Here is a 57,671-nt window from a genome sequence, read left to right as displayed (position 1 = left end):
TCGTGTTCCAGAAGGAGACCGACCTAATGGAATTACGTGAGTATTTGGCAGAGAGGCTTCCGATCTATATGATCCCTGCAAGCTTTGTCCAAATTGAGAGTATTCCTGTTACTCCGAATGGAAAGGTAGCAAAAAATCAACTGCCAGAACCGAGCGAGCAACGCCTTCAGACGAAGGGATATGTGCCTCCTACCACGGATTGGGAAATGCGATTGGCAGCAGTATGGTCTGATGTTCTTGGTTTAGAGCGAATTGGAGCGACGGATCACTTTTTCACCATAGGGGGAGATTCCCTGCGTGCCGTTAAGCTTGCGACAGCTATAAAGCAATCGTTTGATGCGGATATCTCAGTGACCGAGATATTTAGCCACGCTACTTTACAAGCAATGGCTACACGGATCAAAGGAAAATCTAAACAGATCGAATTCCCAATTCAGCAAGTAACCCAGAGCGAGCACTATCCAGTCTCCTCTGCACAAAAACGCTTGTTTTTGCTGGATCGAATGCAGGGCAGTAATACTTCATACAATATATCAGGAATCTTACGGGCAACGGGCCAGCTGGATAAACAGCGATTGCAGGAGGCATATCAGCAGCTAGTGGATCGTCATGAGACTCTGCGAACTTCATTTGACCTGGTAAATGGTGAACCTGTTCAGCGTATCTCCCAAAGTTGTCCAGTAGAAATCGAGATGTTCGAGGTTTCGAAAAAACAGACGCTTGATACGATCATCGCCCATTTTATTCGGCCTTTCGATCTTGCCGATGCTCCGCTGGTTCGTGTCGGACTCGTCCGTCAAAGTGAGACAGAACACACGGTTTTATTTGATATGCACCACATTATTTCTGATGGTTTGTCCATGCAAATCCTAATTAGGGACATGGCGGCGTTTTATCAGGGCATCAAGCTATCCCCATTGTCTGTACATTATAAGGACTTCAGCACCTGGCAAAATGAGCGTTTTCAATCGGCTCATTTCCAGAAGCATGAGCAATATTGGTTGGATACATTTGCGCACGATATCCCGATTTTAGAGATGCCTCTTGATTTTCCAAGGCCCTCGATGAAGGGACATGCAGGAGGCAAGGTATCTTTTACATTGACTGGAGATGACATGGCCGCATTGGAACGGTTGACGATGGAGACAGAAACGACTAAGTTCATGTTACTCATGGCGGTATATCATGTCTTTCTTTCACGATATTCGGGGCAGGAGGATATCATCGTCGGGTCGCCAGTTGCTGGAAGGTTCCATTCTGAATTGCAAGAAATGATAGGGATGTTTGTAAATACGATCGGCTTGCGAAGCCAACCAGCAGGTCACAAGCGTTTCATAGACTTTCTTACAGAAGTAAAAGCTCTTTCTCTCCAAGCCTTTGAATATCAGGAATATCCATTTGAAAAGCTGATTGAGAACCTCCAGCTACCTAGGGACTCCAGTCGTCATCCGCTTTTCCAAACCGTTCTGGTTTTCGAGGAGGATCAAACGGATAGCTTCCGTGCAGGAGATATACAGTTTGTCAGCTTACATGATCCAAATCCGATCGAAAAATTCGACTTCACTTTATTTGCCAAACAGACAAAGAGCGACCTGCATATTACCTTGTCCTACGATCTTCAGCTATTTTCTGAGGGGACAGCCAAGCGAATGCTGCAACATTTTCGTACGCTACTTTCCCGGGTAATAGAGCAGCCAACGGGTCAGATTTGTGGATTAGAGATCTTGCAGGATGAGGAGAAAGTGCAGATCAGTGAAATTTTTAACAACACAAAAACGAACTATCCAGTATATCCATCCATTCATGCGTGTATAGAAGAACAGGCAAAAATAGCTTCTCAGCGCCCAGCACTCGTTTTCAAGGATCGGAGCTTGACCTACGACCAGCTCAATCGAAAGGCGAACCAATTGGCCAGAGTAATTAGCAGATCGGGAGTGAGAAGTGACGAAATCGTTGGTATCATCGCTCATCATTCTCTGGAAATGGTAGTGGGAATGCTCGCAGTGTTAAAGGCAGGAGCGGCTTTTCTCCCAATTGATCCAGCGTATCCAGCAGAGCGGATTCAATATATTTTAGCAGATAGTAAAGTGAAGACGGTTTTGGCCTCTGCTGGGGTAAAAGAGGCATATAACGGCAACAGCGAGTCATGGTTAGATATGACTACACTTACGCTTGATATGGAGGATGATTCCAATCTCCTGCTTCCTGTCGAACAACGGGATTTGGCTTATGTCATCTATACATCAGGATCGACTGGTATGCCTAAGGGTGTTTTAATCGAGCATGGCTCCTTGTTAAATCTATCTTTGTGGTACCGTGACTATTTTAAGGTTTCAAAGCAGGACGCCACCACTAAGTATGCAGGATTTGGGTTTGATGCCTCTATCTGGGAGGTTTTCCCATATCTGATAAGTGGTGCTTGTATTCATATCATTCCAGAAGAGATCAGACTAGACCTGCCAAAATTACATGAGTATTTCGAGGCAAACGGAATTTCGATCAGTTATTTGGCGACTGCAATTGGAGAGCAATTTATGAAACTGCCAAATCGTTCTCTGCGGATGCTACTAGTGGGTGGCGATAGGCTAAAGCAAATTTCGCCGACGAGCTATCAGGTGGTCAACTCTTATGGGCCGACCGAGTGTACAGTCACGAGTATGGTCTATCCGATTGATCAGTCGACCCCATCAGAGATTCCGATTGGGAAACCGATCGCTAATGCAGAAATACTCATTTTGGACCCACTGTACAACCGACTTCAACCCATCGGTGTGCCCGGTGAGTTATGCATAGGAGGGGTAGGTTTAGCAAGAGGCTACATTGGACGGCAGGAGCTTCAAGCTGAAAAATTCATAGCACACCCGTTTAAACCGGGGCAAAGGCTGTACAAAACAGGCGATCTTGCAAAATGGATGCCTGATGGTAACGTCCTGTTCTTGGGGCGAAGGGATACTCAGGTCAAAATTCGAGGGTACAGAATTGAATTAGAAGAGATTGAAGCACGGTTATTACAGCATCATTTGGTGCAAGAAGCTGTCGTAAAGGTGATTGAACATGTAGGTTATTCAGCGATATGTGCCTATTACGTATCAACTGAGCCGATAGCCGAAGTAAAGCTACGTACGTTTTTAAGTCAGACGTTGCCAGCTTTCATGCTGCCATCCTTTTTCGTTCAACTGGAAGCACTAGTCCTTACACCTAATGGAAAAATAGATTATAAGAAGCTACCGATGCCAGAAGTAGTGCATGGTGAGCAAGCTCAGTTGCAGATACCTGAAAATGATATAGAAGAACAGGTGTTATCTATCTGGATGAAGTTATTACAAAACCCTAGCATCGGTTTACATGATAATTTCTTCGATCTGGGAGGACATTCTCTACTTTTGGTTCAGATGCAGGGGGAATTGGCAAAAATTTATCCTAACGTGGTCAGTGTCACTGATTTGTTTGCTTACCCTACTGTGAGTAAGTTGGCAGCATACATTCAAGAACAGCTAGAACCAGTAGAGGCGGAGGAAAGCATGGACCAGAAACTAGCGACGATGCTAGAAAAGGTAGAAGAAGGCGATTTGAGCATGGAGGATGCATTAGCCTTATTGGAAGAAATGGAAATCAAACGATAAGAGTCAGTTTCCTGATGGGCAATCGAAAAATGACTGCCCTCAGGATTCTTAAGCTTCTACGAGAGTGAGGAGGAAGAAGTGAAAAAGCTCGCCATGATGTTCTCGGGCCAAGGCTCCCAATATGCAGGAATGGGCTTGGATTTGTATACAGACTTTGAAATTGCTCGGCAGACGTTTGAGGAAGCAAGTGATACCTTGGGATTTGACCTAAAAAAGTGCTGTGAGCAAAGCAGTCGGGAAGAACTAACACGTACGGAAATAGCACAGCCAGCCATTCTGACCGTAAGCGTTTCGGCATTTCGGGTGTTCATGCAAGAGTTTGGAATCGAGCCATCCTATCTAGCCGGTCATAGTCTGGGTGAATATTCTGCTCTGGTTTGCGCAGAAGCCCTTTCGTTTCAGGATGCTGTTCTACTTGTTTCCAAAAGAGGACAGTTCATGCAGGAAGCGGTTTCGCCGGGTGAAGGAAGTATGGTAGCTGTACGTAATATCCCCGCTACCCTAGTAGCTGACATGTGCCACAGCGTATCTGAGGGACAGAAGGCAGTGGAGATCGCTTGTTACAATTCTTTGCATGAGGTGGTGATTGCCGGTCATCGGGAGGCAGTCAGCAGGGTGAGCGAGATGATAAAGCAACAAGGTGCACAGCTTATCTCGTTACAGGTAAGTGCTCCCTTTCATTGCATGCTGATGAAGCCAGCAGCCGAACGTTTGCATGCTGAGCTTGTGAAGGTCAATGTTGATACATTGAAATGGCCGGTTTATTCCAATGTGACTGGAAAGCCGTATGATGATCAAGCTTGCATTGCCGAGTTACTGACTAGACAAATGACTGAGCCAGTCAAATGGACGCAAATTATGCAGGATGCTCATGACCAAGGAGTAGAACTTGCTATTGAGTTCGGGCCAAAAACGGTGCTTCGTAATCTGACAAGGAAAAACGTTCCGACACTTAGGGCTTTTTCCTTTGATGAACCATCAGATCGTCAGAAGCTTGAAGAGGAATTTCCGACTGTGGTGCAGACGTGCATCCGGATTGGTATCTGCACAAAGAATCGTAACAATGACGAAGTAGCATACCAAAAAGGATTTGTGCAGCCGTATCATAGATTGCAAGAGATTGGGCATAAGCTGAAGGAGTGTGGAAGACGACCTGATTTGGGGGAAATAGACGAGGCGATGAAGTGCTTGCAGATGATGCTAGCTGCAAAACAGACGCCTTTGGAGGAACAGGAAAGAAGAATGGATCAATTGTATCAGATCACGGGATACAAACAAAAAGGATGCGTTAATTCTATACATGTGGAGGTTTGATGTCAGAATGCTATCTATTGAAAGCATTGATGCAATTATTCAGCAAACGTTTGACGAAACACGCATCCCAGGTTTTTCAATAGCCGTTCTCAAGGGTGAGGAAGTCGTCTATGCCAAGGGCTTTGGCAGTATTAACAAGGAAGAAGGGGGGACCCCTGTAACTTGCGATACAATTTTCCGCATTGGCTCTTTAGGGAAGCCACTTACTGGAAGTGCCATCATGCGGCTTGTAGAAGCGGGGAAGGTAGAGCTCGATATACCGATTATAAATTACATACCTGAATTCCGTCTTAGCGATCCAGAGGCCGCTGGGAAAGTAACATTGCGTATGCTACTCAACCATACGGCAGGATTTCCAGACGGCGGTGATATGGTTGGCAAGCGTGATCTAGGGGCATTAGGGGAATATGTCCGGGAAGAAATCTCTCAATTAACCCTACTGGCACCACCAGGATTTTTGCATTCCTATAGCAATCACCATTTGAATCTGGCGGGATATGTAGCAGAACGGGTGACGGGTCAGTTTTTTCCAGAATTCATGAAAGAATGGTTATTTGATCCGCTTCAAATGAGCCGGACTTTGTATGATCCTTTGGTGGCTTTCACCTATTCATTGGCGCTTGCCCATGACCGACATCCTGACGGTTCTTTACGCGTTCAGCATAACTTTCCAGAAAACGTAGCGAATTACCCGTCCTACTTTGCGATGTCAACGGTAAATGATTTAGCTACGTTTGCCCTTATGCATCTGAATAGGGGGCGTGTTGGTCAAACACAGATTCTTTCGCCAGAATCCATCGAAGAGATGCATTCGCTACAGGCGGACCGCTTCACACTGTCTGGATTGGCAAGCGGACTTACATTTTTTAGGGATACTTACAAGGGAGTTCAGATGATAAGGCACGCCGGGGCAATTAGCACATACAACAGTGCAATTCTTCTTGTACCGGAACAAAAAGTAGGTGTCATAACTCTTTCCTCGCAGGATTATGGCTGGACAGAGGCACATGAGATTCTTGACCAAATGCTTGAGCTACCTAAACAAATGCCGAAAGTTTTTGCAGCAGCCAGCTTCCAGGAACCGTCCGTGGATAAATCGCAATGGTCAAGCTATGAAGGAACGTATATCGGTTTTCTCAAGGGCGCGGCTCAGGTGAGAATGTCTGATAATGAGCTGTATTTAAATTTGAATGGCGAAGAAAGACAACTATGTTACGTCAGAGAGCACTTTTTTATCACCTACGATGACGAACAGGAACCGCTCGATCATATCGGTTTTATACCTAAAGACGGGGAAGCTGCTCCGTACATCATGGTCAACAGTTCCGCATGCCAAAGAACGACCGAACGTCTATATCAATCTGATTCATCCCAGTGGTATAAGTTTGAAGGGGATTACACGGACAACGTTCTCAGTTTTTCATTCCGAGTGGATGATAGAGGCCCTGTTTTAATTGATGAGGACACCGAGACGGTTTGTGTTCCTCTTAAGGATAATCTGTTCTATGTAGATGAATTTGGATTAATGGAGTTTACGGAAGAAGAAGAAGGTATGATGCTTACTTTTCAGAATACCTGGCGATATGTAAAGGCGTAAACAAGATCATTTTTTCAAAAAACATTGCATGCGGAGAATAAAGAGGTGATCTAAACGAAAATGAATAATCTCTTGAAATACGTCATCGAGCAGTCAACGATAGGTAGCATTGAAAAACAGACGGCTATTGAGCTGTTGAAACGTATCAAGCAGGAAGAAAGTAACGTCACTCATGATGAGATTGCTGTCATTGGCATTTCCGTGAAGGCTCCCTTGGCAGAAAATCAAGATATGTTTTGGCAAACGATTGCAAACGGAATCGATTGTATCGGTCCGTTCCCCAAATCGAGGAGAAACGATGCAGAGGCGTTTGTCCGGCATGCAGGGATGCAGGGTGGCGAGTATTTGGAGGCGGCTTATTTAGATCGAGTGGACACCTTAGATTACTCATTTTTCGGTATCTCGCCTAAAGAGGCAAGTGCAATCGATCCTTCTCAGCGTTTGTTCTTGCAAAGTGCATGGGAGGCGATTGAGGACGCTGGTTATGGCGGAAGTAGGATAACAGGCAGTCGTACGGGTGTGTTTGTTGGAATCAATAGTTTTCAGGCTAATCATTATTACCAAATGATCACTGAAATTGATCCTGAACTGGCACAGATGGCAATGGTCGGAAATATTCCGGCCATGATTGCCAGTAGAATTGCGTATTTACTAGATTTTAGAGGGCCTAGTATGGCGATTGACACAGCATGCTCCTCTTCATTGATCGCTGTTCATCAGGCTTGCCAGGCACTACGCAATCAGGAGTGCGATATGGCATTAGCTGGGGCCGTGAAGATTGATCTTTTGCCGCTTAGCTCACTAAGTGTTGACTTAAACATTGACTCTTCAGATAGACGAGCGCGAAGCTTTGACGACAGCTCAGATGGGACTGGATCGGGCGAGGGGATTGTCTCGGTTTTGCTGAAGCCGTTAAAAATGGCGCTGCGTGATGGCGATCATATTTATGCTGTGATCAAAGGTAGTGCCGTCAATCAGGATGGTGCCTCTGTGGGAATTACGGCCCCAAATGTCCTTTCTCAGGAGGATGTGATTCTCCGCGCTTGGAAGCAAGCAAAAATTGAGCCGGAGAGCATTGGATATATCGAAGCACATGGAACAGGCACCAAGCTAGGAGACCCGATCGAAATTGACGGAATAACCAGAGCATTCCGTAGGTTTACAAAGAAAAGTCAGTTTTGTGCGATTGGTTCCTTGAAGACAAACATGGGTCATTTGGACAATGCTGCGGGTATAGCAGGTTTTGTAAAAGCGGTATTGGCATTGTATAACAAAAAGCTACCGCCATCCTTGCATTTTACCACGCCCAATCGAAACATTCCGTTTGAAAACTCACCTGTTTATGTAAACGATATGCTTAGCGATTGGGAGACAAATGGGCAGCCGAGACGGTGCGGCGTTAGCTCGTTTGGGATGAGTGGAACCAATTGTCACATGGTGCTGGAGGAAGCCCCAACTGCTTCAGCCATAGAAACAGCTCTAGAATGGCCTCACCTCTATACATTATCTGCGAAATCTACTGCTGCTTTGGCGGAACTGATTAGGAGGCATCAGAGCTTTAGCCGTACATTAAACGAAAACGAGATGGCTGATGCCTGCTACACTGCCAATACTGGAAGATGGCACCACGAATACAGGATAGCACTGGTATTAAGCCATCCGGGTGAATTTCAGGAGGCCCTTGCTTCACTGGATGCGGATGCTGTCCAAAAGGGAGATATGGCTACTGCCGGGTATGGCTATGCCAAACAGGAAAGTCAAGAGGCAACGCGAAAAGCAGTCGAGTTGCTCGGAAAGCTTTCACAAGCGGATAAATCGGAGCGGGTAGAAATCTATCTACAGCTAGCCCTCCTTTATATGCAAGGAGCTTCCATAGATTGGGATGTGCTTTATTCTAGTGCAGAGTATAAGAAGATTCGCCTACCCGTTTATCCATTTGAACCGAAACGTTGCTGGATTGAGATACCAGAGGTCAAGGATGAAGCTGAGGAACTAAAGGATTCCTTGTTCTATGAAGTAGGCTGGAAGGAAGCGATGGTTGACGAAGCAAGTCAACAGACCATAACTGGTGCGGTTTTGATCTTGAAGGACGAACGGGAATTAGGCAATCAGTTGGCACGACAGCTTCGTGAATTAGGAAATGATGTCATTGAGGTCTCATTTGGAGCATGTTTTGAAAAACGCACAGAACACCAGTTTGTTTTAAGCGCCAAGGAAAAGGATTATCGCTGTTTGCTAGAGGAGCTTGACTCACGTGACATCGGCCATGTCTTCCATATGTTTGGCGTAACGGATCACAAGAGTATACAAGCTTTGTCCGAGCTTGAGCTTGCACAGATGCGTGGCGTTCATAGTTTATTTTCGTTAACAAAACAATTAGTTGCTCATTCTAATGTAGCCAGAAAGCTTGGCATTACAGTAGTCGCCCACAATGTGCATGAGGTGACAGGAGCGGAAAGTACACTCAATCCGGAATATGCAACACTCTTTGGTTTAGCAAAAGTAATCCAGCAAGAGTATCCTCAGTTGGTAAGTACGTGTGTGGATGCTGACGAGATGGTAGGAGTAAAGGACCTTCTGCTTGAAGCGACGAAAGAGCAGACAAGTAAAGTTGTCGCCTATCGTAGAGGAAAACGATATGTAGAAGAGTTTCGCAGAAAGGATCTTTCCGCTTCTGCCGATTGTGATGTGACAGTTCGTGAAAACGGTGTTTACCTGATCACGGGTGGTACCGGCGGCTTAGGGCTTGCGATTGCCAAGTATTTGGCTGGACAGCAAAGTGTGAAGTTGGCTTTGCTCGGTCGTTCTGATTTACCTGAAAAAGATGACTGGGACAGTATGCTTACTCGAAATGATGTTTGCCAAAAAACAATTCGTAAGCTCACAGCTATTCAGGAAATAGAGCGGATGGGTAGCGAGATTTTGTACTATCAGGCGGATGTATCCAAAGAAGCTGATTTGCAATATGTACTAGAAGACCTGCGGACACGTTTTGGGCGAATTGATGGAATCATCCACAGCGCAGGCCTTCCAGGAGACGGATTTATCATCCGCAAAGAACCTGAGGAGTTCTCGGCAGTGTTGGCCCCGAAGGTTCAGGGAACATGGCTGTTAGACAAGCTGACAGAGCAGGATCAGCTAGACTTTTTTGTTCTTTTCTCTTCAGGGACCTCCTTATTCGGCTCCGCGGGGCAGGCTGACTACACGGCTGCGAATGCCTATCTGGATTCTTTTGCGGATTATCGAAGAAAACAAAACAAACCGGTAATCACGATTAATTGGTCTGCTTGGAAGGAAACGGGAATGGCATTTGAGGCTGGTAATGATGAGAACGGGATCTTTGTCCCTCTTTCGACTGCATTGGCTGTTACTGCTTTTCAGAAGGTGATGTCCAAAAAGATCAGTCGTGTATTTATTGGGAAGATTCGGTTCGATCATGTGCTGCTACAGCAACAAGTGCTTCCCTTTGCCTTAGCCGATGAGCTTCAAATCGTAGGTAGTAAAAAAACAGCAGGTAGCGCAGTAGCTGAAGCCGCTGTTGCGATCGAACCTGCCCGCAAACAGGTGAAGCTGGCTGGACGTGCCAACAATTCTTATTCTCAAACCGAACAAAAAACGGCCAATGTATGGGGCGAGGTTCTAGGATATGAGGAGATAGAAGTTACGGCAGGATTCTATGAGATTGGCGGAGATTCTCTTCATGCCATGCGAGTGGTAAATACATTCCAAATGAATTATGGAATCACTGTCGAGATTGGCAAGGTGCTGGAGTGTCAGACGATTGAAGAATTTTCTGCTTATCTAGAAGCAAAGGAAGGCAAAAGTAGTCAAAGCGATAGCTCCCGATCTATTCCTGCCATTTCTAGGGAAGAGTTTTATCCAGCATCGTCCGTGCAAGGACGCATTTTCCTACTCAGCCAATTTGAGGGAGCACAGCTAGCTTATCACATGCCGGCGGCTGTTGAATTGGAGGGGCCCCTTGACAAACAGGCGGTCGCTCAAGCATTTCAGACGATCGTTAACCGGCATGAGGCATTCCGGACCTCTTTTGAAATGAGAGAAAATATCGTTGTACAACGAATTCATGACGAGATGTTGTTCCAGGTAGATTTCTTCCATTCAGATGAGGCAAGCCTATCAGAACAAATCAATCAGTATAGCCAACCCTTTGATCTGAATCGTGCACCGTTATTACGGGTAGGCCTGTTTGAATTGTCTACGGAGCAGCATGTCTTATTTGTGGACATGCACCACATCATATCAGACGGAGAATCAGTTAATCTTATGCTCCGGGAATTCTGTTCACTTTATCAAGGTCAAACGTTGCCTGAACTGCGTGTTCATTACAAGGATTACGCTGCTTGGCAAAAAGGAAACGAGAGCTCTCAAATCAAAAAACAGCACGAAGCGTACTGGCTACAAACGTTTTCTGGAGAAATACCCGTTCTACAATTACCGACGGATTATTCCCGTCCTCCGATCTTGTCCTACGATGGGCAGGTACATGAGTTTTATTTGCCTCCTGATTTAGAGAATGCATTGAAGGAATTGGCCACAAGTCAAGGAGTGTCACTCTATGTCCTACTACTGTCCGCCTATTATGTCTTACTATCTAAATACAGTGGGCAGGAGGATATCGTCATTGGCTCTCCTGTAGCGGGCAGACTGCACAAAGATACGGAAACAATGATAGGGATGTTCGTCAATTCGTTGCCACTGCGAAGTCGTCCACAGGGAGAGAAGCCGTTTAATCAGTTCGTTGCCGAAGTCAGGGACCAAGTGCTCGCGGGATTACAGCATCAGGAGTATCCATTTGAAGAATTGGTGGAACAAGTTAACGTACAGCGTGATATCAGCCGCAATCCATTGTTTGATACGATGTTTATCATGCATACCATTCACACAGAAGAATTACAGCTCCCAGGGATCGCTGTTACGCCTTATCCGATTGATGCTACGAAGGCAAAATATGATATCACAATGATGATTTCTGATCAGGACGATGGTTTGGGTGTAAGCGTAGAATACGCGCTGAAGCTTTTTAAACCGGAAACAATTCACCGAATGGGTACGCATTTTGTGCAAATCCTAAAAAGCATTGTTTCCAACCCGTCCGTGCCAATTTATAGGATTCAAATGCTGACGGAAACAGAAAGACATCTATTGGTAGAGAAGACTCAGTACAAAGGCAATACTAGTAATCACGATGGAATGACCGTTCAACAGTTACTAACGCTTCAGGCGCAAAAAACACCAGATCGAACCGCAGTTGTATGTAATGGTGAAAAAGTATCATACGCAGAATTGCATCAACGCGCGATGAAAGTAGCGGCAATGCTACAGGCAAAGGGCGTCGGGCCAGGAAGTGTCGTTGGTCTAATGACAGATCGTTCGGTGGATATGATCGTCTGCCTGCTGGGTATTTTGCATAGTGGGGGATGCTATCTTCCTCTTGATCCAGCTTTTCCAGCCCAACGAATTCGCTTTATGGTAGAGGACAGCAATGCGACTCTCGTCCTATCACAAGCACCTATTATCGAGCGATTTGAGCTGCCATGCGAAGTTGTTGATAGTAACATGCTGTCTGTTCAATCAGAAACTTACGAGCAAAATGTGGTTTCAAAGGCAAGCGAAGAAGACCTTGCGTATGTAATCTATACATCCGGCTCTACTGGTAATCCAAAAGGGGTCATGATTGAACAGCGTGCATTCGTTCACTTTATACAGGCAATGACAGAAGCGATTCCTTTAGAACAAAACAAAAATATTTTGGCGTTGACAACCATTTCATTTGACATATTTGTTTTGGAGACACTTGTACCGCTAACAAAAGGTCTTCAGGTGGTAATCGCTGATGAACAACAGCAAACAGACCCATTTGCGTTGAGTGAATTAATCATGGAGCAGCAGATAGAATTGTTGCAAATAACACCGTCTCGCATGAGCCTGTTGTTGAGTAACGAGCAATGCAAAGAGGTGCTTTCACAGATTAAAACCATTTTGATCGGCGGAGAATTCTTATCTGAGACGTTGCTTCATCAGATACAAGGTCTGTCTAAAGCTCAGATTTACAATGTGTATGGACCCACGGAAGCGACAGTATGGGCGTCTGTAAGCGATCTGACGACAGCAGATAAGGTGGATATTGGCATACCAATCCCAGGGGTAAGCTATTACGTTGTAGATCGCTACGACCAGCTTGTACCTATCGGTGTTTCTGGGGAGCTGTGTATCGCTGGTTCGGGCTTAGCTAAAGGATACGTGAATCAGCCGGAGCTTACGGCAGAGAGGTTTGTTTCAAATCTGTTTGGTTCAGGAAGCATGTACCGTACGGGAGATTTAGTGAAATGGTTACCGAATGGGCATATAGAGTATCTTGCACGGGTTGACAATCAAATGAAGATTCGTGGATATCGAATAGAACCAAGTGAAATTGAGGCGAAAATTCTAAGCTTCTCCAAGATAAAAGAAGCGGCTGTCATCGACTTCACTGATAACACCGGAGAGAAAAATCTGTGTGCCTATTATGTTCAGGAGCAGCCGTTCGACGTTACGGAACTGCGTGAGTATTTATCACGTCATTTACCAGATTACATGATTCCAGTCTGCTTCATTATTATGGATGCGTTACCGTTGACTATGAATGGAAAGCTTGATCGAAAAGCCCTTCCAAAGCCAACAGCCGATTCATTTACCTCAAGGGAATATACGCCGCCAGCAACCCAATTAGAGGAACAGCTCGTGGAGATTTGGCAAGAGGTGCTTGGCGATACGAAGCTGGGTATAACCGATCATTTCTTTGAAAAAGGAGGCCACTCTCTTAAGGCAGCTCTGATGATAGGACAGGTTCAACAACGCCTTCAGATTAAGGTTCCGATCAGTGTTATTTTCCAAGCACCGACAATACAAGAATTCGCTAAACAGCTTGAAGCTATAGAAACTGGAAACTGCCTGTCTATTCAAAAATCGAATGAAAAGACACATTATCCTGTTACTCCAGCTCAAAGAAGGCTGTATCTTCTTCAGGAATTGGAGGCCGGTAGCATCACCTATAATCTGCCGAGTGCCTATGTTCTCAAAGATAAACTGGATGCAAAGAAATTAGAGCAAGCATTGGTCAAATTGACAGAACGGCACGAGATGCTACGAACATCCTTTGATTTCAGAGATGGTCTACCGATTCAGCGGGTTCATCCAGCTGTGAAAATTCCACTTACAATTGAACTAGTGGAGAAGAATGAATGGAATCAACAAATTCAATCGTTTATTCGCCCGTTTCATTTGTTTAAGGCTCCCCTGATGAGAGTTGGATTGTTCCGTACTAAGTCGGAAGAAGATCTTCTGGTTTTTGACATCCATCACATCATTGCTGATGGCTTGTCACTTCAGATACTCATGCAGGATTTATTCTCTTTGTACCATGAGGAAGAGATGGTGATTCCTGACATTCAGTTCACAGATTTTGCTGTTTGGTATGAAGGCTTTCTGCAATCAGGCGACATGAAAAAACAGGAGGACTATTGGCTGAAGCAATATTCGGATGAAATTCCGATTTTACAGTTGCCTACAGATTACCCGCGGGTGGCAGTGCAGAGCTTTGCAGGTGATCGGATTTCGTTTGAGATTTCCAAGTCCGATCGTCAATTAATTGAAAAGCTGGCCAAGGAAACGGGAACAACAACCTATATGGTGATGCTGGCCATTTATAATATCATGTTAGCCAAATACACAGGAGATGAGCAGATCATCGTAGGAACACCTGTGTCCAGACGACATCATCTAGAACTGCAAAAGGTTATCGGTATGTTTGTGAATACTCTAGCGATAAAAAATGAACCTAGAGGAAATAAAACTTTCTACGATTTTCTGAATGAGGTAAAGGAAAGTGTACTGCAAGCCTATGAAAATCAGGATTATCCGTTCGAAAGCTTAGTAGAGCGGCTACAGATCAATCGAGATCTCAGCAGAAATCCGTTGTTCGACACCATGCTTGTCATGCAGAGCATAGATGATCAACGATTGCAAAAGGGCACGTATGGAGTAACTCCTTATGATTTCGATTTTCAGGTAGCCAAATTTGATATAACGATGTTTGTCTCAGAGTGGAATCAGAATTTGTCTGTCACCATGGAATATTGCACCGCGCTATTCAAACGTGAGTCGGTGGAACGTATGTACATGCATTTCCTAGCTATTTTGCGTGAAGCGACAGAAAAACCACATCAAAAGCTATGTGAAATTGAAATGCTTGCGGGTGAAGAGCTGGACGAAATCATCTACGACTGGAATCAAACGTCTATATCATATCCGAAAAACCAAACAGTAAGCTTTTTGTTTGAGGGTCAGGTAGAGCAGGGGCCAGATCGAGTAGCCTTGGTACATCATGATCAAGAGCTTACGTATCGCGAGCTAAACGACAGAGCGAACCAACTGGCAAGAGTCCTGCAACAAGCTGGTGTAACAAAAGAGGTAGTGGTAGGGATTATGTTAGATCACTCCTTTGAATTGGTTATTTCCATGCTGGCCGTAATGAAAGCGGGGGGAGCATATCTACCTATAGATACGCAATATCCACGAGAGCAAATCAATTATCTATTGGAAGACAGTCAGGCACAGCTCATCATTACCCAAGCCAATTTGGCGAATTTGACCGATTTTTCAGGACGTTTGATTATGGCCGATGACCCGGCACTCTATAAGGGTGACTCATCTAATCCGGAAAAATCGGTGGATTCAGATCATCTCGCCTATCTTATTTACACTTCAGGGACGACTGGGAAACCGAAAGGAACCATGATTACACATCAAGGTCTGACCAATTATATTTGCTGGGCAGAAAAGGTATATCTCGAGGGGGAACAGCTCGATTTTGCCTTGTACTCGTCTCCGGCGTTCGATTTGACCGTTACTTCGATTTATACGCCATTGGTTTCCGGAAACAGAATCGTCATTTATTCAGAAGAGAACAAAGCAACGGTTATCCGCAAGATTGTAGAGGACAATCAGGTGGACATCGTGAAATTGACTCCTTCCCATCTGCATACGCTAGAGGGATTAGACTGCTCACGTTCTAGCATAAAAAAATTAATTGTAGGCGGGGAGGATTTAAAAGCAGAGCTGGCAACGAAAACAGTTCAGCGGTTTAACGGCGGAGTGAAAATCTACAACGAATACGGACCAACCGAAACGGTAGTTGGCTGCATGATTTATGTGTTCAATCAAGAGAGAGATAGCAAAGGCTCTGTCCCAATTGGAGTGCCTGCCGATAACGTACAGATTTACTTACTCGATCCATATCTTCAGCCCGTTCCCGTAGGAAGTATTGGGGAGATGTATATATCGGGAGAAGGAGTAGCACGAGGATACTATAACCGTGCTGACCTGACAGCCGAGCGTTTTCTGTCTAATCCGTATATTCCAGAAGCACGGATGTATAAGACAGGCGATTTGGCACGGCGGTTGCCTGACGGAAATCTCTTATACATCGGTCGAACAGATGGACAAGTCAAAATCAGGGGACACCGTGTAGAACTTGCGGACGTTGAAGCTAAACTGTTGGAACATCCGAATATTTCCGATGCTGTTGTAGTCGTCAGAACAAGTGCTCAGGGACACAATGAGCTTTGCGCCTACTATGTACCTGATTCCGAAGTAGCACCAGCTCAGATCAAACAGCATGTACTGGAAAACGCTACGGATTATTTGGTTCCGGCATACATCGTGCGGATGGACAAGCTGCCGCTTACAGTAAATGGTAAGGTGGATAAACGAAAGCTACCGGAACCGCATACTCATTTATCTTCGGACACAAATTTAGTATTACCTCGCACCGAAAAAGAAGAGATTCTTGCTGATATTTGGAGACAAGTGCTTGGAGTTGAAACGATTGGTGTTCATGATAGCTTTTTTGCTTTGGGAGGAGATTCCATTAAGGCGATTCAGATGAACGCCCGTCTAAAGGAAAGACTGCTTCACCTAGATGTGAAGGATCTCTTTCAACGAAAAACAATTGCAGAATTAGCTCCACTGATTAAACAGAAGAGTGGAAAAAGCGAACAAGGCATCGTCACGGGACATGCTCCGCTGACTCCCATTCAGCACTGGTTCTTTGCTGGTGAACGAAACGATGTTCATCATTATAATCACGCTATCATGTTGTATCGGAAAGAGGGCTTTGATCCGAGGATGGTGGAAGAGGTTCTTACGACGTTACTGCAACATCACGATGCCTTACGTATGGTATTTACTTTCGAGGAGAATCGGGTAATCCCGTATAACCGTGGCATGGAGGAGGAGCTCTTTACGTTTCAGGTTGTTGATCTTGCTGATGATCCTGACTTTGTTCAAAAAGTTGAGGAGCATGCGAATAGATTGCAAGGCAGTATTGAGCTGCAAACAGGTCCTTTGGTTAAAGTAGGTTTGTTTAAAAGTGTGGACGGTGATCATTTGTTGCTCGTCATTCATCACTTAGTTGTAGACGGGGTTTCCTGGAGAATTATTTTGGAGGATTTCGCCAAAGCGTATCAACAGATACAACAGGGAGAGGAAATTAAGCTTCCAAAGAAAACAGATTCCTTTAAGCAATGGGCGGAGCAGATTACAGCCTATAACAAAAACCAAAGGCTGAAAAAAGAGTATGCGTATTGGAGAAAAACGGTACAGACGCCTGTTTCCTCGCTTCCCGTAGATGCGGTCGTTCACCAGAACAAAATAATAGACACCAAGACGCAGTCCTTTACGCTTGATCCTGAAAAAACAGACCAGCTACTGCGTCACATTCATCAGGCCTATAACACGCAGGTAAATGATGTGCTTCTTGCGGCGCTTGGTCTGGCTATCAAAGAGTGGTCCGGACTGGACAAAATTCTGCTTGACCTAGAGGGTCATGGTAGAGAAGATATTCTGCCTGAGCTAGATATTTCCAGAACAGTAGGCTGGTTTACCAGCATATATCCGGTGCTTCTTTCAACAGAGCGGGCAGAGGATTTGGAATATCAGATCAAATTTGCTAAGCAGAGTTTGCGTCAAATTCCAAAAAACGGGATTGGCTATGGAATTCTTAGATATGGATCAGAGGATAACGAGGACAAGTCACTTAACTACACTGCGCCAATCAGCTTTAACTACCTGGGACAATTCGATCAGGACATGCCTGAGCATCTTGTACAAATCTCACCTCATTACACAGGAGAAGCGATCAGCAAAGAATATATCAGAAAGCATTCACTCGAATTTATCGGCATGGTGGAGCGAGGTCAGTTTACTCTCTCGCTTACGTACAACAGCAAGGAATATAAAGAGGAGACGATATTGCAGTTTCTGACCAGCTTGAACAAGAATGTGCTAAGCATCATCGAGCATTGTATGAAAAAAGAGGAAACAACTGTCACTCCATCAGATTTGGGCTATTCAAAAATGTCGATCGAAGGTCTTTCCAAGCTGCAAAACTTGCTCTCAAGAAAACTGTAAATTCGGAGGTTTCAGATGAATGAGAACATAGAGATTACCAAGCTTGCCCCTCTTGCTCCTATGCAAGAGGGAATGCTCCTACACTATTTAATGGATCGGGATTCAGAAGCGTATGTTGAGCAGATGACAATGACAGTAGTAGGCGAACTAGATGTCGCCCTATTTGCTGCAAGTATGGAAAAACTGGTTGAACGTTATGATATTTTACGTACCATCTTTATATACGAGGAAGTGGAGGAACCTTTGCAGGTCGTTTTGCAACAACGACCTGCTGAGGTAATCCATAAGAATTTGTCTCAGATGCCTGAGACAGAGCAAATCGCCTACATAGAGGCATGGAAAAAACAAGACCGCGACAGAAAATTTGACCTTTCCAAAGATGTGCTTATGCGGGTTGTTATTCTGACAAATGCTCCACAAGCTCATACGATTATATGGAGCTTTCATCATATCCTGATGGATGGCTGGTGCGTTGGGATTCTTTTTCGCGATTTTGCCCGCATTTATCTTGCCCTGCGTGATGGACATCCTTTACCAGATGACACACCTCCTGCTTATACAGATTACATTCAGTGGCTTCAGGAACAAGATCAACAGCAGGCCGCGACTTTTTGGAGTGAATACCTAGATGATTACGAGCATCAAGCTATCCTGCCTGTCTATCGCAGTGATTCAGAAGGGAAGAAACGAGAAAGTAACGAAAAGTCTTACACCATTCCTACGGCAAAGCTACAGGAGCTTGCCAACCATCTACAGGTGACACTGAACACGGTATTTAGTACGGCGTGGGGACTGCTATTACAAAGAATGAATAATGTGGATGACGTTGTATTTGGAACGGTTGTATCGGGGCGTCCAGCCGAGGTGTCGGGCATCGAAGATATGGTGGGCTTGTTTATCAATACAATTCCAAAACGGATCAAGTCAGAAGGGAATCAGTCAATTGCAGAGCTCCTACACGAAGTCCAACGATCGACTCTGGAAAGTGAGCCTCACAGTTATCTCGCGCTGAGTGAGATTCAGAAGAAATCTGAATTGAAAAAAGATTTATTTTCACATATCTTCGTCTTCGAAAACTACCCAGCAGATCAAGCTATCGCACAGGCAGGGGAAGAGACGAAGCTCGGTTTTTCCATTAAAGACGTTGAAATCTCTGAACAGACAGAATTTGATTTCATGGCAGTTGTAATTCCTGATGAGATGGCGACATTAAAATTGCAATACAATGCCCATGTCTATCAGGAGGAGACCGTAGATCAGCTTGCTACCTACTTCTTGCGCATCCTGCAACAAATCGCAGACAATCCGAATGCAGTGGTGGATGGAATCGAGTTACTTTCGCAAACAGAGAGAGACAGGCTGTTAACCGAATTCAACCGTACACAAGCAGGCTATCCTTCAACAAAAACAATCCACGGGCTATTCGAGGAGCAAGTAGCTAGGCATCCAGAGCGAATCGCTGTAGTAAGTGGTGAACAAACAATAACCTACCGTGAACTAAACGAGCGAGCTAATCAGGTTGCACGTTTGTTGCGAAGCAGGGGTGTGGTTTCTGAAAGTATAGTAGGGATTATGCTGGATCGATCCATTGATATGGTGGTAAGCATTATGGCTGTGTTAAAAGCCGGGGGTGCGTACTTACCCATTAATCCAGAGTATCCTCAGGAAAGAATTACATATTTGCTCATGGACAGCAAGCCGGAAGTGATCATTACTCATCCTGCTCTTGCGGGAGCACTCTCGGATTCCTGGCAACTGGTTACTATTTCCGATGAGGCAATAGAACATTATGATACCTCCAATTTGAATGAATTTGACAGCCCAGAGCAGCTTGCTTACATCATTTATACATCGGGTTCAACAGGGGAGCCAAAAGGCGTAATGATCGAACATAAAAATGTCGTTCGCCTTTTGCATAACGATCGGAACCTATTTGAATTTGACCATAATGATGTGTGGGCTTTATTCCATTCGTTTAGCTTTGACTTCGCCGTGTGGGAAATGTACGGGGCATTACTTTATGGAGGTAAGCTAGTTCTGGTATCCCAAGAAGCTGTGCGCGATCCAGAAAAATGTAGCCACTTCCTTCAGTCAGAAAAGGTAACCGTCCTCAACCAGACGCCTTCTGCATTTGCTAACCTCATTCAGTTTGTTTGCAAGAATCAGGTGAAAGGACTGGATGCACTTCGCTACGTAATTTTCGGCGGGGAAGCACTGAAACCGCAAATGCTAACAAGCTGGCATGAGATGTATCCAGACGTCAAATTAGTTAACATGTACGGAATTACAGAAACCACGGTGCACGTTACCTACAAGGAAATTCAAAGGGAAGAAATGAAACGAAATGCAAGTAACATCGGTAAACCGATCCCTACGCTTACAGCTTACGTGATGGATCAAAAGCAACGGTTGGTCCCAATCGGTGTGCCCGGAGAATTGTACGTGGGAGGCGAGGGTGTTGCACGTGGCTATTTGAATAAGCCAGAGTTGACCGCGAGCAGATTTGTACCGAATCCGTATAAGCCTGAGGAACGTTTATACCGCTCTGGAGATTTAGTCCGGCTTCTACCTTCAGGTGATATGGAGTATCTCGGACGAATGGACTTGCAGGTCAAAATTCGTGGACATCGGATCGAACTTGGTGAAGTTGAAAACATGTTACTAAAACACCCTGCTGTGACAGATGTTGTCGTGTTGGCGATACAAGATTGCCATGCACAAAACCAGTTGCATGCCTTCTTCACCGCTCAGCAAAGAGTAACAACAGCTCAGTTACGCGAGCACATCAGCCAAAAGCTTCCTGAATATATGATGCCAGCTCGTTTTGTACAAATCGAAAAAATTCCCGTAACCGTAAATGGGAAGGTGAATCGAAACGCGTTATTGCAGATCGATTGGGAGCTGGAGAGCGATGTTCAGATTATTTCTCCTGAAAATGAGACGGAGGAAAAGCTGGAGAACATCTGGCAACAGGTGCTTGATCTGGAGAATCAGCGAATTGGTGTAACTCAGGACTTTTTTGCACTCGGAGGAGATTCCATCAAGGTGCTTCGGTTGTTAACAGCGGTAAATAGCCAACTGGAAACGGCAGTAAGCGTACAGGATCTGTATAAGTTCCCTACTATTCGAAAACAGTCCGAATTGATTCGTCAAAACGGGACACCTGCTTGGAGTGATCAATGGAATACGGCCAAAGCCAAGCTTATGGAATGGCAGACTGAAATAGTGGACAAACTTCCATTGGCTGAGAAATTACCGGAGGATTTTGAAAGCATCTGCCCGATGAGTGATATCCAATTTGGAATGCTATACGCCTCAGGAAAAAATGCTGAAAAGGCAGTCTATCATGATCAAATGCTGTATCCGTTTAAAGATGGAGAATTTAATCTCGACCTGCTTCAAAAAGCTGTTTCGTTACTTGTGAAAAAACATTCGATTTTACGGACCACCTTTAACCTACAGGATTTTCCTGAGCCGATTCAAATCGTTCACAAGCGAGAAGCGTTCCATCTTGATTTGCAACATATGGACATAACGAATGAGTACGATCAAGAAACGGCTATCAATCATTATTTGTCTGAAGATCGAAAGGTACCTTTCGCTTTAGACAAACCATTGTGGAAGTTGAGAATTTTTACGGTAAGCAACGAAGAGCATGTACTGTGCATGATTTTCCACCATGCGATTTTGGATGGTTGGAGTGTAGCATCCTTTATCACAGAGCTCTCTAATACCTATACGAAGCTAAGAGTGGATGACAGCTATCTTCCTGAATGGCTACCGCATGACTACGAGGCATTTATTCTAGATCAGATGATTGTCAAAAACAGTCCAGAAGTACGTGATTATTGGCAAAATGAACTAAACGATATGCAGCTTTTCCGTTTTCCAAAAAAAATGAACACAGATGAAACAAATCGTATGCATCAGCTCATCCATCCACTTGATCCTGATTTGGTAACGCGTTTGGAGCGTATTGCTGCGGCGAATCAGACCAATCTGAAAACGGTCTGCTTTACAGCCTATAGCATGATGCTTCACATGCTATCCTACGAGAATGACATTGCGGTGGGCTTGGTAGAGCACAATCGACCACAGTGTGAGAAGGCGGACCAAATCCTTGGTTGTTTCTTAAATACTGTACCAGTAAGAGTCAAGCTAAAGACACAGATGACATGGATAGACTTACTTAGACAGATGAATCAAAAAATGATCGATCTGAAGCTGTATGGACGTCTCCCATTGTTTGAGATTACGAAAATGGCCGCAGATGTAGATGCTGGTAGTGAATTTTTTGAATCTACCTTTAGCTATATAGATTTCCATGTTTTTAATCAGTTGGAGGGCAAGGATCAAATCGCGCTGAAGGAGAAAGAATGGCAATTGGAGGAGCACATTGTCGATCATCGTGTGTTTGAGTTTTATATCCGCCGACAATCAGAAATTCAGATAGCCTACAGTGAAGCAGTGTTAGATAGCGTAGATGTGCAACGCCTGCTAGATTATTATCTTCGCATCCTGCAACTGATCGCCGACGAACCAAATGCCGTCATCACTAAGGAACAAATTCTTGCCGACAAGGAAAAGCATCTGTTGCTTCGTACTTGGAATCAAAATAAAGCGGACTATCCGACTGATGTAGTGATGCACCGAATGTTCGAAAAAATGGTGGGTGAACATTCTGAGCGTAGCGCAGTTGTTTTTCAAGGGAGCGAGCTTACTTACAAGCAACTCAATGAAAAAGCAAATCAAGTTGCGCGGAATCTACGCGAACGCGGGATGCAGACCAATGATCTGGTTGCAGTCATGACAGAGCCTTCCATAGAAATGATTATTGCCATGCTAGCTGTACTAAAAGCGGGAGGAGCTTACTTGCCCATTTCCCACACATTTGCAGAGGAAAGGGTTCGCTACATGCTGGAGGACAGTGGAGCTAAAATTTTGCTTACGCTATCTTCCACCAAACAACCTTCTCTCAGCGAATACGAGACGATCCTGTTGGATGATCCCCATTTATATCATGGGGATGCCACAAACTTGCCGGATACAGCTAAACCTGAGGATCTCGCTTATATCATCTATACCTCTGGCTCGACAGGTAAACCAAAAGGGGTCATGGTGGAACATCGAAACGTCACAAATTTTGTCATGAGTTTACATGATATTGTGCACAACGCCTACGATCGTTGCTTGCGAATAGCGCAGATAGCTCCGTTTATCTTCGACATGTCTGTAAAGCCGATCTACGGTGCGTTGTTGCTTGGTCATACCTTGTACATCGTGCCGGAGCATATTCGCGTAGACGGGGAGGGACTGCTTCGTTTTTACAGAGAGAACCAGATTGATATGGCTGATGGTACACCAACTCATCTGTCGATGCTGCTGAATGCCGTGTCTGAAATGGAACATAAGCTTACGGTTAAGCACTTTGTTGTCGGCGGAGAGCCGTTACGAGAAAGTGTTGTCAAAGGGCTGTATACCAAATTCGCGGGCGAATCCTTTGCAATTACGAATGTATACGGACCCACGGAGTGCACCGTCGACTCTACCTACTACCATGTAAATCCGGATCACTTGAATGAAAGGACATCCGTACCGATTGGGGCTCCACTTGCAAATCAGCAGATTTACATTCTTGATCAGAACGCGAATCTTCTTCCGCCTGAGGTAACAGGAGAAATCTTTATCGCAGGAGCGGGTGTTGCTAGAGGATATCTCAACAGGCCAGAACTGACTAACGAGCGGTTTGTTGCAAATCCGTTTATCCGAGGAGAGAAAATGTACCGTACAGGAGATACGGGACGCTGGCTACCTGGCGGTGTTATTGAATATGTAGGTCGGATTGACAATCAGGTAAAAATCAGGGGACATCGGATTGAAATCGGTGAAATCGAGGCATATCTGCAACAGCATGAAGAGATTGACCAAGTAGTCGTCATAGCACGAGAAGATGGCGAAGGGCACCAATATTTGTGCGCCTATATCGTGTCCGATCGTACATGGAACACAAATGAGCTAGTCGATTATTTGTCGCTCTCATTACCTGTGTACATGATTCCTTCCCATTTCGTATCTCTAGACAAGATTCCGGTCACAGTGAATGGAAAAATTGATTTCAAAGCGTTACCTGAACCGAATGGACAGGACGAACAGCTAGGGGTTTTTGAAGAACCAACAACTGAAACAGAATTAATAGTAGCAGATATTTGGAAAAGTCTATTGAAAATCGAGAAAATCGGAGTGAATGATCCATTTTTTAGCATAGGCGGCAATTCCCTAAGCGCAATCATGCTGTTGGCACGGATTCACAAGAAATTCCAAAAGGTGATTCCGCTCGATATCTTCTTCCAGAATGACAGCATCGGTAAGCTAGCGAAGCTGATTATAGGAGCGGAGGAAGAGAGCTATAAAGTTATTGAGCCAGTTGCAAAACAGGAGCACTATCCTACATCAGAGACTCAGAAAATGATGTATTTGCTACGGGAAATAGAGGGAGCAGAGACTGCCTATAACATGCCAAGCGTGTTAAAAATCGAAGGACATTTGAATAAAGAGCTCTTTGCTACAGCTTTGCAAAAGCTTGTAGATCGCCATGAATCCCTGCGAACCTCTTTCGAATATGTAAATGGCGAACTCGTTCAACGCATCGCAGACATAGTAGAGCTAGATGTCACCTATTCAGAAATGGAAGAGGAGCAAGCAAGCGAAGCGGCGCAGTTGTTTATTCGTCCATTTGATCTTGCGCAGGCCCCGCTTGCTCGGGCAGGTCTAATTCAGATCGCACCGAATGTTCATCTGTTCCTGTTTGATATGCATCACATCATTTCTGATGGACTGTCAATTAGTATCATCCTGCGTGATTTCATGCAACTATATCATGGTGCAGAGTTGCCGGGGTTGCCTGTTCAGTACAAGGATTTTACCGTTTGGCAAAACAAGATGCTACAAACTGAGGCTGTAAAAAAGCAAGAGACATACTGGTTGAGCAAGTTTGAGGGTGAAATTCCTATTTTGAACATTCCGTCGGATTACCCAAGGCCGCCTATCCAGTCTTTTGCCGGGGCGCAGATTGTCTTTCATGCAGATGAGCAGGTGTGGAGTGCCTTCCGCACTATTACAGAGAAGTCGAACTCAACCATGTTTATGACTTTATTGGCAGCTTATCACATCCTGCTCTCCAAACTTGCCGGTCAATCAGATATTAGCGTGGGTACATCTGTCGCCGGAAGACCCCATACTGACTTAGAACATGTAGTAGGTTCGTTTATCAATACCCTAGTGTTGCGTCAAAAAGTGGATGATTCTCAGACATTCATGGCCTTTTTAGAAGAGGTAAGGAAAAATGTTCTGGAGGCATTCGATAATCAGGATTATCAATTCCAAAGTCTAGTCGATAAGATATACCCTGAGCTTGATCTGAGCCGTAATCCTTTGTTTGACACAATGTTTACCCTGAACAATTTTGAAACTCCTCAGCTACAGTTGGACGGACTTACGATCTCGGTGTATCCGGTTGATCAGCCTGTAGCCAAATTCGATCTATCAATGATTGCGGAAGAAAGACCAGATGGATTGGAATTCTCCTTAGTGTATGCTACTAAGCTGTACGCTACGGATACCGCGAAGCGCATTGCGGCGAGCTTTGTTCATCTGTTGCGCCAAATAGCGGAAAATGAACGGATAACAATAGCCGATCTTACCCTGCCAACACAAGCAGAATGGGAAGAAATTGTTGGTCAATGGCAAGAAAGTTCAAAAAAGATTACTTCCTTCTATCATCATTCACCTGTGTAATGGATCGATAAAAGGGGCAGCCGGCGTAGAAGGGCTGGTTGCCCGCTTTCTCTGACATAGACACAGTTTCTAAAAAAGGAGAGGATAATTCTGCCTCTAATGAAAGAAGTAGTGAAACGAGCACGATTCGTAATGCTAATGTGCCTGATCCTCGTACTTCAAATGAGCACCACCGTGTATGCCGAAATGGGAAGTGGGGAAGCCGCTGCGGCGATCGAACAACTGGTCAATAAAACGATGGAGTCGGAGAAAATTCCGGGTGCAGCCATTGTTGTCGTCAAAGAGGGGAAAACGATTTACAAACAATCATTTGGAGTTACTGACATTCAAAAGCAAACCCCCGTAACTGCTGACACACTATTTGAAATCAACTCGAACACCAAAGCATTTACGGCACTAGCCGTCCAACAGCTTATCGAGCAAAAACGTCTTTCACTTGACGATTCTGTTCAGTCCATCATACCTTGGTTTTCAGCTACATATAAAGGACAGCAGGAAACGATCCTGATAAAGCATCTGTTATATCATACCAGTGGTTTTCCGTTTGAAAGCATTGGTTTTATCCCCATTTCATCCAGTGAGCGGGCCCTCGAAGAAAACGTACGTGCGCTCAATAACAGGGAATTAGCCCGCAAGCCAGGAACAGAGTTTGAATATGCAACGGTTAACTACGATATTCTAGGCTATATTGTTGAAAAAGTTACTGGGCAATCCTATGAACAGTATGTCCAACAGCAAGTTATTACTCAATTGGGCCTAACTAACACCTTTATGAAGGCACAGGCACCGAGTGAGCAAATGGCAAGAGGGCACAAAATCGGTTTCTTTTCCCCACGAGTGTATGATGCACCGGATTATCGCGGAAACACACCGGCGGCTTACGTGGTATCAAGTCTCAACGACATGGAGCGTTGGTTATATATTCAATTAGGGTTGGAGGCTTCAGGGTTTCCTGCTGAGTTAATACATGCCTCCCATCTGCCAGATCGATCTGTAGCTCCTGCGGCAAATGGTTCCTCGTATGCCTCAGGCTGGATGATTTTTCAAAATGGCGGTGGACAAATTGCACACGGTGGCAACAATCCTACTTTCTCCTCATACATGGTGTTTCGTCCAGAGGAAAAGCTGGGAGCTATCGTTTTGACGAATATTGACTCGATGAATGTGTCCGTTATGGCGGAGGGAGCCGTCAAGCTCTTGCAAGGAAAAGAAGTTCCAGAAGTAGTGGATGACACCAATCTACAAACAGATCGATTGGCAAGCATTACTCTCGTGATCCTTAGTGTCCTTGTGGCGGTCCTTACTTTTGCAATTGGTCAGGCCATCGTACAGATCCTTCGAGGTGATCGTAAACTTGCCTCAAATCCCGGACGCATCTGTCTGACATCTTTGTTTGCTTTTGTGATAACATGCGGTGTTTTGTCAGCCGCTGTATACTTCTTGCCAGATGTGTTTTTCTTCGGTTTACCATGGCAGTTTATTGAGGTTTGGCTTCCGATAACCATTTTTTACGCAATGTACGTCTTGCTAGCAGCCGTCACTTTGTTTACCGTCTACCTAACCATGATTCGTTTATTTCCGAAATCCAAGGAAACCTCCCTGACCCCTATCGTCATACAGGGGCTTGTCAGCGGATTTGGAAATGCGATGATTATTTTCATGATCAATATAGCGCTCACTTCCATTAATACGTTTCACGTTTCTGTCTTTTTGTATTTTCTGTTAGGTATCTCGCTATATATTGTTGGGGAGAAAATGATTCGCAGCCGCCTCATTGTTATAACGAATCAGGTGGTATATGAAAAAAGAATGGAGCTAGTTCACAGAATTTTTAGGACTCCCTATCAAAAATATGAACGGATTGATAACGGTCAGATCTATGCGAGTTTAAACAACGATACGGAAACCATCAGTACGATTTCGAATATTGTCGTTATAGCACTGACCAGTACGGTTACACTGGTATTTTGCTTTATCTATCTAGCTGCAATGAGCCTATACGGATTCTTGTTTTGTCTGGCTGTTATAATAATAGCGGCCGGCTTATATACACTGGCAGGCCGTTCGGCAAACAAGGTATGGGAGGAAACCAGAGACATCCAAAATGTGTTTTTTTCCTATATTAACGATATGATAGGGGGCTTTAAGGAGCTATATCTTACTCGTGCACAAAGCAGGGAATTTGAAAAACACATGGATAGAAGCTGTTATGAATATCGACACAAGCGATCTGCAGGTCAATTCAAGTTTGTAAATGTGTATTTAGTGGGAGAATTGCTTTTTGTAGTGGTAATCGGGACCGTTACCTTTTTGTTCCCCATTTTCTTCCCGCAGATCCCAAAGCATATGCTGGTAAGCTACGTGTTTGTCTTCCTGTATATGACGGGGCCGGTTCACGGCATATTAAATGCGGTACCTGAGCTGATCCGTATTAAGATTAGCTGGGAACGGTTAAATGCCTTGCTAGGCTCGTTATCTTCGGAAAAGAGAAGGGATGATGTAGATATTGCTGGTCTTGCTGTCCAAGATTTTGAGACATTTACCTCTGATCAGGTGCAGTTCCGGTACAAAAACAAGGAAGGTGAGGAGTTTTCGGTGGGACCACTCGATTTTTCCTGTCGCAAAGGAGAAATCGTCTTCATTGTAGGTGGGAATGGGAGTGGAAAATCTACCTTTGCCAAACTGATTACAGGATTGTATGAGCAGGATGATGGCGAGTTTTTCATAAACGGGCAAAAAGTGAATGCCGATCAACGTTGTGAATTTTTCTCAGTTATCTTCAGTGATTTCTATCTATTCGAGAAAATGTATGTTGTTGATTACCAAGCCAAACAAGACGAGATACGGAAGCATTTAGAGATGCTTCGGATAGCTGACAAAGTCGAAGTGGATCAAACCGGGATGTTTAGCACGACCAAGCTGTCTACAGGTCAACGAAAGCGTCTTGCCTTGATGCTAAGTCAGATAAAAGACAGACCGATACTTCTCTTCGATGAGTGGGCAGCGGATCAAGATCCAGAGTATCGGCAGTTCTTTTACGAATCCTTGTTACCAGAAATGAAAAAGCAAGGAAAATGTGTAATTGCGATTACCCATGACGATCGTTACTTTGACCTCGCTGATCAGGTGGTTAAAATGGAGAGCGGGCGAATTATAACTCAGCAAACTCTTTCGCATGCCTGATGCAACATCATATAAAAAAGAGGAGATGAGCAGCCTCAATATTTCACGCGAAAAGATTCACTCAACGCTCAATACCGATTGTAGGCTGGTTCATTTCTAGGGGAATTTTGGTTATTAAATGTAATGAACAATATACTCTAAACTGAGCTAGTGCCAACAGGCCTGATTTCAAGGAGGATGAAATCAGGCCTGCTTTTTGTTCTGAAAACCTAGGACAGATTTAGGCTTTTAGAATCATGAAACAAAATGACACGCAACATAATGATTGGTCCCGATTTCCCGATAAAGGGGAACTTGCTCCAAGCACAATGCCGTTGCATATGGACATCTAGTATGAAATTTACAGCCAGATGGAGGTTTAGCTGGACTTGGAATTTCGCCCTTTAATACGATTCTTTCTCGTCGAACCATCGGATCCGGAATAGGCACAGCAGATAAAAGTGCCTGAGTATAAGGATGCTGGGGATGTGCAAATAATTCATCTCGCGGTGCCACCTCCATAAAGGAGCCTAAGTACATCACTCCAATCGTGGTACAAAGGTGTTCTACCACGCTTAAATCATGAGAAATAAATAGATAGGTAAGGGAATGCTTCTCTTGTAAATCCTGAAATAAATTGATTATTTGGGCTTGAATGGAAACATCAAGTGCTGATACAGGTTCATCTGCAACGATGAAATCAGGCTGTAAAATAATAGCCCGAGCAATGCCGATACGTTGTCGTTGACCGCCAGAAAATTCATGCGGAAATCGATCATAATGATAAGGGGCAAGACCGCATAGGTCCATTACCTGTTGAACCCGTTCACGTAGATCACGCTTGGCTACCAATCCATGATCCAGCAGTGCTTCTCCTATGGCATCTCCAATCCGTATACGAGGATTAAGAGAGCTGTATGGGTCCTGGAAAATAAATTGCATGGAAGGGCGCAGCCTTCGTAGCGCTTTAGGTGAGAGGGTAGATAGATCAATGCCTTTGTAAAAGACATCTCCTGAAGTCTTCTCAATCATTCTCAGGATTGTGCGCCCCGCCGTACTTTTTCCACTGCCTGATTCACCAACCAGTCCGAAGGTTTCTCCCTTACTGATCGTAAAGGAGAGGTCATCAACTGCTTTTATCTGCCCTCTGCCAGCCGGAAAGGGACCGTCCCCTAGAGGAAAATATTTTTTTAGATGCTGTACATCAAGTAATAGCTCATTCATGCGTGCTCCTCCTCATACAACCAGCAGGCTACTTTCTGTTTATTGGATACGGGGGATAGGTGGGGCTGTTTCGTTACACATTGTGGTTTACGATGCTCACAGCGTTCTGCAAAGTAGCAGGAATCACCTAACTCAATCGGATTCGGAACCTGGCCCGGTATTGAATAGAGCCGAGTGGTTCGTTGGTTCATCACTGGTTTGGAACGTAATAATCCCTGTGTATAAGGGTGCTTTGGCTGGAGAAACAAATCAATAACAGGCCCTTCTTCTATCACTTTGCCTGCATACATAACAATGACATAATCAGCCATTTCTGCAACGACACCTAAATCATGTGTAATCAGAAGGATAGCGGTGTTTGATTGTTGCTTAATTTTTCGCAATAAGTCTAAAATTTGGGCTTGAATTGTTACATCAAGCGCCGTAGTAGGCTCGTCAGCAATCAATAAACACGGGTTGCAGCTAAGAGCAATGGCAATCATGATTCTTTGCAGCATCCCGCCACTTAATTGATGAGGATAGGAATGAGCAATCTCCTCTGGGCGGGCAATACCTACTAGGGAGATTAACTCGATTGCTTTTTCAAACGCCATTTTTTTGCTTATGTGAAGGTGTTCAATTAAGGGTTCCATGATTTGTTCACCGATAGATAATACAGGATTTAAAGAAGTCATCGGTTCCTGAAAAATCATGGCTAATTCATTTCCGCGTAATTGTTGCATGTCCGAAGAATTGAGCTTCAAAAGATCTTTATGATCAAACCAGATCTCCCCATTGACGATTTTACCCATGGGCCCAGTGATAAGCCCCATAAGAGACATCGCTGTAACACTCTTGCCACATCCCGATTCACCTACAATACAGACAATTTGCCCCGCATTGATTTGAAAGCTTACATCATCGACGGCTTTTACAATCCCTTCATCCGTATAAAAATGGGTGGAGAGATGTTTAATATCCAAGACTGTCTCTGGTGGCTCCTCAGTGTGTACATGTGTTTTTTCGGTTCCAGAAATAGGGCCTAGCTCATCACGAGGTTCAATTGGATGTAAGGAAAAAGGCTGTTTATTTGAATGATTCATTTGTCGTCCACCTACTTTTTCATTTTCGGGTCTAGCGCATCCCGCAATCCATCTCCTACTAGATTAATGGAGATGACTGTTACAAAAATGGCTAAGCCAGGCGGAATCCAGAGCCACGGTCTTTTTTGAAAATCAATGAGAGTGTTAGCGGAATCAATCATGTTACCCCAGGTTGCGGTAGGGGGGACGACGCCAAGTCCAAAATAACTAAGTGTTGATTCGCTCAGGATTGCTCCGCCAATGCGTAAGGTTGCTACAACAATCAGCAAAGGTAAAACATTAGGAAGCAGATGGCGAAATAAAATTCGACTACTGCGAAGACCTAGAACCTTAGCTGCTTGAATATATTCTTGCTCGCGCAGACTCAAAATCTGGCTACGAACCAGACGGGCCAAACCTGCCCAGCCTACGAAGCTAAGCATAATCATGACAATATATAGACGGTAACTAGATGGAACCTTCCACTCAGATAATACAGCCGCTAGGATAAACAGCATCGGTAATTCAGGGATTGTCATCAGGATATCCGAGGCACGCATGATCAGTGCGTCGACCCATCCGCGAAAATATCCAGCTAAAACACCAAGCAAGGTTCCAAGAAAAACAGAAAGAACCATGGAAGCAAGCCCCACCGTCAAAGAGATTCGCCCAGCTTGCATCAGACGAGTTAAAATATCACGCCCCAGAGCATCTGTTCCAAGCCAATGAGACATACTTGGCGGTTTGTTGATCATTGCAGCATTAATTTTTCCTAATGTATAAGGGGAAAGCAGTGGTCCCAGAAAACAAAAGAGAAAGATGGCAACGAGAAAACAGAGACCGATAACTGCTATTCTGTTCTTTTGTAATTTCCTAAAGGACTGTCCCCATAGTGAGGATTTTGAATAAGAGGAGGCCGTATTAATGCCAGTCTCTATGTTATTTTTACCAATCGCGTTCATATGTGCCCCTCCTATTTCAATCTCACCCGTGGGTCGACAACACCATATAACAAGTCTGCCAGCAAATTACTGACAACGGTAAGTAATGCAATGAACATAGTAAATCCCATTAGTAGGGGATAATCCCTAAGTGATAACGCTTGCATATACACCTGACCTACTCCGGGCCAGTTAAAAATTTTCTCAGTAATAATTGCTCCTCCAAACAGAGCTGGCAGTTCAAACCCAAGCAGGGTAATCGCTGGTAGCAAAGCATTGCGCAGAGCATGCTTATAGGTAATTACTTTTTCCTTCAGTCCTTTAGCGCGAGCTGTTCGAATAAAGTCCTGACGAATCACTTCTAATATATTGGTACGGAAATAGCGAGTGAGGGAACCGACACTCAACATGGTTAATACTGTGACAGGCAAAATCATGTGCTTCATAACTTCAATCACATAATCTAGACCTGTAGCATTGCTCCCCGTTGTCAGGATTCCGCCTGGTGGCAGTATTTTTAGGTCAACCGCGAAAATTTTAATCGCTAGCAAGCCTACGAAAAACGCCGGCAAGGCCATGGCCGCAAAAACACCGATTGTTACAAGCGAATCAAACCATGAATATTGTCGACTTGCAGAAAATACACCAATCGAGATGGCAATGATCCAGGTTAATGTGGTGGAGGTGATAGCAATTAAGAAAGAACTCCAGATATATTGACCTAAGATGGTCGTTACAGGCTGCTGATATTGAAGGGAATATCCCAAATCTCCTCGTAATACATTGCCTGCCCAAACAAAATAACGCTCTATAATCGGCTTATCTAAACCGTATAATGCTTTTAGTTCTATTTTTCTCTCAGGACTTAGCTTAGGATTAGTATCAACATAGTCACCGGGAGTCAGCGCAAAGAGAAAAAAGATTAAGAGAGAAGAGCCGATTAAGGTCGGGATCATAATCATCAGTCTTTTGAACATGTAAGTTTTCATGGACAGAGCGCCTCCTAACTAAAACATAGATGGAAGGGGTACCTTTCGTTTGATATAACGATTGAATGATGAAGGAATATGCTCAGTCCTACCTATCAAGTACATAGGGACTGAGCATGTTCGATGGGCGTTTTATTCCACAATTTTCAGATTAGGTAGGCTTGAGCTTATCCCGGTGTAACCGTTTGGTTCAAATCCTTCCACTCGTGCATTATGGCCTGATAGTATCTTTCGATAGTTCAGGAAAATAAAGGGAGGATCGTCGCTTAATGCTTGATAAAGCTCCTTATAAGCTTCCTTACGTTTTTCAATATCAAGTGTCCCTACACTTTTTGCGAGCAGTTCATCTACCTTAGGATTGGAATAACCATGTGTATTCGTAAAACTACCGCCACCTGTAGAAGAAAACTGAACAACACCATCTGATGGATCACCTAGCATGGTAGTAGAAAAGGAAGCAAGGTCGTGATCACCTTTGTCAGTTCTTGCAACAAGCGCTGGATAATCCATTAATTCTGCCTCTAGTTGAACCCCAATTAATTTGTAGTTTTCCTTCGCGATAGGAATAAGAATGTCGCTTACTTTACTTTTCGTTGTCAGATAGTGAAGAACCAGTTTTTTTCCGTCCTTTTCACGGATGCCATCCGAGCTTTCTTTCCAACCTGCTTCATCAAGTAGCTGTTTAGCCTTATTCACATCATAAGCGTAGGGATTCACATCTTCTGTATACGCCCAGGATACTGGAGATATGGGGACATTAGCTACTTGTGCATAACCTTGATAGGCGGCATCCACAATTTGTTGACGATCAAGTCCATAGATTAGCGCCTGTCTAACACGCTTGTCTTTTAAATAAGGCTTGCTATGGTTAAAGGAAAGATAGCTGTAGGCAGTCGAAGTATAAATATTGATGTTTGCAAAACCAAGGCCCTTTAAAAGCTCCAGATTATCGGCATTTGCAGGGAAGGAGCTATAATCAGTCTCACCTGTTTGGAAAAACTGCGTAGTATCTCCATCGGTTGTTTTATAAATAAAATGCGGAATGGCCGGTTTTCCCTCGTAATAATACTCATTGGCTACGAATCTCACTTCTTGACCGGGGATAAACTTTTCAAATTTATATGGGCCAGCTCCGACTGGTTTTGTATGCAAGGTACGCAGATAGTCAAGCTTACCTGGTTCATAGCCTTTTCCATAATAAGCTTTGGACAAAACGTGACCACCAAGCAGAAGAAGAGATCGAGCGTTTACTTTCTCAGTGGTTATCTTTATTGTCTGTGGGTCGATGACTGTAATTCCCTCAATGGTTTTTGCTTTTCCTTCTTTATAAGCTTTGCCGCCCTTAATGTGTGCTTCGGCGATTTCTGTTTCTCCGTCATACGTTTTATCATGCAAAACGGTGAGGGTAAAGGCGACATCATCAGCAGTCAAGGGATCTCCATTGCTAAATTTTACATTTTTACGTAGATGGAAGGTGTACGTAAGCTGATCATCGGAAATATCCCATTTTTCTGCCAATTTAGGAACTGGTTTGCCACTCTTATCAATATCAACCAGTGGAGAAAACATCACGGAGGTAACGTTACCGTCATAACCATTGTGATAAAAATATGGATTGAAAACCCCACCTGGTTCAGTTAAAGCTACTACAACCGTATCTTTTCGATTTTTCGCCGATTGAGGCGATTTCGATTTGTCTGTAGCAGCGATAACAGCATCTCCTGCGTTCTGTACCCGTAGTGTTTGAGCCTGAGTATCTGCCTGACCATCGGCTGGAGTATTAGAGGTGGATGGAGCTGCTCCTTCGCTACTGCAACCGACTAATAAGGAAGCTCCTAACAGAAATGTGAAGAATGAATGTATAAAAGCTCTTCTCATGATGCTCCTCCTTATAAATGGGAAAATGTAGACTCATTATATTCTTATAATTCCGATCTGTAAAGTATGAATTAATCGTATTTCTACAATTCCCACTTGAAAAGCTTTTTGACATAAGGCTGGACATGAGCGTAGAGGAAAATAGCGCGTAGAAAAAAACATTTGACCAAATCTCTTACTAGAAATTTGGTCAATTAGCCTTTCATATTCACTTGTAGCGTCTAGTTCGTTGCGTAGTTAGAAAATCTTCTTCTGTTCCCGATCTGCTTTTAGAATTTCCACTGCTTCACGGAACCGTTGAGAATGTACAATTTCACGTTCACGGAGGAAAGAAAGGCTATCGATTAAATCGACATCATCAGTCATATTAATCAACCATTGATAAGTAGCCCGTGCCTTTTCTTCCGCAGCAATATCCTCATACAAGTCTGCAATAGGATCACCTTTTGCTTGAAAATATGTAGCTGTGAAAGGCACACCGGCCGCATCATGAAAAAACAAAGCCTTATCATGGCTTGCGTAATGTGCGCCAAGACCAGCTTCCTCTAGCTGTTCAGGAGTAGCGTCCTTCGTTAGCTTATATACCATTGTTGCAATCATTTCGAGATGGGCAAATTCCTCTGTGGAAATATCGTTTAAAAGACCAATGACCTTATCAGGAACCGTATAGCGCTGATTCATATAACGTAGCGCGGCCGCTAATTCTCCATCAGCTCCACCGTATTGTTCCATCAAGTACTTTGCCATTTTCGGGTCGCATTTGCTTACGCGAACAGGATACTGTAACTTCTTCTCATAAATCCACATTCAAAATTCCCCCTTTCTAGACCTGCCAAGGCCAAGGTACTTCGTTCCACGACCAAGGGTACTGTGAAAAGCTATTGCCAAAATTCATCAGAGGTCCGAATAAAGATTCATATTCGCGCTTGAGTGTCATACTTTGCTGAGCCATATCGTTGAATTGCCTAATAGCAGTCATATCAGTAGGATGGGTATCAAGATACAGGTTTAGCTCCACTAACACAAAGTCGATCGCCTGAATTTGGTGAAGCAGCTCATAAAATTGTTGCTGGCGTTCATCCGTAGAAGTATCATGATCGCTCATTTTTATTTGCCTCCCTTGTACGGATTTTCATAAGGCGCATACAGAGCAGGCCAGAGGGTACCTAAGCAAAGAGCTTTGCATGGATCAAATTGCGGTAAATTCGGGGGTTGAAATCCTAAGTAAAGCTGTGGTGGTGTCTCATAAGTTACAACCCGTTGTGGCGGACAAGGATCACATGGACCGATGAAAGGAAAGTATGCCTTTCGATTTCGACTCATATGATTGCCTCCTTTCCTGTAGATGTCCTTATATGCTTATCAATTGGACAAGGAGATTAGAACAGAAAACATAGGTAAAAAGAGAAGGAATCCCCCTTTTTCCGTGCAATTTGACAAAAAGGGCGAACAGTGGTGCGAAGGGCGGGCAAAATTCAGTTTGCCATGGAAGTGGCAGAAGTCTTCCTGCGACAATAGGAGACTGAATTAAATAAAAATATGGAATTTTATGTGAAGTTATATTATGATAGCAAGCATACCTAGAATAAAGGGTAGGTATATATCTTGGTGATATGGATGAATTAAATATGTGGAAATAGGTTCTTTGAACAATGAGTGTCAAGGATGAAAAGGGAAGCACGGTGTAAATCCGTCACGGTCCCGCCACTGTAAAAGAGGAGTCAGTACAAAAAAACCACTGATCAACGAAGGATTGGGAAGGTATGTGCTGATGTGGATTCTTAAGTCAGGAGACCTGCCTATTTCAACAACACTGTGTGACCTACGGGAGATAGGGAGGTGTTAGATAGCTGTGGCAGTTGTACAAGTATATTCACTGCTTGTTCGGGCATCTCTAACCATCTTTTGAACGGGGAGAGATGCTTTTTTGTTTGAGTTGTGTTTTTTACCGAAAATATAACCTGTTTAGGAGGGCGAACAAGCATGAATAAAGGAATAAGTAGCAATTTAGGATATCCACGCATTGGGGAAAATCGCGAATGGAAAAAGGGATTAGAGGCATTTTGGGCCGGGACAATTGAAAAGAAGGAATTTCTTGCCCAAATGCAACAAAGCAGACTCCAGCACCTGCAAAAACAAAAGGAAATAGGGATTGATCTGATCCCGGTTAATGATTTCACTATGTATGATCACATGCTGGATATGGCTGTGATGTTTGGGTATGTTCCAAAACGCTATGAATATGCTGGTGGGGTAGTATCTTTGTCCACCTATTTTGCAATGGCACGAGGAAATCAGCATGTAGTTGCTTGCGAAATGACCAAATGGTTTAATACCAATTATCACTACATCGTGCCGGAGTTTCAGGACATCAAACCCGTCCTGACCGAAAATAAACCGCTTCTTGCTTATAAAGAGGCAAAAGAGGAGCTAGGGATTAAAGGAAAACCTGTCATAATAGGACCTTATACCTTTATTAAGCTATCCAAAGGGTTCGATCGGATACAAATACCGGCGATTATCCTACAGCTTGTCCCTCTTTATGTGCAGGTTCTAACAGAATTAGCGCAGGAAGGCGTGGAATGGGTTCAGATAGATGAGCCAATTCTAGTAACATCATTATCCGAAGACGAAATGAAGACGATCTCCTACATCTATGAACAGCTTCATGAGGCTGTTCCACAACTACAAATCATGCTACAAACCTATTTTGGTTCCGTTACATTTTACAATGAAGTGATTAAGCTACCTGTAGCAGGAATTGGATTAGATTTTGTCCATGATGCGGGACGCAGCCTTGAGCAGATTACAACAAATGGTTTCCCACAGGATAAAGTACTTGGGGCGGGCATCATTGATGGTAGGAACATTTGGCGGGCAAATCTGACTCAAAAGACAAATCTTCTTGCTACAATCAAAGAGCATGTCGATGCATCCCGTATCTGGATTCAGCCATCTAGTAGTCTACTTCATGTTCCAATCAGTCTAAATCAAGAGACACAGCTTGATCCACTAGTTAAAGATTCATTGGCGTTTGCAGATGAAAAACTAATTGAAATCAAGCATATTACAGATTGGTTGCAGAACGGAGAGGAAAGCGTTAAAGAGATTTTTGCTGAGAATCAAACCATTTTAGAACGGGTAGCGAACTCTGTAGCTCGCAATCGCCCACATATACATGAGGCTGTTGCCAGCTTGCAATTAGATCAGATCGGCCGTGCATCTGATTATGAACAACGGCGAAAACAACAACAGCACCAATTACAGTTACCAATTCTCCCTACTACAACGATCGGTAGCTTTCCACAAACAACAGAAGTTCGTCAGGCGAGAAATAAATGGCGGAAGGGGGAATGGTCGGTAGAGCAATATGAGCAATTTTTGCAAGCAGAAATCCGGGAATGGATTGACATACAAGAGAAGGTTGGGCTTGATGTGTTGGTTCATGGGGAATTTGAACGGACAGATATGGTGGAATTTTTTGGCGAAAAACTAGGTGGATTCGCTTTTACTAAAAACGGATGGGTGCAATCCTATGGCTCACGTTGTGTAAAACCACCAGTTATTTATGGAGATGTAGAGTTTATTGAGCCGATGACAGTCAAGGAGAGTATCTATGCACAATCTCTTACAACGAAACCGGTCAAGGGAATGATTACAGGACCTGTTACGATTTTAAATTGGTCCTTTGTGCGTGACGATATTTCCAGACAGCAGGTAACCTATCAAATTGCACTTGCCTTACAAAAAGAAGTAGAGGCGTTAGAAGCTAGTGGGATCACGATGATTCAGGTTGATGAACCAGCACTACGTGAAGGGTTACCGTTAAAGAAAACGGAATGGGAAGCATATTTAGAATGGGCTGTAAAAGCCTTCCGCTTAACGACTTCTACTGTAAAAGACACGACCCAAATTCATACCCATATGTGCTACTGCGAATTTCATGATTTTATCGATTCTATCAGCGAATTGGATGCAGATGTTATTTCAATAGAAACATCACGCAGCCATGGTGAGCTAATCCATGCTTTCCATAATCATTCCTATCTGAAAGGAATTGGTCTAGGTGTCTATGATATTCATAGTCCCCGCGTTCCAGCTGTAGAAGAAATGATAAAAATGATAGAGAATGCTCTACAGGTCCTTGAACCCAGACAATTTTGGATTAATCCCGATTGCGGGTTAAAAACAAGAGGGCGTAAGGAAACGATCGCTTCCTTAGAAAATATGGTGACTGCTACTCGATTAGTTCGTAACACCATAACATCTATTCCCTAGGATTTACTAGAGTCGAAGGGGAGAAATGGATTTACCAGCAAAAAGAGTACGAGATTCAAAACATACCTTCACAGATCCTGTGTTTCCCCAATACGAATCATCACAATACAATACTGAAAATAAGTAAAGGACAGAGAAGATAAAGATCAAAAACAACCGGGTTGGTTGATTGGCAGCATTTCTAAATGGGGTGATACCCTAAGCACTGAAATGCTGCCATTCTATTTTATACAAGGTTCTATAACGAAGATTCATGTGCTATAAGAAGGGAAACGATAGTTGTTTTCTTACACAAGGAACAATAGAAGAAAATGGGTAGTTACAGACTCAGAAACTAAGGCAGCATGATGGCAGTCAGAGTCTTTTCAATATTTGGTATGAGTGAAGATTCATCAGAAGTGTTCCAAGCAATAAAACCGTCAGGGCGTAGATTTAGCTCCATTCTAGTTATTTTTTGATCCCTAGGATACAATGTAAGCTGGAATTGTGGAAAATACAACCATTTCCTTCTAACATTTTGTTGGAGAGTAACGTCAACGTGTGAGTAGAGTAATTAAGGTATCAAGTTTACAAAAAAGAGCAAAAAATTTTTACCTACACTTCTAATTGAGAAAGATATTCACTTTCAGTTTTTGATCGTTTATACTTAGCAGTAATGTTTTCATTAGTAGACAAGAGAGAAAAGAGTGATAGATTCGTGTTACGCCGGTTTTTTTCTTATTATCGCCCTTATAAAGGGTTATTTATTTTGGATTTTTCATGTGCCATTATTGCAGGCTTACTAGAATTAGTATTTCCTTTGGCAGTTAATCAATTTGTCGATAAACTGCTTCCGGGGCAAAATTGGTCGCTGATTATTGGGGCTTGCTTTGCTTTGTTGGGAATTTATGTTTTAAACACAGCCCTTAATTTTGTTGTCACATATTGGGGACATATGCTTGGCATTAATATTGAAACGGATATGCGTAAAAAGCTGTTTGACCATATCCAGAAGCTGTCATTCCGGTTTTTTGACAATAACAAGACAGGACATTTAATGTCTCGCATGTCAAATGATTTGATGGAAATTGGAGAGATAGCTCACCATGGGCCAGAGGATTTGTTCATCGCTATCATGACCCTCTGCGGTGCATTTGGTGTCATGTTGTATATTAATTGGCAATTAGCCTTGCTTACATTCCTCGTTATTCCGTTTTTGATTTGGCTAACCGTTTTCTTTAACAAGAAAATGACGGTTGCTTTTCGAAGAATGTTTTCCGATATTGCAGATTTTAATGCGAGAGTGGAGAATAACATTGGTGGCATTCGTGTGGTACAAGCATTTGGTAATGAGGAGTATGAGAAGGCACAATTTGCTGTTAATAATGGTCGTTTTCGTTTGACCAAGCTGCTCTCTTACAAGATCATGGCTATGAATATGTCAATCAGCTACCTGCTTATGCGGCTAGTGACACTATTTGTCTTGATTTGTGGAACTTGGTTTGTCATTAAGGGACATTTGACAGCAGGTGAATTTGTAGGTTTTGTATTGCTCACAAATATATTGTTTAAACCTATTGAAAAAATTAACGCAGTTATTGAACTTTATCCAAAAGGGATTGCTGGCTTCAAGCGCTATGTGGAGCTTTTAGATACTGCTCCAGATATAGCTGACTCTACTAACGCGATCGCTGTAGACCATTTAAATGGAAACATAGAATATCACGATGTTACCTTTGGCTATCAAAATAAAGAAAATATCCTAAACAGTATCAATTTAACCATTCGTGCAGGTGAAACTGTAGCCTTTGTCGGGCCGTCCGGTGCTGGGAAAACAACGCTATGCAGTTTATTGCCACGTTTTTATGATGTTACCTCAGGCAAAATTACCATTGATGGAATGGATATTCGAGATTTGAAGCTGGAATCCTTACGTAAACAGATTGGGATTGTCCAGCAAGATGTCTTCTTGTTCTCAGGAACACTTCGAGAGAATATTAAATATGGAAACTTACAAGCTAGCGATGAGGAAATATGGGATGCTGCGCGTCATGCTAAATTGGAAGAATTCATTCTCTCTCAAAAGGATGGATTGGAAACGATTATTGGTGAGAGAGGTGTCATGCTGTCAGGTGGGCAGAAGCAACGTTTAGCCATTGCGCGTATGTTCTTAAAGAACCCGCCTATCCTTATTTTGGATGAAGCAACATCTGCCTTGGATACAGAGACAGAGCTAGCGATCCAGAAATCACTGGAAAAACTGTCTGAAGGAAGAACGACACTTGTCATTGCACACCGTTTAGCAACGATTAAAAATGCTGATCGTATCGTGGTTGTGACAAAAGACGGAATTACAGAGCAAGGAAATCATCAGGAGTTACTTGCGGCAAAAGGAGTTTATAGTAGATTGCATGAAGCGCAATTTTCTACATTAGTACAATAAAAGTCATTTTTACGTGTCACGAAAAAAGCATTCCACGATATCCGAATAAAATGGATAAAATGGGATGCTTTTTTTAGTAGAAAGAATCTATAGTTGTTGGTTCTAAGGTGGTTTTTCGACTTGAAAGAGAATTACTGAATCGCTTGTGGTCTTCGATTAGACCTCATTTTTTCTATGTAAAAGTAGTAGAAGATATGATACTATCATTTGAGAATGATAATCATTGGTGTAAAAAGAGGCGCTTTTTCAAGGGTACTGTACTGAAAAAGAGGCTTGTTTCTGTTTATAAGGAATCCATGATACATACGACAAGGGGGCAGATGCATCTTTTTTCAGACAGATCATTCATAGAAATCAATAGATAACAGGATGAATTTTACAAAGGAATGATAGAGTAATGGTATCCCACGAATCACACAATGAGCAGGACGGGGCAATGAAACAGCTAAAGCACAAATCTAGACCCGCAATTGCTCTTATCATGATTATTGGTTTGTTCATAGCACTTGTTTTTGTAATGGTGGCTTCAATCTCTTTGGGAGCAGCAGATATTGATTTTTTGACAGTGTGGTCAAGCATTGTTTCTTTTAATCCTGACCTAACCTCCCATCAGATTATTCAAGAATTACGCTTGCCTCGGTCAATAGCCGCAGGTTTAGTAGGGGCTTTTTTGGCTGTATCGGGAGCTATTATGCAAGGCATGACCCGAAATCCCCTAGGGGACCCGTCCATTATGGGTATAACGAATGGAGCGGGGTTTGCGATTGCGCTGGCCTTTGCCTTTTTTCCAGGTCTGTCAAACATAAGCATGATGGGCTTTTCTTTTATGGGAGCAGGATTAGGTGCTGGTTTCGTATTCGCTGTTGGATCATTGTCTAAAGGGGGGTTAACTCCCGTAAAATTAGCACTGGCTGGTGCAGCGGTAGGCGCATTACTTACTTCGTTATCTTCTGCCATCGCCATTCATTTTCATGTAGCTAAGGATATAAGCTTTTGGTTTGCAGGAGGGGTGGCAAATACGCCCTGGATCAGTGTCGAATTGTTATGTCTTGTGGGGGCTATAGGGCTCCCGATTGCTTTGCTATTAGCGCGTTCTATTACGATTCTTAGTCTAGGTGAAGATGTTTCGAAAGGCTTAGGACAACGCAATTTTATCATTAAAGTGATTTGTACCTTGGTGGTGCTGCTACTGACAGGAGCATCTGTAGCGGTAGCTGGTTTTATTGGTTTTATTGGGCTGGTAATTCCACATATAACACGTTCATTAGTAGGAGTAGATTATCGCTGGATTATTCCTTGCTCCGCTTTACTAGGAGCACTGTTGCTCATTGTATCTGATATTGGTGCTCGTTTAGTAAATGCCCCTTTTGAAACGCCAGTGGGGGCTGTGACTGCCATTCTAGGAGCACCGTTCTTTCTATATTTGGCTAGACGTGAAGGGAGGGGCTTATAATGCAAGTACTGCAAAAAGGAAGAAAAAGCCCCTGGGTAGTTCTTGGATTGATTACATCGTTGATCATCGTAGTATTTTTTGTCAGTCTACATTTAGGAGTTATTCGCATTGCACCCTTGGATGTCATAGTAACCTTGTTTGGATTTGGAACAGCGGATCATCAGTTGATATTATTTGAGTTCCGGCTACCACGGATGGTTATTGCTTTATTAATTGGAGCTGGTCTTGCTATTTCTGGAGCTATTTTGCAAAGTGTCTCGCAAAATGAATTAGCTGAACCGGGAATTATCGGAATTAATTCTGGAGCAGGCTTGTTTGTCGTTATTTATATTTATCTATTTAGTGGCTCGATGACAGCCATTGGCACCATGTCTATTTTTATATTGCCAGTAATAGCATTACTAGGAGCTTCGCTATCTGCCTTTATCATTTATCTATTAGCATGGAAAAATGGTGTGACTCCGACACGGCTGATTTTGGTCGGGATTGCTTTGAACGCAATATTGGGTGCATTCTTAATTGTGTTCCAGCTTAAAATGAACGATACAGATTTTATGAAGGCTATGATCTGGTTGTCCGGGAGCATTTGGAGTACGAATTGGACATATGTACTGGCTACACTTCCGTGGATTGTTTTTCTTATTCCTTATACCATGTATAAAGCACGCTATTTAAACGTGTTGCATCTAGGCGATGATATTGCTGTGAGTTTAGGGACGAATGTGGAGAGGGAACGAAGATTGTTACTAGCAACGGCTGTTGCGTTAGCAGGTGCTTGCGTGGCGGTTGGAGGAGGAATATCGTTCCTTGGTTTGGTTGCTCCTCATCTGGCTAAAAAAATGGTAGGGCCGAAGCACCAGATTTTAATTCCTACGGCTGCACTGCTTGGAGCACTTCTTTTACTCTCTGCCGATACGATTGGACGCAATATCTTAGCTCCATCTGAATTACCAGTCGGAATTGTAGTATCTGCCTTAGGGGCTCCTTATTTTATTTATTTGTTAATGAAATCGAAGTCATAGACAGATTTTCCACCAATTATACATTTTAAAAGACGTATACGAGGCTCCAAATAGGAGACTCTTCAAGCTAACAGGTTATCGAGTAAAAGATAACCTGTTTTTTGTACAAATTAGTTCTTTCTTCCTGTTCTTAGATAGGCAGGGAAAGCACTGTTGCTTGTTACTTGTAGTCGAATTACATTTGAAAGTGAAAAAAGTGAAAAAGAATGTTACTAAATGTCAATAAATTGTAAAAAAATATATATTATGTAAAAAGAAACTTGATTTACATTTAAGGTGTAACGTTTTTCCAGAAACAAGCAAAGAATCTCAGTATCAATATGTTGCTGAGAGCTATCTTGTTCTAAGAAAAAAGGTTAGGATTGCATGTCTTGCGAACAAGAATCTGGGCTTACTATGTTCAGGAAGTGAGAATTACAAAAAGTTGTATTTTTTGACATATTGTGCTAGTATTCAGCAAGGGTAATTTTAAGTGTTCAGAATAGATTCCCTAAAGAGAGGAGGAATAATAGCTTTTCTAGCAGTTTCGCATTGTTTAATTTTTTGTAATAACTCATTTTTGTGTGGAAAATGATTTTTGTTATTGCGTAATTCACTCATTTCTAGCAGATTCAGCGGTCGTTTTTTGTGAGTCAGATTTGCTTACTAGGTTTATAAAATTGTATCGTTGTCGCTTGAATTAATAGAAATTTCTTAATTGGGTTTTTAAGGAGCGAACTAATCCCCCACAACCCACTTAGGATAAGAAAAATGTATCGTAAAACACCAGTTTTTTGAACAAGAGAAACAATCATATTGAATCTGATAGGCAAAGATAGACAAAAAGCAAGGCTATTCATTTGGATAGTAGTATAAATTGTGCTTGGTACTGGTTTCTTATGACAGGAATTTTGCTAATATTAAAAATTTTATGTAGCTCTTTCATCCAGAGGCTCTCCATTCGCAAAAAAGCTTGGGAGAGGCTCATTTAAATAATTCTAGAACTATACCAGTGCCATATTGCAAAGGAGATAAAACGATGAAATGTTCAACTAGTAAAAAAGTAGATAATCACATGCTGCGTAGTGTTGATGACAATCAATATCAGGAGCATTTTGCTACCGACGATAGCCCCCTTCCAAAACGTGTACCCGGGGGAGCAAGAGTTTCGTCCAAAGCTATCGAGTCTAGATGGGAATTACTGTCGGTTCGACCTGAGGCCAAGGAACAATTACTAGGCAATCAAACCGTAGACCAACTTGAGTTGTATCAAAAAAACATTGAGAATCTGATCGGTACAGTCAGTATTCCGGTAGGCTTGGCTGGTCCTTTACGGATCAATGGTCTTTATGCCCAAGGTGATTACTATATTCCTTTAGCTACTACCGAGGCTGCTCTCGTAGCTTCTTATAATCGCGGTGCGCAGGTCATTAGCCAAGCAGGTGGATGCAGAACCGTGATTTTGAAAGAAGCAATTGGGAGGACCCCTGGCTTTATCTTTGAGAGCGTAGTAGAGGCGAGTCGATTTGCTAACTGGGCGGTTTTTGAATTTGATACCTTCCGCGAGGTTGCCCAGAGCACAACAAACTTTGGTCAGCTTATTAGAATGGATCATATGATCGAGGGTAACTACGTGTATCTCATTTTCGAGTTTTCAACTGGAGATGCATCTGGACAAAACATGGTAACGATCGCAACACAAGAAATCTGCAACTATATTCGACAGCATTCACCAGTTCCGTTCAAGAATAGCTTTGTTGAAGCGAACTTTTCGGGAGACAAGAAGGCTTCTGCAAAATCTTTCATGACCGTGAGAGGGAAAAAGGTTTGTGCTGAAGTGGTATTACCTGCAAAATTAGTTCGCCAACGCTTCCACACTACTCCTGAAAATATGGAAAAGTACTGGAGAATGGCATTTGTAGGTGGAGTTCTGCAAGGCATGATTGGTTCCCAAGGTCATGTAGCTAATGGTTTGGCTGCCTTGTATCTAGCAACAGGACAAGACGTTGCTTGTGTATCTGAATCGTCCGTTGGCGTTACACGATTCGAACTGACAGAAAATGGGGACCTGTATGCATCGATAACGTTACCGAATGTTATTGTGGGTACGGTGGGCGGAGGTACAGGGTTGCCGAGTCAAAAGGCATGCCTTGAAATTATGGGACTTTCAGGTGCTGGACATGTACACGCGCTTGCGGAGGTATGTGCCGGTCTAGTTTTAGCCGGGGAACTGTCGATCATCGCGGCATTGGCCGCTGATGATTTTACTAGAGCCCATCATAAGCTTTCTCGTGGCACAGACGGAACAGCTCAAGGGATGGTGAAGCAATATGTCTAATGTGAGCTATCAACAGCTTTCTTGGTCGAGACGTTGGTGGATTTATCAGCGGGAGAGATTTCCCGTTGTTCAAAATGGAATCGTGGTCGCTGTATTCAGTATATCTACGATGCTTTACTCTTCTATTCTGAGAAACGGGTCTTCACCCAGTTTCCAGTCGCTTGTAATTGGTTTCTTGTCGACTTTTTTGTTCTTTTTGCTGTTGCGCATTGCTGATGAATTTAAGGACTTTGAGGAAGACTCCCGATTTCGTTCGTATCGGGCTGTTCCGCGTGGGGTTGTAACCCTGAAGCATCTCGGAGTGCTTGGTGTTTTCATAGGACTTCTTCAACTTGGTATGGCATATTGGTTGTCTCCAAAGCTTATTTTTTGGTTAGTGCTTGCATGGGGCTATCTAGCTTTAATGAGTAAGGAATTTTTTGTCAAGGAATGGTTAAAAGCTCACCCAATTATTTACCTGCTGTCCCATATGGTAATGATGCCGATGATTGTGATGTATATCGTGGCATGCGACTGGGTGACAGCTTCAGATACAATTCCTTCTGGGCTTCCTTGGCTTTTACTAGCCAGCTACGGAAACGGAATCATTTTGGAGATCGGGCGCAAGATTCGAATCCCCGAGGATGAGGAATATGGTGTCGAGACCTACAGCTTTTTGTGGGGCTACAAAAGGGCAACCTGGATATGGGTGGCCGTTGTGTTTTTGACATCTTTCGTGGTTTGGATGGCTTCCGTACAAGTGGGTGCTGGCCAAATCGTGATGTGGTGTGCTGGATTAAATGTGCTGATCGCAGTTTGGATGGCAGTGACGTTTCTTAAATCAATGACAACGAAAGTAGCACAGGCTATAGAAAAAGTTTCGGGTCTACTCATTATCTTGCTGTATCTTAGCCTGGGACTTGTTCCACTTTTATTTTAAGTGAAAAGGAGGTTATAGCACATGACGTATATTTTACAAATGAACCGTGCAGAGGAGAATGAGCTGCAAAAGATGGGCGGTAAAGCTCGTGCCCTCGCTTTGCTGGGACAGGCAGGTATGGTGATTCCCGAGTGGTTTGTTCTTATACCAGAGGCTTTTATGGAAAGTGTACCCAAAAGTCTTATGGAGGAGTTAAAGGGAGCGGTCCTTCAATCAGAAGAGGCAGTCACGCGAGTTTTAAGGCACATTACTTTAGAACCGAATGTGGAAGCGATGCTAAAAAAAGAAGTTGAGATACTTTGCGCAAACAATGAATTGGTGGCTGTCCGTTCCTCTGCATTAGATGAGGATGGGGCTGAACACTCCTTTGCTGGACAGCTAGAAAGCTACTTGTTTGTCAAACCAGAGGATGTGCCAGCTAAGGTGCTTCAGGTCTGGCGATCTGGCTTTAGTCAACGAATCTTGACCTATCGAAAAGAAAAGGGGCTTAGCTTGCTGCCCCAGCCACCAGCAGTTCTTATCCAACGAATGGTTGACTCAGAAACAGCCGGGGTAGCATTCAGTGCAGATTCCTTGACGGGACAAAGAAAAATTGCCATCGTGGGGGCCTTGTACGGGCTTGGAACAGCGCTAGTATCAGGGGAATGCGATGCAGACACGTATAAAGTGAATCGTAATGGGGAAATTGTGGAGCGTGAAATAGCGACAAAGCTGATTGCGCATCGTTTCTCAATGGAAAGCGATGAGGGCGTGGAGAGTGAAGAGGTAGCGGTTGAGAAGGCAAATCAGCCAGCCCTTACAGATGAACTAGTGCGATCTGTTGCAGAGCTAGCCCGCCGTTGCGAACGCTATTTCGGACGACCTCAGGATATTGAGTGGGGAATTCAAGATGGAAAGCTCTATCTCTTGCAATCACGTCCAATTACCAACCTAGCGGATATGATTGACCCTGATGATGAGTTTAATCTATGGGATAACAGTAATATTTCAGAAAGCTATGGCGGTATCACAACCCCCCTGACATTTTCATTTGCCCGTCACGCCTATGCTGAGGTATACAAGTCGTTCTGCCGAATAATGGGGGTTTCCGCTGAGGAGATTGTTAATCGGGATTCCGTGTTCCGTTGCATGATTGGCCTTGTCAATGGACGAGTGTATTACAACCTGCTGAACTGGTATCGTTGTCTGGCACTGCTTCCTGGTTATCAAATGAATCGAGGCTTTATGGAACAGATGATGGGGGTTAAGGAAGCACTTCCCCAGCAACTGACGGATAATGTTCAGCAGCAGGTAAGCATGCAAGACAAACTAAAGGATGCAATGCGTCTTGGTAAGACAATTGTTAAATTGATTGGCAATTTTAGACGTTTGCCGAAGACGATCGACGTTTTTTACCAACGCTTAAACAATGCGCTTGGTATTACACGCCCAGACCTGCAACAATACAGTACAGTCGAGCTAGCCAACTACTATCTGAAGCTACAAGGTCAGCTTCTAACTCGTTGGGATGCCCCATTGATTAATGATTTTGGAGCTATGATCTACTACGGTTTATTGCGAAAGCTGACGACTAAATGGTGCAATGATGAGGATTCTACCCTACAGAATTCACTGCTCGCAGCAGAAGGTGGCATTATCAGTGCAGAACCAGCAATGCGTATGAAAAAGCTGATGAAGCTAACGAACCAAGATGCCACCTTCATCGACATCCTCTGCAATGGCACTCTAGCAGAAATCATGAAGGAAATGGATCGATTCCCTGCATTTAAAGAAGAGTACGAGGCTTATTTGGACAAATTCGGAGATCGTTGTTTGGATGAACTCAAGCTAGAGAGCGTTAATCTGTTTGACAACCCGCTTCCGTTGTTGCGCTCTATTGGCCATCTTGCATCCCGTCCCGCCCCAACTGAGATGGGACCAAGCGAAGAAGAAATAAGACGCATGGCAGAGGAGCAAGCATTTCAATCTATCGGCTTCAATCTGTTTCGTCGAGTCCTTTTTCGCTGGGTACTTAAAAATGCGCGATTGCGCGTTCGTGATCGGGAAAACCTACGATTCGAACGAACACGGGTCTTTGGTCGTTGCCGTTCCATCTTTCTAGAAATGGGGCGTCGCTTTTATGCACTCGATCTGCTTGACGATCCCCGCGATGTATTCTATTTGGAAGTGGGAGAATTGCTAGGTATGGCAGACGGAACTGCAACATGCAGCAACCTAAAGGGCCTAGTAACACTGCGAAAAGCTGAATTTGAAAAATATCATGAAATGGATGTGCCTGAGGATCGCTTTGAAACGTATGGCGTCATTTATAAAGGTAATACGTTTAAAGCGAAAAGCCCTAAAGAACCACTGACAGGGGATGTGATGAAAGGAATCGGTTGTGCGGCGGGTGTCGTACGTGGTCCGGTTCGTGTGGTTACGGATCCCCGTGATGTGACGTTGCTTCCAGGAGAAATCCTTGTAGCTGAGCGGACTGATCCAGGCTGGATTGTGCTTTTCTCCTCAGCAGCCGGATTGCTGGTCGAACGTGGAAGTCTGCTGTCCCATGTATCTATTGTTTGTCGTGAGATTGGTATTCCAGGAATCGTTTCTGTAACTGGTTTGACTCGATGGTTGAAAACAGGAGATTGGGTTGAATTTGACGGTAGTACAGGGGTCATTCGTAAGATCACCCCGGAGGAGGGATCGATCAGTGCCTAGTAATATTGGAAATCTCGTTCAGAAAGTAACGATAGATGCGCGCCCCAAGCTAGCTAGCGAAGTTGACTTTTCCTTAATCCGTTATGCCCAGTGCTGGGAGGATGCTGACATCCTCCTAGAGGCACTAGATATTCAGCCTGGAGATAACTGTTTAGCTATCGCCTCTTCGGGGGACAATGCACTAGCGATGCTAAGCAAGTCGCCAGAGCGTGTTGTTGCACTAGATTTGAGCCATGCACAGCTTGCCTGCTTGGAATTACGCGTGGCAGCCTATTCTGCTCTGACACATACTGAACTGTTAGAACTTATGGGCTCAATCCCAAGTAACCGGCGAAATGAACTATACCAAAAATGTCGCAAGCAGCTCACACCGCTAGTAAAAAACTATTGGGATTCTCAATCAACCGCTATAGAATCTGGGATTGGAAGCATTGGGAAATTTGAGCAGTATTTTTCAATGTTTCGCGATTCAATCTTACCTCTTGTCCATTCTCGCTCTCGCGTGGAAAAGCTTCTTCAGAACCGCACGCCAAAGGATCGCCGCACGTTTTATCAAAAAGAGTGGAATACGTTACGCTGGAGATTGATGTTCCAGTTCTTTTTTTCCCGATTTGTCATGGGAAGGCTAGGGCGTGATACCCGTTTTTTCCGCTATGTAGAGGGCAGTGTAGCAGCAAGGATTCTACAAAGAGCCCAATATGCCCTAACTGAGCTTGATCCTATGCAAAATCCTTATCTCCAGTGGATTTTACAAGGACGACATAGTCATGCATTACCGTATGCATTAAGACCTGAAAATTTTGATGCTATACGAAACAACCTGCATCGAATTGAATGGCATTGCTTATCAGTTGAAGAGTATTTACAGCATGTGGGCCAAAACGCATTTGATAAGTACAATCTGAGTGACATTTTTGAATATATGTCCGAAGACCAATATGAAAATTTACTGAAGGTTTTGGTACAAGCGGGGAGGAAAAAAGGACGACTGGCTTACTGGAATATGCTGGTTCCCCGAAGTCGCCCTGCGAGCATGGAGGAGTCACTGCGTCCACTCACCAGCTTGAGTCAGGAACTTTTTAAGCAGGATAAGGCTTTCTTTTACAGTGCGTTTGTACTGGAGGAAATCATATGAGTGGTATTATTCCCTTACATCCATGGTTCGGTATTGTGCTGCTGCTTTCCGCCATAGCATTGTTGATTGCAGGATTGCGTTTTTACCAAGTCAGGTACCAGCCTGATCCAGAATGGGTTCGTAAGCTTTTTCATATGAGCTCCGGTACATTCGCATTGATTGCTCCATGGCTTTTTGGTCAGGATTGGCCTGTATTGGTTGTGTTAGGGTTTGTCGCAATTGTTCTTTTTCTTTTCCGAGTTACTCGGCTAAAGAATGGACCCGGAAAAATCTTATCTGATGTTTCGCGTTATTCATTTGGTGAGATGTACTTTGTGATGAGTATTGCGATTCTTCTCCTTTTTACGGAACAAGAAGAACGGGTTTTGTACAGTATTTCTCTCATCATTCTCACGTTAGCTGATGCGATCGCTGCTCTTGTCGGCGTTCGCTACGGTCAGGTGAGATACGTAGTTCCCGAGGGTATGAAGAGCATAGAAGGGTCATTTGCCTTCTTTTTAGTTGCTTTTTTATCGACTCACATCACCTTATTTTTGTTTTTTCCGATGGACGGAATGGCTAATTTAATGATTTCTATTACAGTGTCACTGTTAACCACTTTAGCTGAGTCCGTTTCCTGGGGCGGGAAGGATAATTTAGTTGTACCAATTGTGAGCTTTATGATGCTCAAGTTTCTCATCGTAAAGGACAATGCCCATTTGCTGTTGGCGCTCACTCTAGCACTCTTACTGTTTATCTTGCTTGAAGCATGCAGAAGAACGAAGGTCGTGTGTCCACAGGCTTTGATGGGAATATCAGTCATTTCGTATGTGAGCTGGGCTATTGGTGGAATAGACTTTCTATTGGTATTACTGCTGCATTCCGTGTCATCGCCCATTATTTTGAAGAGTTCAACAGAGCTGTTTTCCAGCAAAAAAATAGGCCTATTCATCGCCACATATACAATGAGTTTTGTATGGTTATTTTTGTACCAGCAAACACAAAGTGAGGTTTTTTTCTTCGCATTCCTGATCGGTCTATTGGCCCAATCCATTTGTTTTAGTCTCACGGAAATCTTTCAGTCGTCTCAGAAAAGGCATCTGTTAATTTACCTTTTTTTAAACATTTTGAAAAACTGGGGGCTGACATTGACGGCTTTAGTGCTTCGTTCAGGTCTAAGCAGCGAAGTAGTTGTCCATTCGATTTGGGCGGCCGTAAGCATGCTTATGGCCAGCGGTATTTACTATCTCTTTGTCTTTAAGAGGTCGAAGGCAGCCGTGTTAATCCAACCAATATGCGCAGCGGTAGGTTCTATTTTGGGAATTCTGCTTTTTTAATGATCAGCGAAAAGAGTAGGGGGAATATTCGACATGTTAAAAGCAGTACAGGTTACGAATACCGAAATGAAGGAAGAGTTTTGCTCACTACCGGGGCCTTCTGCAAATCGGATCGATTCTCTAGACGAATCGAATGCTGATACTCACTGGATGATACTAGACAAGAAAGGAGTAGCTGCACGCTGTTCACTATGGTGGTCAAACGTACCAGCATATCAAGATCATCAGGTTGGTGTAATAGGACACTATGCAGCTCGAAATGCTCCTGCAGCAAGTGAGCTACTACAACTGTGTTCAAGAGAATTGGCTAAAAAGGGATGTACAATCGTGATAGGCCCAATGGATGGAAATACGTGGGGGACTCACCGATTGGTTACGAAAACAAAAGGAGATCTTCCTTTCTTCCTTGAGCCAAATACACCCTTGGAATGGGCAGATCATTTTACACAGGATGGCTTCGAACCGCTATCTCACTATATTTCGCGTATTGTTGATCTCGATCATAGAGATTTGGGCGAAGCGGGGCAGGAGTATGAGAAAAAACGGTACAAGCAACTGACACAGCATATGAATGAACGCGGCATTCGTATCCGGCAGTTGGATTTGACTCGAATCGATGAAGAGCTTACACGAATCTATGAACTCTCGATACGAGCTTTTCATCAAAATTTTTTGTACACCGAGATAAGTGAAAATGAATTCTTGAAACAATACACAAAGATTGTTCCATATATTAAGCCAGAACTGGTTTTGTTAGCCGAGCATGATGATCGACTGGTCGGCTTTATGTTCACCTTACCAGATGTGATGCAAGCCCAAATGGGAAAGGCGGTCGATCAGGTAATCTTAAAGACGCTGGCTGTTGATCCAGATTACCAAGGGTATAAAATAGGCTCCTTCCTCGTAAAGGCAGTTTACGATTTGGCTCAGAAGCTAGGTTATCAACGTGCGATTAATGCGTTAATGATCCAAGAAAATCGATCCACAAGGTTTAACGCGAATGAAGGCTACATTCTTCGTGATTACACCTTATTTGCTAAGAAATTGGAGCGGGAAGCATGAATATCTTTGAAATTGTCAAACCTCATATTCAAAATTGCCCCAATGCGATCGCGATACAGGATATGCCAGACAAAGATACCCGTCAACTAACTTTTGCCGATCTGGACAAACGTTCTGCTCAAGTCGCAGGGATTTTCAAGAAACAAGGGTTAGTGGCAGGTGATACGGTTCTACTCTTTTATCCAATGTCGATTGAGTTGTATATCACCTTAGTAGCAATCTTCAGACTTGGATTGATCGCGATGTTTCTTGATCCATCTGCTGGTAAAAATCATATTGAACGATGCTGTACATTAAACCCACCTAAAGCGTTAATTGCAAGCCCAAAAGCCCAACTATTGAGGCTGTTATCCCCAGCTATTCGAAAAATTCCGCAAAAATTTGTGATTGGGAGGAGATTGCCTGGAGCCATTTCTTTAACCTCACAAACCAATGCAACAGAGTACAGTCAATACCACTCATGTCAACATGACACGCCTGCGCTCATCACCTTTACCAGCGGTAGCACTGGGGAGCCAAAAGCGACTGTGCGGACTCATGGATTTTTAATTGATCAATACGAGGTGCTCCGGCGCAGTCTTGACATGCAAGCTGGAGCAATCGATATGACAACACTACCTATTTTTGCTCTGTGCAATTTTGGGGCTGGGATGAGGAGCATTATTCCCAATGGTGACCTGCGCCGGCCAGGAGCGATTGAACCGGGTCCCGTCATTGCTCAGCTCCAAAAACAACATGCTCAGAGAATCGTAGCTTCACCAGCGTTTTTTGAACAACTGTTGGGGTACTGTGAAAAACACGACATCGTTCTAACAGAGCTTAGATATATCTTCAGTGGCGGTGGACCAGTATTCCCACGACTCATGTCCAGATTACAACGGATTGCTCCAAACGCTCGCATAATGGCCGTATATGGGTCCACCGAGGCTGAGCCAATTGCAGAAGTAGATTGGAACGATATCCATACGAATGATCTTATTGCAATCAAGTCAGGAAAAGGTCTTTTAGTAGGAACCCCTGTTCCAGAGATTCAGGTACGGATTGTTCGTCATCAGTGGGCCAAACCGATTGGTTCTTTATCCAGTACAGAATTTGAAAACATCTGCCTGACTCCTGAGGAAGCGGGAGAGATTGTGGTCACAGGTCCACATGTACTTTCCGGATATTTGCATGGAAGAGGAGATGAAGAGACGAAATTCCGCGTGGATGGAACAGTCTGGCATCGAACCGGGGATGCTGGGTACTTTGACCAAACGGGAAGATTATGGCTTCTGGGAAGAGTAGCCGCACGAATTAAAGATGAAAGGGGAGTTTTGTACCCTTTTGCTGTGGAGAGCGTGTTATCGTTTGATGAGTCGATCGGACGAACTGCTTTAACACAATATCGCGGTCGTCGTGTATTAATTGTGGAAAGAAATAGTAAGAGCTACATGACTGCTGAATTGGCTGAAATGCTAGAATGGGCAAACCTCGATGCCATTATCTATATGGATCAGATTCCAGTTGATAAGCGGCACAATGCAAAAGTGGATTATAGTCTTTTGAACAAGGCATTGGAACAAGGAAAATTTGAGCAACAAACTATTTCCGTTTGAGGAGGACATTATGATTCTTACACTTCCGCCTGGACCAAATAAACCTCTGTACAACGTGTTCCGTACTCTGCACAATATTCTGGATTTCATTAAGGAAAACGCAGACAAGTATGGAGACGTCGTGTATTATCCGTTGCTCAATGAACGCATTTATCAATTAAATAAGCCGGAGCTTATAGAAGAAGTATTTATCAAAAAACAATCGAGTTTTATAAAAAATGATCGATTACAAGCGAAGCTTATCAAAAATATTTTAGGCGAAGGTTTATTCACCGCTAACGGAGAGCATTGGCTTCGGAACCGACGGATGATGGCCCCGGAATTCCACCAAAAACGGATAGAAAGCTATGGAAAGACGATCATTGAAGTAACGAATCGTTACATTGAGAACTGGCAAGAAGGCAAAACGCGCGAAATCAAGATCGATATGCTCAATTTAGCACTTGATGTCGTAATGAAAAGTTTGTTTGGACATAACAACACCATTGACGAAGGAAAATTAATTCAGGCCTTGCAGACGATTCTAAGGTATTACGCTAAGGCAGTCATGTTCCCTATACCACTTCCAGGTTATAGTAACTATAAGCGCTGTGCAAAAGAGATGGATAACATGATTTTGCAGTTAATTTCTTCACGAAGATCATCAGGTATATATGGAGATGACTTGTTAGGAATGCTTCTTTCCATGCGCGATGAAAATGGAGAAGGACTTGATGATCGTCAAATTCGCGATGAAGTGATGACCTTGATTGTTGCAGGACATGAGACAACAAGCGCAGCGCTGGCGTTTGCTTTTTATCTTCTATCTGAAAATCCTGATGTTACAGAGAAAATGGCGGCTGAAATTAGTGAAGTGCTTGATGGTCGTTTACCCAATATTCAAGATTTACCAAATCTACAATATACCACAATGGTGGTAAATGAGACCCTCCGGCTTCGTTCTCCAGCTTATATTTTGCTTCGTCAGGCTGCAGAAGACATTCAGATTGGCGAATATATGATTCCAAAAGATTCGATTGTGTTAGTTAGTCAGTATGTCATGCACCGTGATCCCCGTTATTTTGAAGATCCATTGGTATTTCGTCCAGAACGCTGGGCAGATGGGCTTGAAAAAAAATTACCGACGTTTGTCTACTTTCCCTTTGGCGGTGGACCGCGCATGTGCATTGGACAGCGATTTGCAATGGCAGAGGCCGTGTTGATTTTGGCTACCATTGTTCAACGCTACAAGCTAACAGCAGTTAATCAGGACAAGCTAGAGGTAAACGCTTCGATAACTCTATCCCCAAAAGCCTTGCATATGGTTGTAAATAAACGGATGTAACCATCTACCATTGATATAGGAAATAAAAATGCCAAATACTAAGGAAAAAGAGCTTTTAGGGAAAAGTAGATGAAAACAATACCGTTCTATCGTTAGAGGTAACCGGTTAAACAAAAAATGAGAAATGATATAAAAACAGTGTGAACCGAGCTTGGATAAAGAGGGGGTTCAATGCTGTTTTTTTTGTTGTAGGTTGCTACACAGTCTTTTTGGTTTTTCCTTTTAAAAGTTTGCTATATTCTAGTAAAAGAAATAGATATGATGAAATACGGGGGCTAAAGAATGGCAAAAACGCAACGTTTGATTGAAATTATGATGACGATGAATGCGAAGAGAAAATTCACGGCACGGGAATTGGCAGAGGAATTCAAGGTTTCGTATCGCACCATTTTACGTGACTTAAATGAACTAAGTGTAATGGGAGTTCCTATTTATTCAGAGGTAGGAGCAGGGGGTGGCTATTATTTATTACAGGATCGCATGCTGCCTCCTATTTTCTTTAAAGAAACAGAAGCAACTGCTATGTTTTTTGCTTACCAATCGTTGCAATTTTTTGATTCTCTCCCCTTTCAAACAGAAACGAAAGCAGCATTAAAAAAGTTTTATCACTATCTACCAGAAGATGTGAAGAAACGCATTGACCAAATGCGAGACAGAGTTGTTTTCTGGAATCCTATGTACGCTCAATCTTCTCATCATTTAGAAGTATTGCTCGAAGCAGCTATGGATCAATCCATTCTGACTATTCAATACGATGGTAAAAAGGGAATAACCAAGAGAAGAATTCAACCAATCGGCTTGTATAGCTACAATGGATTTTGGTATTGCCCAGCTTATTGTTTACAGAGACAAGCGTATCGACTGTTTCGGGCAGACCGGATTACGCAAGCAGAAATAAGCGATCCTGATACAGCTACTTTAAAGCAGGTTCAATCGCAAGCAGATTGTGAAAAAAGAGCCCCCATACAGAATAAATCGGGAAAGGATAAACTACGTTATTGCTCCATCATGGATTGGCTTATAAACAGTGAACAAAACGGGAAAAATCTCGTTCCTTTTGTCGTCGAGCTGACAAG

Annotated in this window: 27 protein-coding genes and 1 riboswitch (2 of these 28 cut by a window edge); of the genes, 19 read left to right on the top strand and 8 right to left on the bottom strand. The window is 43.4% G+C overall.

Annotated features, from left to right (window positions below; translation table 11 throughout):
• The 6 genes from O0550_RS11455 to O0550_RS11430 all read left to right on the top strand — a co-directional run.
• Positions 1 to 3,623 carry the 3' portion of a non-ribosomal peptide synthetase gene (locus O0550_RS11455; protein ID WP_258426359.1) on the top strand. Its footprint begins 5,824 nt before the window's first position, so the window shows 3,623 of its 9,447 coding nt (coding positions 5,825-9,447); the start codon falls outside the window, past its left edge; the stop codon is at positions 3,621 to 3,623.
• Between the two features lie 78 nt (positions 3,624 to 3,701).
• Entirely contained in the window at positions 3,702 to 4,937 is a 1,236-nt protein-coding gene (fabD, locus tag O0550_RS11450; protein WP_258426358.1) for an ACP S-malonyltransferase, read from the top strand.
• Positions 4,938 to 4,944: 7 nt separating this feature from the next.
• Positions 4,945 to 6,534: a serine hydrolase domain-containing protein gene (locus O0550_RS11445; protein WP_258426357.1), complete on the top strand. Its 1,590-nt coding sequence runs from the start codon at positions 4,945 to 4,947 to the stop codon at positions 6,532 to 6,534.
• A 60-nt stretch (positions 6,535 to 6,594) separates the two neighbouring features.
• The gene (locus O0550_RS11440; RefSeq protein ID WP_258426356.1) at positions 6,595 to 18,003 is read left to right on the top strand and encodes a non-ribosomal peptide synthetase; all 11,409 of its coding nucleotides are present in this window, start codon (positions 6,595 to 6,597) and stop codon (positions 18,001 to 18,003) included.
• A 15-nt stretch (positions 18,004 to 18,018) separates the two neighbouring features.
• Positions 18,019 to 25,797 carry an amino acid adenylation domain-containing protein gene (locus tag O0550_RS11435; RefSeq protein WP_258426355.1) on the top strand — a complete coding sequence of 2,593 codons (7,779 nt, stop codon included), beginning with the start codon at positions 18,019 to 18,021 and terminating at the stop codon, positions 25,795 to 25,797.
• Between the two features lie 99 nt (positions 25,798 to 25,896).
• Positions 25,897 to 28,980, top strand: a complete 3,084-nt coding sequence (locus O0550_RS11430) for a cyclic peptide export ABC transporter (RefSeq protein WP_276564987.1) — start codon at positions 25,897 to 25,899, stop codon at positions 28,978 to 28,980.
• A 234-nt stretch (positions 28,981 to 29,214) separates the two neighbouring features.
• On the opposite strand, the gene O0550_RS11425 is transcribed toward O0550_RS11430, so the two are convergent.
• From O0550_RS11425 to O0550_RS11390, 8 genes are all read right to left on the bottom strand, one after another.
• A complete protein-coding gene (locus tag O0550_RS11425; RefSeq protein ID WP_258426354.1) occupies positions 29,215 to 30,183 on the bottom strand; it encodes an ABC transporter ATP-binding protein in 969 nt (322 codons plus the stop codon).
• Complete coding sequence (locus tag O0550_RS11420) at positions 30,180 to 31,265, bottom strand: ABC transporter ATP-binding protein (RefSeq protein ID WP_258426353.1); 1,086 nt, start codon at positions 31,263 to 31,265, stop codon at positions 30,180 to 30,182. Before O0550_RS11420 ends, O0550_RS11425 begins: the two co-directional genes overlap by 4 nt.
• Before the next feature lie 11 nt (positions 31,266 to 31,276).
• Positions 31,277 to 32,206 (bottom strand): oligopeptide ABC transporter permease, encoded by a 930-nt coding sequence (opp4C, locus tag O0550_RS11415; protein WP_258426352.1) that lies wholly within the window; start codon positions 32,204 to 32,206, stop codon positions 31,277 to 31,279.
• 11 nt (positions 32,207 to 32,217) lie between these two features.
• A complete protein-coding gene (locus O0550_RS11410; RefSeq protein ID WP_003337645.1) occupies positions 32,218 to 33,174 on the bottom strand; it encodes an ABC transporter permease in 957 nt (318 codons plus the stop codon).
• Positions 33,175 to 33,306: 132 nt separating this feature from the next.
• On the bottom strand, positions 33,307 to 35,052 hold the full coding sequence (locus O0550_RS11405; RefSeq protein WP_258426351.1) for an ABC transporter substrate-binding protein: 1,746 nt from the start codon (positions 35,050 to 35,052) through the stop codon (positions 33,307 to 33,309).
• A 237-nt stretch (positions 35,053 to 35,289) separates the two neighbouring features.
• Positions 35,290 to 35,859 carry a manganese catalase family protein gene (locus O0550_RS11400; protein ID WP_003337643.1) on the bottom strand — a complete coding sequence of 190 codons (570 nt, stop codon included), beginning with the start codon at positions 35,857 to 35,859 and terminating at the stop codon, positions 35,290 to 35,292.
• Between the two features lie 16 nt (positions 35,860 to 35,875).
• The gene (locus O0550_RS11395) at positions 35,876 to 36,157 is read right to left on the bottom strand and encodes a spore coat protein CotJB (RefSeq protein WP_003339375.1); all 282 of its coding nucleotides are present in this window, start codon (positions 36,155 to 36,157) and stop codon (positions 35,876 to 35,878) included.
• A gap of 2 nt (positions 36,158 to 36,159) precedes the next feature.
• Positions 36,160 to 36,375, bottom strand: a complete 216-nt coding sequence (locus O0550_RS11390) for a spore coat associated protein CotJA (RefSeq protein WP_003337641.1) — start codon at positions 36,373 to 36,375, stop codon at positions 36,160 to 36,162.
• 298 nt (positions 36,376 to 36,673) lie between these two features.
• Positions 36,674 to 36,869, top strand: a riboswitch (cobalamin riboswitch).
• Between the two features lie 166 nt (positions 36,870 to 37,035).
• Between O0550_RS11390 and metE the strand changes: the two genes are divergently transcribed.
• The 13 genes from metE to O0550_RS11325 form a co-directional block, all read left to right on the top strand.
• On the top strand, positions 37,036 to 39,330 hold the full coding sequence (gene metE, locus O0550_RS11385) for a 5-methyltetrahydropteroyltriglutamate--homocysteine S-methyltransferase (protein ID WP_258426350.1): 2,295 nt from the start codon (positions 37,036 to 37,038) through the stop codon (positions 39,328 to 39,330).
• Positions 39,331 to 40,027: 697 nt separating this feature from the next.
• A complete protein-coding gene (locus O0550_RS11380) occupies positions 40,028 to 41,752 on the top strand; it encodes an ABC transporter ATP-binding protein (protein ID WP_258426349.1) in 1,725 nt (574 codons plus the stop codon).
• A gap of 436 nt (positions 41,753 to 42,188) precedes the next feature.
• Positions 42,189 to 43,205: a FecCD family ABC transporter permease gene (locus O0550_RS11375; RefSeq protein ID WP_396125764.1), complete on the top strand. Its 1,017-nt coding sequence runs from the start codon at positions 42,189 to 42,191 to the stop codon at positions 43,203 to 43,205.
• Positions 43,205 to 44,227, top strand: a complete 1,023-nt coding sequence (locus tag O0550_RS11370) for a FecCD family ABC transporter permease (protein WP_035318025.1) — start codon at positions 43,205 to 43,207, stop codon at positions 44,225 to 44,227. Before O0550_RS11375 ends, O0550_RS11370 begins: the two co-directional genes overlap by 1 nt.
• A gap of 1,018 nt (positions 44,228 to 45,245) precedes the next feature.
• Positions 45,246 to 46,544 (top strand): hydroxymethylglutaryl-CoA reductase, encoded by a 1,299-nt coding sequence (locus tag O0550_RS11365; protein WP_101668273.1) that lies wholly within the window; start codon positions 45,246 to 45,248, stop codon positions 46,542 to 46,544.
• Positions 46,537 to 47,463, top strand: coding sequence for a UbiA family prenyltransferase (locus O0550_RS11360; RefSeq protein WP_003337633.1), 927 nt, complete (start codon positions 46,537 to 46,539; stop codon positions 47,461 to 47,463). Before O0550_RS11365 ends, O0550_RS11360 begins: the two co-directional genes overlap by 8 nt.
• A gap of 21 nt (positions 47,464 to 47,484) precedes the next feature.
• On the top strand, positions 47,485 to 50,163 hold the full coding sequence (locus tag O0550_RS11355; protein ID WP_258426347.1) for a PEP/pyruvate-binding domain-containing protein: 2,679 nt from the start codon (positions 47,485 to 47,487) through the stop codon (positions 50,161 to 50,163).
• Positions 50,156 to 51,298 carry a BtaA family protein gene (locus tag O0550_RS11350; RefSeq protein ID WP_258426346.1) on the top strand — a complete coding sequence of 381 codons (1,143 nt, stop codon included), beginning with the start codon at positions 50,156 to 50,158 and terminating at the stop codon, positions 51,296 to 51,298. Before O0550_RS11355 ends, O0550_RS11350 begins: the two co-directional genes overlap by 8 nt.
• Complete coding sequence (locus O0550_RS11345; RefSeq protein ID WP_258426345.1) at positions 51,295 to 52,614, top strand: diacylglycerol/polyprenol kinase family protein; 1,320 nt, start codon at positions 51,295 to 51,297, stop codon at positions 52,612 to 52,614. Before O0550_RS11350 ends, O0550_RS11345 begins: the two co-directional genes overlap by 4 nt.
• A 33-nt stretch (positions 52,615 to 52,647) precedes the next feature.
• Complete coding sequence (locus O0550_RS11340; protein ID WP_101668268.1) at positions 52,648 to 53,676, top strand: GNAT family N-acetyltransferase; 1,029 nt, start codon at positions 52,648 to 52,650, stop codon at positions 53,674 to 53,676.
• Positions 53,673 to 55,271, top strand: coding sequence for an AMP-binding protein (locus O0550_RS11335; RefSeq protein ID WP_258426344.1), 1,599 nt, complete (start codon positions 53,673 to 53,675; stop codon positions 55,269 to 55,271). Before O0550_RS11340 ends, O0550_RS11335 begins: the two co-directional genes overlap by 4 nt.
• Positions 55,272 to 55,281: 10 nt before the next feature.
• Positions 55,282 to 56,595, top strand: coding sequence for a cytochrome P450 (locus O0550_RS11330; RefSeq protein WP_258426343.1), 1,314 nt, complete (start codon positions 55,282 to 55,284; stop codon positions 56,593 to 56,595).
• Between the two features lie 282 nt (positions 56,596 to 56,877).
• Positions 56,878 to 57,671 carry the 5' portion of a helix-turn-helix transcriptional regulator gene (locus O0550_RS11325; protein ID WP_258426342.1) on the top strand. Its footprint extends 223 nt past the window's final position, so only the first 794 of its 1,017 coding nucleotides appear in the window; it begins with the start codon at positions 56,878 to 56,880; its stop codon lies off the right edge, out of view.

The sequence above is a fragment of the Brevibacillus halotolerans genome, assembly GCF_026891775.1.
Lineage (GTDB): Bacteria > Bacillota > Bacilli > Brevibacillales > Brevibacillaceae > Brevibacillus_B > Brevibacillus_B halotolerans.
Note: the sequence above shows the minus strand (reverse complement) of the source record. Positions and strands in the feature narration are given on the sequence as shown.

Bases quoted from the DNA above. Each gene is read 5' to 3' on its own strand.
- O0550_RS11445 (WP_258426357.1), top strand. From the start codon at position 4,945: ATGCTATCTATTGAAAGCATTGATGCAATTATTCAGCAAACGTTTGAC.
- O0550_RS11435 (WP_258426355.1), top strand. From the start codon at position 18,019: ATGAATGAGAACATAGAGATTACCAAGCTTGCCCCTCTTGCTCCTATG.
- O0550_RS11335 (WP_258426344.1), top strand. From the start codon at position 53,673: ATGAATATCTTTGAAATTGTCAAACCTCATATTCAAAATTGCCCCAAT.
- O0550_RS11330 (WP_258426343.1), top strand. From the start codon at position 55,282: ATGATTCTTACACTTCCGCCTGGACCAAATAAACCTCTGTACAACGTG.
- O0550_RS11440 (WP_258426356.1), top strand. From the start codon at position 6,595: ATGAATAATCTCTTGAAATACGTCATCGAGCAGTCAACGATAGGTAGC.
- O0550_RS11395 (WP_003339375.1), bottom strand. From the start codon at position 36,157: ATGAGCGATCATGATACTTCTACGGATGAACGCCAGCAACAATTTTAT.
- O0550_RS11430 (WP_276564987.1), top strand. From the start codon at position 25,897: ATGAAAGAAGTAGTGAAACGAGCACGATTCGTAATGCTAATGTGCCTG.
- O0550_RS11420 (WP_258426353.1), bottom strand. From the start codon at position 31,265: ATGAATCATTCAAATAAACAGCCTTTTTCCTTACATCCAATTGAACCT.
- O0550_RS11405 (WP_258426351.1), bottom strand. From the start codon at position 35,052: ATGAGAAGAGCTTTTATACATTCATTCTTCACATTTCTGTTAGGAGCT.
- O0550_RS11365 (WP_101668273.1), top strand. From the start codon at position 45,246: ATGAAATGTTCAACTAGTAAAAAAGTAGATAATCACATGCTGCGTAGT.
- metE (WP_258426350.1), top strand. From the start codon at position 37,036: ATGAATAAAGGAATAAGTAGCAATTTAGGATATCCACGCATTGGGGAA.
- O0550_RS11340 (WP_101668268.1), top strand. From the start codon at position 52,648: ATGTTAAAAGCAGTACAGGTTACGAATACCGAAATGAAGGAAGAGTTT.
- opp4C (WP_258426352.1), bottom strand. From the start codon at position 32,206: ATGAACGCGATTGGTAAAAATAACATAGAGACTGGCATTAATACGGCC.
- O0550_RS11370 (WP_035318025.1), top strand. From the start codon at position 43,205: ATGCAAGTACTGCAAAAAGGAAGAAAAAGCCCCTGGGTAGTTCTTGGA.
- O0550_RS11360 (WP_003337633.1), top strand. From the start codon at position 46,537: ATGTCTAATGTGAGCTATCAACAGCTTTCTTGGTCGAGACGTTGGTGG.
- O0550_RS11345 (WP_258426345.1), top strand. From the start codon at position 51,295: ATGAGTGGTATTATTCCCTTACATCCATGGTTCGGTATTGTGCTGCTG.
- O0550_RS11355 (WP_258426347.1), top strand. From the start codon at position 47,485: ATGACGTATATTTTACAAATGAACCGTGCAGAGGAGAATGAGCTGCAA.
- O0550_RS11410 (WP_003337645.1), bottom strand. From the start codon at position 33,174: ATGAAAACTTACATGTTCAAAAGACTGATGATTATGATCCCGACCTTA.
- O0550_RS11400 (WP_003337643.1), bottom strand. From the start codon at position 35,859: ATGTGGATTTATGAGAAGAAGTTACAGTATCCTGTTCGCGTAAGCAAA.
- O0550_RS11425 (WP_258426354.1), bottom strand. From the start codon at position 30,183: ATGAATGAGCTATTACTTGATGTACAGCATCTAAAAAAATATTTTCCT.
- O0550_RS11375 (WP_396125764.1), top strand. From the start codon at position 42,189: ATGAAACAGCTAAAGCACAAATCTAGACCCGCAATTGCTCTTATCATG.
- O0550_RS11390 (WP_003337641.1), bottom strand. From the start codon at position 36,375: ATGAGTCGAAATCGAAAGGCATACTTTCCTTTCATCGGTCCATGTGAT.